The following is a 56,856-nucleotide window of genomic DNA, read 5'->3' on the forward strand; positions in this document are numbered from 1 at the left end:
ACTCGGGTCGTGGAAGCACGACACTGCCAAGAAGCGAGTGGCCCAACGGCAACCTCGCAGCTCCGGCCGCCGTGTCCCCTATTCAGGCCGACTACTTCAGCCCGATCGACTCGCAGTCCGCCTTGAAGTCGCTCGTGCAGATGTCGGACACCTTGTAGATGCCGTCCGCGACGACCGTGGACTTGATGTTGGCCTTCGTCAGGGCCACCACCGGGACCAGTTGGGCGGAGATGTCCTTGTTGGTGGGGCTGTCCACCTTGTCGGAGGCGAGGGCCTCGAACTTGAGGTCCTTGCCCTGGATCTTGGCGACGGCCATCTCCGCGGCGGCCTCGGCCTCCTGCGGATACGGCTTGTAGACGCTCATGTACTGATCGCCCGCGACGATCCGCTGCACGGCGGAGAGTTCCGCGTCCTGACCGGTGATCGGCGGCAGCTTGGTGACGCCCTCGTCCTCCAGGGCCTTGATGATGCCGCCGGCCATGGCGTCGTTGGCGGAGTAGACGGCGGCGATGTTGTCCTTGCCGATCTTGGCGATCGCCTCGGTCATGTTGGCCTGGGCGACCTCCGGGCTCCAGCCCTTGGTGTCGAACGACTGGGCGATCGTCACCTTGCCGTCCAGCTCGGAGCGCGCGCCCGCCTTGAACTGCCCGGCGTTCGGGTCGGTGGGCGAGCCGTTCATCATGACGATCTTGTCGGAGGTGTCGACGTCCTCGCCCAGCGCCTCGATGATCGAACGGCCCTGGACCTCGCCGACGAGCTCGTTGTCGAAGGAGACGTACGCGTCGATCGGGCCCTCGGCCAGGCGGTCGTAGGCGATGACCGGGATGCCCGCGTCCTTGGCCTTCTGCACCGTCTCGGCGATGGCGTGCGAGTCGACGGCGTCCAGCAGGATGACGTCGACCTGGTCGTCGATCATCTGCTGCATCTGGTCGGCCTGCTTGTCCGGGTCCGCCTCGCCGTTGGCGTAGACGGTCTTGCCCTTGTTCTCGGTGAGGGAGGCGACCTTCGCCTTGATGATGGGGTAGTCGAACTCCTCGTACCGCGTGTTCGTCTTCTCGGGCATCAGGACGCCGACGGTGATGTCGTTCCCCTTGGTCGGGCTCGCCTCGCTGCTGGTCCCGGTCACCCCGAGCGCGCCGCAGGCGGACAGCGAGAGGGTCATCGTGGACGCGGCCACGGATATGGCGATACGACGCATTGGGGAGCTCACTTCTGGTGCCTTCCGGACGCGGGCGCAGCATGCTGCCCGTGTGACTGAAAAGCCAACGCGTCGACATCCCTCACCGTCAAGCGGAACCACTTAACGAGTACGCAACGCCACGCTCCGCTTTGCATGTGAAGACATGGCAGAAACCCCTCCAAACGCCCTTTACGGACTCTCCATCGAACGCACCCCCTTGGAAGGGCAAAGATCCGTACAACCAACTCCATTCCTCACGAGTCGATGATCACAGCGGCTGCCTCTGCCGCTCCGATCACGACCAGAGGACCGAATGAACCCAGCCAGACGTACGACGGCCGCAGCCGCGACCGCCGTCGTGCTCGCCACCGCGGGCGGCCTGCTCACCGTCGTCACCGCCCCCGCGTCCGCCGCGACGACCTGCACCTCGCCGGTCTTCAAGCGGCAGTTCTTCGCGAACACCACCTTCTCCGGTACGCCGAAGAAAACGGACTGTGACTCGAAGATCGCCCAGAACTGGGGCACCGGCGCTCCCGCCTCGGGGCTGCCGTCGAACAACTTCGGCGTCCGCTGGACCGTGACACGCGACTTCGGCTCCGGTGGGCCGTTCGCCCTGCCGGTCTCCGCCCAGGACGGCATCCGCGTCTACCTGGACAACGTCCGCAAGGTCGACCTCTGGAAGAACGTGTCGTCGACGGTGAAGAAGACCGTCAACGTCACGATCCCGTCCGGCAGGCACACCCTCCGCGTCGACTTCGTCAACTGGACCGGCACCGCGAACGTCTCCTTCACCTACACGCCCCGCACCTCGGCGACCGTGGACAAGGTCAAGCCGCTCGCCCCGACGGCGACTTCGGTCACGTACGACCAGGCCACCGGCAAGGCGAAGCTCACCTGGGCGAAGAACAAGGAGATGGACCTCGCGGGCTACCAGGTCTACCGGCGTCTGAAGGGCACCGACGACTACCGCAAGGTCAGCGGCGGATACCTGGTCACCGGCACCTCGTTCACCGAGACGCTCGCGCCGACCGGTGCCGCGTACTACTACGAGGTCCGCGCCGTCGACAAGGCCGGCAACGAGTCGGCGGGCAGCGCCGACAAGCTCGTCACCACCGTCGACAGGACGGCCCCGCTGACGCCGGTCCTGTCCGCGACCGACGACCCGGTCCGCGGAGTCGAGCTGGACTGGCAGGACGACACCTTCGACGTGACGTACGACGTCTACCGGGCCCCGTCCGCCGGCGGGACGTACGAGAAGCTCGGCGTCTCCTACGGGTCGAGCCGCACCGACGAGACCGCGCCCTACGGCGAGACCTCGTACTACAAGATCGTCGCCAAGGACCCCGCCGGCAACACCGCCACCTCGCAGGTCGTCTCCCTCAACCGCCCGCTGGCCGTGCCCACCATGGAGTCCCCGGGCACGAACGCGGAGGAGACCGGGATCACCCTGCGCTGGAAGACGTCGAAGGCGGCGCCCACGCAGTACCGGGCCTACCGCTGGGAGCTGTCCGACGCGGACGCCGTCCCGGTGCCGGTCACCTGTGAGACGTACCGGGTGGGCAACGAGGCCGACTACTACCCGGAGTACGGCTGCACGGACTACTCCGCCGCGGCGAGCACGGCTTACGGGTACTACGTCACCAGCGTCGACAGCGCGGGCCGCGAGTCGGCCCCCTCGGCCACGGTCCAGGCGGGCCTGCGCGACACCACCCCGCCGCCGGCCGTCACCGGCCTCACCCACACCAGCACGGAGTACGGCACGGTCCTGGAGTGGGACGAGAGTCCTGCCCCGGACCTCGCCCGGTACCTCGTGCACCGGGCCCCCGCCGACGGCGGCGACCACGAGTGGATGGCCACCCTCCCGCCCGGGACGACCACGTTCACCGATCTCAACGTGCCGAACGACGAGTACTGGGTCTACTTCGTGGACGCGGTGGACAAGAACAACAACTCCCGTTACACGACCAGCGGTTCCCCGCTCGTCGACGTCGCCAACGTGAGTGTCAACGAGTTCGAGCTCACCCCGTCGCAGTCGCCCGAGCCGACCGCGCCCTGGTCCCTGACCGCGGCTGCGGACGAGTCGGCCCACGCGAAGCTCTCGTGGACCTGCACCGCCGCCGACTGCACCACCGCGGGCTTCCACGTCTACCGCTGGGACCGCGCGGCCGCCGAGTACGTCCGCCTCACCGACGTACCCCTGGCCGCCGACGCCCGCACCTACACCGACCTCACCACACCGTCGGCCACGACCAGCCACTACCTCGTCTCGGCCGTCGCCGCCAACGGCTCGGAGGCCTTCTCCGGCCTCGCCCCCGTCGTGGTCCCCCCGAGCGGAGCGTGACATGACCAACCGAACCAGCCGGGTGGCCCGGGCCACGGCACCGGCGCTCGTCCTCGCGACCGCCGGCGGCCTGCTCACGGCCGTCGCCGCCCCCGCGTCCGCCGCGACGAGTTGCACGTCCCCGGTCTTCAAGCGGCAGTTCTTCGCGAACACCACCTTCTCCGGCACGCCGAAGAAAACGGACTGCGACAACGCCATCGACCAGAACTGGGGCACGGGCGCCCCGACGTCCGGCCTCCCGTCGAACAACTTCGGCGTCCGCTGGACCGTGACGAGGGACTTCGGCTCCGGCGGGCCGTTCTCCTTCGCCGCCCAGGCGCAGGACGGCATCCGCGTCTACCTCGACAACGTCCGCAAGGTCGACCTGTGGAAGAACGTGTCGACGACGGTCAAGAAGACCGTCAACGTCACGATCCCCTCCGGCAGGCACACCCTCCGCATCGACTTCGTCAACTGGACGGGCACCGCCAACGTCAAGTTCGGCTACACGCCCCGCACCTCGGCGACCGTCGACAAGGTCAAGCCGCTGACACCGACAGGCACTTCGGTCACCTACGACCAGGCCACCGGCAAGGCGAAACTCACCTGGGCGAAGAACAAGGAGATGGATCTCGCCGGGTACCGCGTCTACCGACGCCTGAAGGGGGCCTCCTACAGCAGTACGCCGCTCGCGACGACCACCTCGACCTCGTACACCGACGCCGGCCTTCCGGTCACCGGCGCGGTCTACTACTACGAGGTCCGCGCCTACGACAAGGCAGGCAACGAGTCGACGGGCACCGCGGACCAGGCCGTGACCACCGTCGACCGCACCGCACCCACCGCGCCCACCGGACTGACCACCGACTCCGTGTCGGAGGGGCTGCGGGTCGGCTGGGGATCGGTCTCGGGGGCGGCGTCGTACCGGGTGTACCGGGCGGCGAGTGCCGAGGGCACGTACAGCCGGGTCGGGAGTACGACGAGTCAGGTGTCCTACGTCGACGCCTCGGCCGTCGAGGGCAGCACCTACTACTACCGGGTGACCGCCCTCGACACGGCCGGCAACGAGTCCGCGCGTTCCGCCGCCGTCAGCGACAGTCGCGTGGACCTCACCGCGCCGTCCGCCGTCACCGGGCTGAGCGTCACCCCGACCGAGTACGGCTTCGCGCTGCGCTGGGATGCGAACCCGACCGCCGACCTGGAGAGTTACGTGGTCCGCCGGGGTGAACTCCTCGGCGACGAGGAGGAGAGGGTCTGCTCGCTCTCCCCGGGCTACTACGTGTCGGCCGACACCACCTCGTACGACTACCCCCTCCTCCCGGACGGCGAGGAGACCTGTTTCATCGTCGACGCCATCGACGATGCCGGGAACTCGTCCTTCAGGTGGACCGGCGAGGCCCAGGTCGTGACCGTCACCGAGCTCGACACGACGCCGAGTGTGGCGACGCCCGAGGGCTCACCGCTGACCCTGGAGGCGACCGGGGCGGAGGGCGACGAGGGGAACCGTCTGACGTGGTCCGGGCTCGGTGAGGACCCCCCCGAGGTCGCCGGCGGCTACCGCGTCCACCGCTGGAACCCGGCCACCGGGGCATACGAGAAGATCGCCGATCTCGGTGCCGGTTCCGTCGAGTACTTCGACACCGGAGGCGAGCGCGGGACCACCTCGTACTACTGGGTGACCGGCGTGAAGGCCGACGGCACCGAGACCCTGCCCGCGGGCGACTGGGCAGTCACCACGCCGTAAGTCCTCAGAAGGAAGCCGGGCCCACGAGACGAGTGGGCCCGGCTTCCTTTTCGGCGAAGTCTCACCAGAGCGAGATGTACGGCGACATCGCCGGGTACCACGCCAGGTCGAGCAACGGCAGCAGGCACAGCCGGGCCACCGTCAGCGACCAGCCGAGCCGTCGCGCCCACGCCTGCTCACCCGACAGCAGGGCCAGACCCACCACGAGGGAGAGCGTCAACCCGACACTGGACCACAGCAGATACGGGACGTCCGCGAGCAGCACGTACGGGTCGTCGCGCCAGGTCCACAGGGTCCGGGCCACGAGCAGGGTCAGCACCGCCTCCGCGGCGAGGAACCACAGCCCCGGGAAATCCCGGCCCCCTTCCACAAGTTGACGTCAGCCGTCAGTCCGACGCCTGCCGCCCCTTCGGCCGCCACACCACCAGCGCACTCGTCTGCTGGACCTCCTGGTACGGGACCAGGTCCCGTCGGTACGACGCGTGGACCGCGGCCTCGCGCTGCTGCATCGCGGCCGCCGCGCCGTCCAGGGCCGACTGCAGTTCCGCCACGCGGGACTGGAGGGCGGCGACCTGGTTCTCCAGTTCGATGATCCGCTTGATGCCGGCCAGGTTGATGCCCTCGTCCTGCGACAACTGCTGGACGGTGCGCAGCAGTTCGATGTCGCGGGCCGAGTAGCGGCGGCCCCGGCCTGCGGTGCGGTCCGGGGAGACCAGGCCGAGGCGGTCGTACTGGCGCAGGGTCTGCGGGTGCAGACCGGAGAGCTGGGCCGCCACCGAGATGACGTAGACCGGGGTTTCCTCGGTCAGCTCATACGGATTGCGTCGACGACCGTCCATCTCGATCATGCTCCCTTCGCGGCCTGGAACAGCTCCGCCCGCGGGTCCTCACCCGCGGTTGCCTCGCGATACGCCTCGAGCGCTTCACGAGCATTCCCCGTCAGGTCCTTCGGAACACTCACCTCGACGGTGACCAACAGATCTCCGCGGGTGCCGTCCTTGCGGACCGCGCCCTTTCCGCGGGCGCGCATGGTGCGGCCGTTGGGCGTGCCCGGGGGCAGCTTCAGGGTGACGGAAGGGCCGCCGAGGGTCGGGACCCTGACCTCGCCGCCCAGCGCCGCCTCCGCGAACGTCACCGGGACCGTCACCGTGAGGTTGTCGCCCTTGCGGCCGAAGACCGGGTGGGCGTCGACATGCACGGTGACGTACAGATCGCCCGCCGGGCCGCCGCGCTCGCCCGGTGCGCCCTTGCCGCGCAGCCGGATCCGCTGCCCGTCGGTGACGCCGGCCGGGATGCGGACCTGCATGGTGCGAGACGACTTGGCCCGGCCGCTGCCCTTGCAGTCGAGGCAGGGGTGCTCGGCGATCAGGCCGCGGCCCTTGCAGTCGGGGCACGGGTCGGTGAGGGAGAAGCCCCCGCCGGTGCCCCGGGCGACCTGCCCGGTGCCGACGCAGGTCGGACACACGCGCGGTGTGCCGTTCTTGTCGCCGGTGCCCGAACAGGCCTTGCAGGGCTGCTGCGAGGACATCCGCAGCGGGACCGTCGCGCCCTCGATCGCCTCGGTGAAGCTGAGGGTGACCTCGGACTCGATGTCCTGGCCGCGCCGGGGCTGCGTCCGCGTGCCCGTGCCCGCGCCGCCGCGGTTGAACAGGCCCCCGAAGACGTCACCGAGGCCGCCGCCGAAGCCGCCGGCTCCTCCGCCTCCTCCTGCGCCGCCGCCCGGGGCGCCGCCTCCGAAGAGGTCACCCAGGTCGAAGTTGAAGGAGCCGCCGCCCGCGCCCGGCCCCGGGCGGAAGCCGCCGTTGCCGAAGAGGGCGCGGGCCTCGTCGTACTCCTTGCGCTTCTTGGGGTCGCCGAGGATGTCGTTCGCCTCGGAGATCTCCTTGAAGCGCTCCTCGGCCTTGGCGTTGCCCTTGTTGGCGTCCGGGTGGAACTCGCGGGCGAGCTTCCGGTACGCCTTCTTGATCTCGGCCTCGGTGGCGTCCTTGGGGACGCCGAGGACCTTGTAGTAGTCCTTCTCGATGAAGTCCTTGGTGCTCATCCTCGACGTCCCTCCTCTCTCAGCGGTACAGCGCTCGGTTCACGCTCAGCCCTCGTCCGGGCCACCGCTCTCCTTGTCGTCGGCGGCGGGGGCGCCAGAAGCGCCAGAAGCACCAGAGGCACCAGAGGCGCCGGAGGACGTCTCCGCCTCGTCGGCCTTGACGGTCTGCGCGCCGGGCTGCGGCTCGGCCACGGCCACCCGCGCGGGGCGGATGGTGCGCTCTCCGAACCGGTACCCGGGCTGCAGAATCGCCACGCACGTCGTCTCCGTGACGTCCGGCGCGTACGAGTGCATCAGGGCCTCGTGGATCGTCGGGTCGAAGGGCTCGCCCTCCTTGCCGAACTGCTGCAGACCCATCTTCGCCGCGACGGTCTCCAGCGACTCCGCGACGGACTTGAATCCGCCGACGAGTTCGCCGTGTTCCCGCGCGCGGCCGATGTCGTCGAGGACGGGCAGGAGCTCGGACAGGAGGTTCGCCACGGCGATCTCCTTGACCGTGACCCGGTCCCGATCGACCCGGCGGCGGTAGTTCTGGTACTCGGCCTGGAGCCGCTGGAGGTCCGCCGTGCGCTCGCCGAGCGCCGTGCGTACCTGGTCCAGCTGGGCCGTCAGGCCTGCCAACTGTGCTGATGCGTCCCCGGCCGGGGCCGCCCCCTCCCCGGAGGGGGAGGCGGCCTGCGGCTCGGCGTCGTCGGGGGTGGCGCCGGAGGGGACGTCGGGCTTCTCGTCGAAGCCCGGGGTCTCCTCCGTCACGCGGCACCGTCCTTGCGCTCGTCGTCCACGATCTCGGCGTCCACGACGTCGTCGTCGGCCTTGGGCGCCTCGTCACCGGCGGACGCGCCGCCGGTGGCCTGCGCGCCCTGCGCGTCGGCGTACATGGCCTGGCCGAGCTTCTGCGAGACGGCCGCGACCTTCTCGGTGGCGGTACGGATCTCGGCGGTGTCCTCGCCCTTGAGCGCCGCCTTCAGCTCCTCGACGGAGGCCTCGACCTCGGTCTTGATGTCGCCGGGGACCTTGTCCTCGTTGTCCTTGAGGAACTTCTCCGTCTGGTAGACGAGCTGCTCGCCCTGGTTGCGGGTCTCGGCGGCCTCGCGGCGGGCGTGGTCCTCCTCCGCGTACTTCTCGGCCTCTTGGCGCATCCGGTCGACCTCGTCCTTCGGCAGCGAGGAGCCGCCGGTGACGGTCATCTTCTGCTCCTTGCCCGTGCCGAGGTCCTTCGCGGTCACGTGCATGATGCCGTTGGCGTCGATGTCGAAGGCGACCTCGATCTGCGGGACACCGCGCGGGGCCGGCGGCAGACCGGTGAGCTCGAACATCCCGAGCTTCTTGTTGTACGCCGCGATCTCGCGCTCGCCCTGGTAGACCTGGATCTGGACCGAAGGCTGGTTGTCCTCGGCGGTGGTGAAGATCTCGGACCGCTTGGTCGGGATCGTCGTGTTCCGCTCGATCAGCTTGGTCATGATGCCGCCCTTGGTCTCGATACCCAGGGACAGCGGGGTCACGTCGAGGAGCAGGACGTCCTTGACCTCACCCTTGAGGACACCGGCCTGCAGGGCGGCGCCGATGGCGACGACCTCGTCCGGGTTGACACCCTTGTTGGCCTCGTTGCCACCGGTCAGCTCCTTGACGAGCTCGGCGACGGCGGGCATACGGGTGGAGCCACCGACGAGAACGACGTGGTCGATCTCGGAGAGGTTGATGCCGGCGTCCTTGATGACGTTGTGGAACGGCGTCTTGCAGCGCTCCAGCAGGTCGGCCGTCAGCTGCTGGAACTGAGCCCGGGTGAGCTTCTCGTCCAGGTGCAGCGGGCCCTCGGCGGACGCCGTGATGTAGGGCAGGTTGATCGAGGTCTCGGTGGACGAGGACAGCTCGATCTTGGCCTTCTCGGCGGCCTCGCGGAGGCGCTGGAGGGCCATCTTGTCCTTGCCGAGGTCCACACCGTGGCCGGACGCGAACTGCTTGACCAGGTAGTCGACGACGCGCTGGTCCCAGTCGTCACCACCGAGGTGGTTGTCGCCGTTGGTGGCCTTCACCTCGACGACGCCGTCGCCGATCTCCAGGAGGGACACGTCGAAGGTGCCGCCACCGAGGTCGAAGACGAGGATCGTCTGGTCGTCCTTGTCGAGGCCGTACGCGAGCGCCGCCGCGGTGGGCTCGTTGACGATCCGCAGGACGTTCAGACCGGCGATCTCGCCGGCCTCCTTCGTCGCCTGGCGCTCGGAGTCGTTGAAGTACGCCGGGACGGTGATGACCGCGTCGGTCACCTTCTCGCCCAGGTAGGACTCGGCGTCCCGCTTCAGCTTCTGCAGGATGAACGCGGACATCTGCTGCGGGTTGAAGGGCTTCCCGTCGAGCTCGACCTTCCAGTCGGTGCCCATGTGGCGCTTCACCGAGCGGATGGTCCGGTCCACGTTCGTGACCGCCTGGCGCTTGGCCACCTCGCCGACGAGCACCTCACCGTTCTTGGCGAAGGCGACGACGGACGGCGTGGTCCTGGCGCCCTCGGCGTTGGTGATCACGGTGGGCTCGCCGCCCTCCAGAACGCTGACGACGGAGTTAGTCGTGCCCAGGTCGATGCCGACCGCACGTGCCATGGTTGATTCCTCCAGCAATGACTTGAGTGGAACGGACTCAAGTGTGCACGACGGCCCAGCCCTGGTCAACAGACATGAGTCGGACCGACTCAACTCTTATCCGTTCCTTACACGCAACTGGGCTCCGACCTGCGGTGTTTTCATCCGCCGGGGGCTTCGAGGCCCGTACACCCTGACCCGCAAGAGTGCGAGTACGACGATCAGGGCACCCGCCGCCACCCAGTGCACCCCGGACTGCGCGAGCCACCCCAGACGGGCGAGGACCGCGACGAGTACCCCGCAGAAGGCCCCGACACCGAGCAGAACCGCCGCCCCCTGAGAGGTGAGCCCGAGCCGCCGCAGCCGGTGCGCGAGATGGTCGGGGCCGCGGCGCAACAGGGGCCGTCCGGCCAGCCGGCGCGACAGCAGGACGAGGACGACGTCCGCGGCCGCGAGGGCCGTCAGCGCGAACAACACCCCCGCGCCGGCCGCCGGTTCGTGCCCCGTCCGGGTACTCAGAGCCGCCGCCGCGAGCACGAACCCGGTGAACAGGGATCCGCACGAACCGAGCCCCACGCGCGCGGGAGGCCAGTTGTGCATCAGGAACCCGGTCAGCGCGGCGGCCAGCACGCTCAGCAGCGCGGCCAGCCCGTCCATCACCTCGGCCGCCGCCAACACGGCCACCCCGAAGGCGGTCACCACCCCGACGGCGCCCGCCAGCGCGTCCGCATGGTCGAGCGCCCGGAAGCCGACGGCGACCAAGACGATCCAGCCGGCCGCCAGCAGCCCGCCCGGCACACCGGTCTCCGCGTACGGCACCACGCAGGCCGCCGCGACAGCCGTACCGCCCACCAGGAACCGCGCCTTGACCCGCCGCACGTCGGCGACCAGCCCCAGCACGGCGACCGCGGCCCCGGCGGCGAGCAGCGTGCCGATGCCGTCCACGAGGGGCGCGAACCCGGTCCACTCCCCGGCGGCCGCGACCAGGCAGGTGACGAGCACGACGGCCACCCCGCCGAGCAGCGGGAGCGGGCGCTGTCGGCGCCGGTCGAGGACGCCGAGGCGCAGGGCCGGGACCCGCACGAGCGCGGTGAGGAGGGCGGAGAGGAGAAGGGCGGTGGTTGCGGCTGCGATCCCGTAGAGCACGGATCCAAAGCTAAGCCGAATGTCATGATTTGGTATGAATGACGGGATCGGCTCGGCGCGCCGCCGGGGCACGTTACTGAGGTCTGCCTCAGTAGCACAGATCACCGCACGGCTGACTACAGTGCGGCACAGGATTGCGGGTACTCTCAGAGGACTGCATAAGTTACCGCTTAGTAATCTCGAGGGCGCCCCTTCGCGGACCGCCTCGACGAAACCCCTCGCAGGCCCGAGGAGCCCGAAATGCAACTCGCCGCGATCATCGTGTCGCTGGTTCTGACCGTGGTCGGCGTCGCGCTGCTCGCACGCGCCATCGGCCAGTTCGTCCGGTACTTCAAACTCGGCCAGCCGCTCCCCGCCGGCGCCCGGACCGACAACCCCTACCAGCGCAGTGTGACGCTGGTGAAGGAGTTCCTCGGCCACACCCGGATGAACCGGTGGGGCATCGTCGGCTTCGCCCACTGGTTCGTGGCGGTCGGCTTCCTGACGCTGCCGCCGACCATCATCACCGCCTACGGCCAGCTTTTCGAGGCCGACTGGACGCTCCCGGTGATCGGCGGCTTCCTGCCGTACGAGCTGTACATCGAGTTCATCGCCGCGATGACCACCCTCGGCATCGCCACGCTGATGGTCATCCGCCTGCTGAACCTGCCGTCCCGGCCGGGACGCAAGTCACGGTTCGCGGGCTCGAAGATGGGTCAGGCGTACTTCGTCGAGTACGTCATCCTCACCATCGGTCTGGCCATCTACGTGCTGCGCGGCCTCGAGGGCGCCATCCACCACGTGGAGCACTACGAGGCCGCGTACTTCGCCTCGTACCCGCTGGTGCTGGCCTTCAAGGGGCTGAGCGTCGGCGCGCTGCAGAACCTGATCTACCTGACCGCCATGATCAAGCTGGGCACGACCATGATCTGGATGATCACGGTCTCGCTCAACACCAACATGGGCGTGGCCTGGCACCGCTTCCTGGCGTTCCCGAACATCTGGTTCAAGCGCAACGCGGAGGGTTCCACCGCGCTGGGTGCGCTGCAGCCGATGACGAGCGGCGGCAAGCCGATCGACTTCACCGACCCGAGCGACGACGACGTCTTCGGCGTCTCCCAGGTCGAGCAGTTCTCCTGGAAGGGCCTGCTGGACTTCTCCACCTGCACCGAGTGCGGGCGTTGCCAGTCGCAGTGCCCGGCCTGGAACACCGGCAAGCCGCTCTCCCCCAAGCTGCTGATCATGTCCCTTCGGGACCACGCCCACGCCAAGGCGCCCTACCTGCTCGCGGGTGGCGGCAAGACCATGGAGGGCGAGGAGAAGGCGTCGGAGGAGCAGCTCGCCTCGGTGCCCGCGGCGGCGCTGGCGGAGGCCGAGCGCCCGCTCATCGGCACCGCCGAAGAGAACGGCGTCATCGACCCGGACGTCCTGTGGTCCTGCACCACCTGCGGCGCCTGTGTCGAGCAGTGCCCGGTGGACATCGAGCACGTCGACCACATCGTCGACATGCGCCGCTACCAGGTGATGATCGAGTCCGCGTTCCCGTCCGAGGCGGGCACGATGCTCAAGAACCTGGAGAAGAAGGGCAATCCCTGGGGGCTGGCCAAGAAGCAGCGCCTTGAGTGGACGAAGGAAGTCGACTTCGAGGTGCCGGTCGTCGGCAAGGACCTCGAGGACCTGTCCGAGGTCGAGTACCTGTACTGGGTCGGCTGCGCGGGCGCGCTGGAAGACCGTGCCAAGAAGACGACGAAGGCCTTCGCGGAACTCCTCCACATGGCGGGCGTCAAGTTCGCGATCATGGGCGGCGACGAGAAGTGCACGGGTGACTCGGCGCGGCGCCTCGGCAACGAGCCGCTGTTCCAGGAGCTCGGCATGGAGAACGTCTCCGCGCTGAACATGGCGTTCGGCGAGGAGATGGACGACGAGGGCAACGTCACCGCCGAGTCGAAGAAGCCGAAGTCCGCGAAGAAGATCGTCGCCACCTGCCCGCACTGCCTCAACACCCTCGGCAACGAGTACCCGCAGCTCGGCGGCGACTACGAGGTCATCCACCACACCCAGCTGCTCCAGCACCTGGTGGACGAGGGCAAGCTGGTCCCGGTGACGCCGGTCGAGGGCCTCATCACGTACCACGACCCCTGCTACCTGGGCCGCCACAACAAGATCTACACGCCGCCGCGCGAGATCATGACGGCCGTCCCGGGCCTGCGTCAGCAGGAGATGCACCGCCACAAGGAGCGCGGCTTCTGCTGCGGCGCCGGCGGCGCGCGGATGTGGATGGAGGAGCGGATCGGCAAGCGCATCAACAACGAGCGTGTCGACGAGGCGCTGTCCCTCAACCCCGACATCGTCTCGACCGCCTGCCCGTTCTGCCTCGTCATGCTGACCGACTCGGTCAACGGCAAGAAGAACGAGGGCACGGCCAAGGAGTCCATCCAGGTCGTCGACGTCGCCCAGCTGCTCCTGGAGTCCGTCCGGACACCGGTGGACGAGGAGCCGCCGGCGGGCGAGTCGGATGCCGAGAGCGCGCCGGAGCCGCAGCCGGTGAAGTGACCGGCGTCTTTTGTCACTGCCGACGCCCCGCTCCTCTCTCCGGAGCGGGGCGTCGGCGTATCACGATCAGGACGGGTCGAGCCGGATCGAGTTGTACCGGGTCAGGTCGATGTCCCAGTAGGTGTACGGGGCGAGCTTGCTGGTGCAGTTGGTGCCGTCACGGTTGACGCACAACCGCGCCGTGGCGCTCCCCGTCTGGTTGTTGAAGACGCGGTGCACCCCGTACTCGTCGTACAGCTGGTGCACCCCGTAGGTGTAGTACCAGTGCTCCGGATTGTTGTTGTTCCAGCCGGCGTTCGGGTAGATGCACACACGGCCGGTGACGCAGCCCGCGTAGTCCTGGGTGCCGGTCGGCGCCGCCTGCGCGGTGGACGAGGTGACGAGGCCGAGCCCGAGCAGGGACGCGGCCGCGGTGAGGACGACGCCGAGTTGGCGGATGCGCTGCATGAATCCTCCTGAGGTGCAGTCTTCGGTTACGGCAGGGACAGCGGCAGATCGCGGCGGCGTCCGACCCCGCGGCGGCACGACTGATCGCGGTGCTGCGGCGTCGTACGGTGGTCCCCCGAACCCCGTTTCCGGTCCCCGTTCGAGGCCCCATGCTGTCGTCGGCCGCCGCGCCGCCGCCACACGTTGAAGCTGTGGCTTAAACGAGGCTCAGGAGTCGAGCGGCGCCCTCAGCGGGCTCTCCAGGAGCGCGAGTCCCGCGGGCGTGACCGTGTGCAGCACGTGCTTGCTGTGCCGCACGCTCAGCACCAGTCCGGCCCGGCGCAGGACCGCGGTGTGCTGACTGGCGGCCGCTCCGGAGATGCCGAGCCGTTCCGCGAGTTCGCCGGTCGTCCGGCCGGTCACCACGTCCTCCAGGATGGCGGCCCGGGTACGGCCGACCAGGGCGCCCAGGTCCGAGCGCGGTCCTGTGGCGCCGCGCCCCCGGGCCCAGCCGAGGCTGTGCCGGATCGGGTACACGAGGACCGGGGGCAGCCCGGGTGCGGCGAGCGTGACGGGTCTTCGAGAGCAGAAGAAGGACGGCTGGAGCAGCAGCCCCCGCCCGTCGAGCCGCAGCTCGCGGTCGACCGGGTAGTCCACCTCCAGCACCGGCGGTCGCCAGCGCAGCACGGGTCGGAATCCCGTCAACAGCCCCTCGGTGCCGTTCGCCAGTACCGCCCGGGTGCGCGCGACGCGGTCGGCGTCCACCTGCGCCCGGATGTGCGGCCAGAAAGGAGCGAGCGCGTACCGGTGGTACAGCTGCAGGGCGGCGCCCAGCCGGCGCAGGGACTCGGGGTCACCCTCGGCCAGCGCACGGGTGCCGGTCGGCAGTGGGTGTAATCGTTCCGGGGAGGCAGCGAGCCTGGTCAGATCGCCGCGCAGGTTGGTTCGGGGGGTGCGGAGCACGAGGTCGACCGCGCTGTCCAGGTCGAAGGAGCCACCCAGCTCGGGCGTGAGGAAATCCGGTGAGTAGCCGCGCGGCGGCAGCAGCGCGGCGAGCGTCCGGGCGGCCGGGGGCAGCCGCGGTCGGATCAGGCGCCGCCATTCGTCGAACGGCAGGCTGTTCTCGTTCGTGATCAGCGTCTGGAAGCTGTTGGCGATCTCCCAGAGAGGATCGGGCGCGCCGGCGACCCGGACGCGCGCGATGTCCTCGGAGGTGAAGTGCACCCGCAGCATGGCGTCTCCGATGGTGGTCGGTCATCGGGTGAGTAGCGGTACTCCATGACAGTTGCGGGACCGGACGGGTCCGAACAAGGTGATAATCGGTCGCCCGTTCGATAGTGGTGAAGTGAGGGGTGGCCTGTCAGGTCGCTGAGCCCAGGGCTCACGATCACGCGGTCGGCTGGGGCACCAGCTCCGACATCACGGCGAGCGGGAGCGACGCCCGCCCCGACGCCGTCCCTACGCCGCCCTGGGGCGGACCGGCCGGCCCAGTTGCCGGCAGGAGTCGGCGCCCGGCGTTCGACGCGCTGGGCGGCATCTGCTGGGCGGGACCTTCGTAGCGGCCCCTTGGCCCCTTGGCCCCTGGCCCCTTGGCCCCTTACGGCATTCCCCTGAGCAACCTCTGAGCGCGCGCCCTCACTTCCCTTAGGGGATGTCACAGCTCGGCAGCAAGCCGGGCCCGATCCGTCCGGCCCGGCCCGTGATTCTCGTGGACCAGGTACGTTCGAGAGCGTGGCTGGATTCAGGATGGGACGCGGCGGCCGGGACAACCGTGCACCGCAAGCGCGACCGCAACAACCCCCGCACGGACAGCAGGCGCCCCAGGGGCCGTCGTCGTACGGCTACCCGCCGGCGCCGCAGCCGTATCCGCAACAGCAGCCGTACGGCCGCGGCGGCAACGGCGGCGGCAGCCCGTGGCCGCAGACGAACGACGGCCAGGGCGGTTACGGCAGGCCCGGAGGCTACGGCGGCCAGGGCGGCCAGGGTCACGGCGAGCCGGAGTACTTCGGCGACGACCCGGCGTACGCGCCCCAGGAGGGCCCGGACCCGTACGCGGCCAACCAACCGGGTCACACCCAGGCGTTCTCGGTCGGCGAGGATCCCTACAACCAGGGCGGGACCTACCGCGCCGGCGCGGCCCCCGCGGCCCCGGTCGGCCCCCGCCTGCACTGGAAGGTCCTGCTGAGGGGTATCGTCCTGTCCCCCAACCAGACCTTCCTCCAGATGCGCGACTACACGGTGTGGGGCCCGGCCCTCGTCGTGTCCTTCCTCTACGGCCTGCTCGCCGTCTTCGGCTTCGACGGCGCCCGCGAGGACGCGATCAACGCCACACTGTCGAACGCGGTGCCGATCGTCCTGATCACCGCCGTCGCGATGGTGCTGAGCTCCTTCGTCCTCGGCGTGGTCACCCACAGCCTGGCCCGCCAGCTCGGCGGCGACGGCGCCTGGCAGCCCACGGTCGGCCTCTCCATGCTGATCATGTCCCTCACGGACGCCCCGCGCCTGGTCGTCGCGATGTTCTTCGGCGGCGACGCGAGCTTCGTCCAGATCCTCGGCTGGGCCACCTGGGTCGCGGCCGGCACCCTCCTCACCCTCATGGTGTCCAAGTCCCACGACCTGCCCTGGCCGAAGGCGCTGGGCGCGTCCGCGATCCAGCTGATCGCACTGCTGTCGATCGTGAAGCTGGGCACGTTCTAGAGCTTTTCCGGTAGGGAAGGACTACTCCGGTCGACGAGAAGGGGCTCCCCGCGTGCTGCGGAGAGCCCCTTCTGCTGTGACCGTCAGGCGTCGAGCACCTGTCCCGCTCGCCTTACGACGGGCGGTTGGACGCTCCACGGGAAGTTGATCCACTCATCGGTCCGCTTCCACACGTACTCGCACTTCACCAGCGACTGCGACTTCTCGTAGATGACGGCGCTGCGCACCTCGTCGACGGCGTCGAGACAGAAGTCACGCACCAGCTTGAGCGTCTTGCCGGTGTCGGCGACGTCGTCGGTGATGAGGACCTTCTTGGAGGAGAAGTCGATGGTGTTGGGGACGGGGGCGAGCATGACGGGCATGTCGAGAGTCGTCCCCACCCCGGTGTAGAACTCGACGTTCACGAGGTGGATGTTCTTGCAGTCGAGGGCGTAGGCCAGCCCTCCCGCGACGAAGACGCCACCGCGGGCGATGGAGAGCACGATGTCGGGCTCGAACCCGTCGTCGGCGATGCTCTGGGCGAGTTCGCGCACGGCGGTGCCGAACGCCTCGTACGTCAGGTTCTCCCGGACGTCGCTCACGCCGCTCGTCCCCTCGTTTATCTCCGCCTTCATCTCCGCGCTCACACTTGCGTCCGATGGAAGTTGAGGAAGGACCGGGAGGCGGTCGGCCCCCGCTGCCCCTGGTACCGGGACCCGTACCGCTCGCTCCCGTACGGGAACTCGGCGGGCGAACTGAGCCGGAACATGCACAGCTGCCCGATCTTCATGCCGGGCCAGAGCTTGATGGGAAGGGTGGCGAGGTTGGACAGCTCAAGCGTCACATGCCCCGAGAACCCCGGGTCGATGAACCCGGCGGTGGAGTGGGTGACGAGGCCGAGCCGGCCGAGAGAACTCTTCCCCTCGAGCCGCGAAGCAAGATCGTCGGGGAGCGTGATGACCTCGTACGTACTGGCGAGAACGAACTCCCCGGGATGCAGGATGAACGGCTCATCGCCCTCCGGCTCGACGAGCCGCGTCAGATCCGCCTGTTCGACGGAGGGATCGATGTGGGGGTACCGGTGGTTCTCGAACACCCGGAAGTACCGATCAAGACGTACGTCGATGCTGGACGGCTGCACCATGGATTCGTCGAAGGGATCGATCCGCACCCGTCCGGCGTCGATCTCGGCCCGGAGGTCCTTGTCTGAGAGAAGCACGCCCCGAGGATACGCAAGACGCGCGGACCGACCACCATCGGACGACCCGCGCGCCTGTGCTGCTCGCTATGCGGATGTGACTAGTGCTTCTCCAACGCCACCGGCACCACACTGCGGAGCCGGGCACACCGAGGGCACCGGACGAGTCGTCCGGGACCGAGCCGCTCGGCCTGCTGCATCGGGAACGAAGCGGTACTGAACACGTGCCCATCGGCACAACGGACGACGGTGCGCTCCATCAAGTCCAAGAGTCCCTTCCCCAAGAGCCGCGTCTGGCTGCTGCTTGCCTGACGACAAATGCCACATTACGGGATCAAAGAGACGACTCTCCAGGCGGCACTCCGACCCACCCGGCCCCTCTCCCACGTCTCCACCGTACGCCCCAACTCCCGCCCCCCGCAGCCCGGTCACACCCCCGTAACGCACCGCGGCCCCACGGCTTCAGCGCCGGGGGCCGGACATGAGGTAAAGTGACCGTGCGTTCCGACACCGGTCCCGACCGGCGTCTTATGCGGGTGTAGTTTAATGGTAGAACATCAGCTTCCCAAGCTGAGAGCGCGAGTTCGATTCTCGTCACCCGCTCCATGATGAAGGCCCAGGTCATCGACCCGGGCCTTTTTGCTGTCCACTGCGATCACTCGTCGCGTGCCAGATTCGTGCCAGAACGCTGATCGTCGGGGGTGGCTGTCGCGGGTTCTGGCACGGCCGCAGCTTCCTGTACTTCCTGGCGTGCCTTGCGCACGGTCGCGTCGAGACCGGCTGCAACTTCCTGCTGTCGGTCGTCGTCGGAGTGCTGGTAGATCAGCGCGGCTTTCTCGGACGACTGGCCGGCGCGGACCATCGTGTCCTTGAGGGTGGCACCGGAGCGGGTCGAGAGTGTGTGTCCGGTGTGACGAAGGTCGTAGAACCGGAAGCCCTCAGGGACGCCGACGACCGTTCGGGCCTTGCGCCACTTCCGGCCGAAGGTGCTGCGCCGGAAGGCCGCGCCCTTCTCGCCGAGGAAGACCAGACCGTTGGGTCCCTTGCCCGCGAAGAGCTCCATATGAAGGCGCAGCTCCGGGCGGAGGAACTCGGGGACGTGGACGGTCCGGGTGCCTGCCTCGGACTTGGTCTCGCCGGGGGCGCGGCGACCGTTCGTGCGCTCCGGTTCGGCGATGCGGACCTTGATCTTCAGCGCCTCGACGTCGACGTCCCGGCGGCGGAGACCGGCCAGCTCCTCGGGGCGGAGGGGGCCGTACGCGCCGAGGTAGACCATGAGACGCCAGCGAGGGCCGATGTGGTCAGCGAGGGCGTCCACCTGGGCGACGGTGGCGATACGGCGTTCGGCCGCCTTTTCCTTTCCGGCGCCCTTGATGCGGCACGGGTTGCGCTTGATCAGGTCATCGTCCACGGCCGTCTCCATGATGCTTTTCAGAAGCCGGTACGCCTTGGCGATCGTGGTCTTGGCTTTGGTCGTACGGAGGCGTTCGGCGCGCCATTCGCGGACGAGAGGCGCGGTGATCTCGTCGAGGTCCGATTCGCCGAAGGTGGGAAGGATGTGGTCGTCCAGGAGGTAGTGGTACAGGTCCTCACTGAGGACGGAGAGCTCTCGTTCCTCGACCCACTTCTCCGCGTAGACCTTGAAGTTGACCGATCCCGCCTCCGGGTCGCGCCAGTCTCCGCGCCGGATCTCGGTTTGCTTCTCGGCAAGCCAGTCGTCGGCGTCCGCGATCGTCGCGAAGGTTTCCGGCGCGGGTCGCATCACGCCGTCGGGCCCCGGATAGCGCGCCTGATAGCGGCCGGACGGGAGTCTTCTGATCGCGCCGAAGCGGCGACGCCTGCCTTTGCCGTTGCCGCTCATCAGGCAGCCCTCCTGTGCCCGGTTCGGGGTCGCCTCAGCGGCTCGACCATGCGGGATTTGATGAACTCCTTGATGGCACTCTCGGGGATGCGGACGTGCCGGCCGACCTTCACGTACCGGATGCGCCGCTCCTCGATCAGTCGCCGTGGGAAGCGGGTGGTCGTGCCGAGCAGCTCGGCGACCTGGTCGACGGACAGGTAGCGGTCGGTCATCGGGTCGGTTCTCCTTCCGTTCCGGGAGCGGGTTCGAGGGATGCGGCCAGCCAGGCTTCGGCGCGGGAGAGACTCGTTCCGGCGAACACCCAGTGGGCGAGGACGAGGGTCGTTTCGGTGGGCTTTGTCTCGACGGCCGGGGCGGTTTGCGCGCGGCGCCAGTCGGCTCGGGCGGTGCGGAGTGCGCCGAGGGTGGTGGAGTAGCGGCGGGATTTGGTGGAGAAGTGGCCGCGGAAGCCGAGCATGTGAGCCCAGGCCCGAAGGCGGAGTTCGGCGAGCTCGGGGCGTGCGCCGAGGGTCCAGGCGACACGGATCATGCGTCGGGCGTGTTCGGTGATGCGTGCTTGGGCGAGTTCGGCGAGGAACTTGAGCGGCCGGTCGAGTGTGCCCGTCGCCGTCTCGGCACCCTTGGTCGCGTACTTCGCGATGTACGAGGCGACGGCTCGTTCGGTGAGCTCCTGGCCGTCGTCGAAGTCGGCGGAACGGATCGTACGGACGTCGAGTTGGCGGCCGAAGGCGAAGGTGTGGGGGCGGCCGTCGATGGTCGGACCTTCGACGCGGGCGGCGGTGGCTGCGGCCTGGATGGAATCCGTCAGGAGCTCTGCCGTCGCCCAGGTGGGCGGTGCCGTGTCGCCGCCTTCCGGGCCATCGATGCGGATGACCGCATGGAAGTGCACTGCACCGCGCTTCTGGTACTCCGCCACCTTCGCGAACGAGACGCGCGCGTGATCGCGGAAAGTGCGTTGGGTGAGACCGGCCCGCTTGGCGACCTCCCGGCGGAGGTAGATGGAGAAGCGCCGCCAGAGGAGCCCGGCATGGGCGTTCCAGAGCACGGCCGCTTCGTAGTCGTACCTGTCCGGGTCGAGGGGCGTGCCCAGCGCATTGTCGTTCTCGTCGTGCCGAGCACCGCAGCGGCAGGGGCGGCCGTCGGTGCGGCGGTTGTGGACCGGGCCGAAGCCGGGGGCCGTGAAGGTGGCGAAGACGCGGGGGTGGGTGGCGACCTGGTCGGAGGTGCCTTTGCCGCCTCGCAGTCCGGCGGTGATCAGGTGGTATGTGTCGCGGCGGTAGGTCTCGGCGCAGGCCGGGCAGCGCGTTGCGCGGCGGTTGTTGCAGCGGACGAGGAGTTGGCCGGCCGGGAGGGCGGCCGAGTTGAGATGGTGCAGGGCTTGGCCGATCTCGCCGGTAGTCGTGTCGACCGCGTACTCGGTGCGGTGGCCGTCGAGGCGCACGGGGTGGGTGCAGCCGCCCAGGCCGGAGAGTTGGCGGGCCAGTTCGGGCATGGTTCCGAGGGAGGCCAGCACGGAGAGTTCCGCCAGCGGGGGCGGAGTCTGCCGGGTGATGATGGGACTTCCTTTCGGCTGTTTCTGCGGTTGGGAGGGACGGCCCCCGGGGCGGCGGGATGCTTGGCGGCGTTTGCCGCCCCCGGGGCCGGTCAGCGCCTGTTGGCGTTGTTGAGGAGCGAGCGCAGGACCACGGCGGCGATGGCCACGGAGATGGCCGTTACGGCGACGGCCGCCAGGAGCGCGGTGAGGACGACACCGCCGACCAGGACAGCGGCGACCGGGCCCGCGTAGGGGCTGAGTGAGCGGCCAGCCGTAGGCGCCGGATTGTGGTGCTGCTGGGGGATGAGGATCGACGGCGGAGTGGGGACGTCGGGCAGCTTGGGGCGGAACATGGCGGAGCTCCTCTCAGCGGTTGTCGCCGTTGACGACGCCGACCCCGGAGCGGGTGCCGGACTCGATGGCGGGGGCGAGGAAGGTGTGGGAGAGCCAGAAGCCGAACAGGGCGATCACGACGGCGACCCGCATGCGGACGCCGAGGAACTTGATCGCGGCCCAGGCGATGACGCCCAGGACGAAGACGAGCGGGAGAGAGAGGGTCATGGGAACTCCTCAGCGGACGCGGCAGCGATGGGTGCGTGCGGCGAGTTCGGCGGCGGCTCGGGTGTCGTAGTCGTTGGAGAAGCCGCAGCGCGGGGCAGTGCAGACGGCGGTGTGCTTCTCGCGGCCGCGGCCGTCGTAAGCAGTGCCGACCTGGACGGGGCCGATGCGGATGACGTTGCGGAAGCGGCGGTTGGCGGGCATCAGGGCAGCTCCTTCGGGTCGTTGTGGTTCTCGCCGGTGAAGTCGGCGGCGTGGTCGGCGAGCCAGCGCAAGATCTCGTCGCCCTCGTAGGTGTCGGCGGCGAGGATCACCGGTTCGGCGATGAGCACGGCTTCGGTGAGGCGGTTCTGTCGAGTCAGCTCGGCAGCACGCTTGAGCGCGCGGAGCGTGGACGGACGCAAGGTGGAAAGTCCTCCGGGGTCAGGTGAGTTGGGTGGCGATTGCTTCGGCGAGCGGGAGCGGGACGCCCAGCCGGGTGCGAAGGGTTGGGGTGTCGATGTCCCTCCCCGTCCGGGTCCGGTGGTCGTCGGCGACCTTGCGGGCGAGGGTGACGAGCGCGGGCGGGACAGGGGCGGCGGCGGGCGGTGCGGACGGCTGCGGGTCGGCGGTGGGCAGCTCAGTCGCGGTGGGCATGACCGGCGGCGCGGATGCGTCGTCCTGGTCCGGTACCGGCACCGCGTCGCGGTCCGGGGTGCCATGGGCGAGGAGCGTTCCGCCGAGGAAAGCGACGGCCGGCCATCCGGCGACAAGGATGCGCAGCCAGGCCGGGACGTCGCCGAGGTCGAGCAGGCCGGCCGTGGCGACGTTGGCGCCCAGCGACGCGACCAGGGCGACGACGAACCAGCACCAGCCAGAGGCTTTCGCCGTACCGGAGCGCAGCCGTCGCCAAGCCGCGACGAGGAGCAGGTCAACGCTGATCGGGTAGGCCCACGCCTTCCAGCCGTCCTGTCCGGCCGCCGCAGCGAGGTCGTGCAGGTGGGCGAAGGAGAGCGCGGCGGCGATGGCCGCTTGGACCAGAACCGGGTCGATGCGGATGCGGTGGGTGCGCATCGCTCACTCCCCCGCTGTTTCGGAGGCCACGCGCGCGGTGGGCACCGGGTTGGAGGTGTCGAGGACGATGGGCGGGACATACGGCCGAAAGGTCGTGAGCGCCGGAACGTCCGGGGCAAGGTGGGCCGTGTCGCGGCAGGTGGCCGCAGCGGCGGTGAGGGACAGGTGGGGAGTTCGGATGCGGGACCAGCCACCGGAGGTGTCACCGGCCACGGCCAGGCCTGGCAGCTCGGCGGCGATGGCGCAGGAGGCGCAGACCGCTTCGGGGGCGATGTCGCCCAGGGCCATCTTGGCTGAGGCTTCATCGTTGACGCGGTGGCAGACGCGGCCGGTGAGCTGGGCGCGCAGCATGGTCGCGCCCTTGCCCAGCTCTGCGCCGAAGCGCTGCCCGCAGACTTCCAGGTAGATGCCGGCCGCGCGGCCGAGCTGGGCGAGCCGGATGAGGTGCGTGACCATCTCGTCCCGTCGCTCCTCGTCCTTGCGGGTGGCGACGAGGAAGAGTTCGGCCACCTCGTCCACGAACAGCACGATGGGCACGGGCCGTTCGATCTCGGGCAGGCCCCAGATGTCAGAGGTGATCTCCTCGTCGGGTGTGCCGGGGGCGATGCCCTGTCGGGCCTTGATCAGGTCGTATCGGTCCTCCATTTCCTTGACCAGGACGGGCAGCAGCTCGGCCGCCTCGTCCGGGTCGGTCGCCAGCGCGGCGAAGCGGGAGGCGAACGGGGCCAGCTCGACGCCGCGCTTGCAGTCGATGCCGACCAGGGCGACGGGCTGTCGGGCGAGACCTGCGATCAGGTTGCGCAGGTACATGGACTTGCCCGACAGCGTTGCGCCGAGGACGAGTTCATGCGGTACGGCGCGGTAGTCGCGTAAGAACGCCGTAGCGTCCTCCCGCAGCGCCACCGGCACCTTGAGGAACCCGCCCTCGATCCGCCGAGGCATCCGGACCTTGCGCAGGACGTCGAAGCCGATGAGCCGGAGTTCGACGACACCGGGCTTGACGTCCTTCACGTACACGGCGTGCACGCCCCAGGCATGGCGAAGCCGTTCCGCCGAGGCGGCGACGTCGGCGGGTTCCTGGCCCGGGGCGAGCCGGAGCCGGATGCGCAGGCCCGTCGTAGTGGGCCGGATGATGCCCCGGCGGGGCGGGACGGGTCGGATCTCGCGACGACTGGTCGCCTTGATGGCCAGCGTCCGCAACCGGGACGGCTCGACGGTCAGGCCACATGCGTCCATGGTCGAGGAGTACGAGGCCAGTAGCCGGGCCACCGAGACCGGCAGCCCGACCGTGGACCAATACGCCGCCGGGTTGGTGTGCCGGACGTACGCCGCGCCGCCTATAGCAGCGAGCGAGCCGCCCAGCTCGGCCAACGTGATCAGGTCCGTCACGGCGATCAGCCCGCCTGAGCGACCGGGAAGGCGCCCGGCGCGATCGCGGTGGCTCGGTAGGCGATGCCGTGCCGCTGCTGGCCGTTGAACACGCTCTCCCACGGCCGGGCGATGAGGCCCGGCAGCGATACCGGAGAGCCAACGGTCAGGCCCTCCGTCACACCGCTTTCGGGAACGGTGACCTGGATGAGCGACGAGTCGCCCTCGTCGATGAAGACAACGCCGACGGTCATCAGCGCCTCACCGCTCACGGTGTCCTTGGCGATCTCGCCGGTCTGCCGGTCGCGCACCTTCGGCGCCGGCGCTTCAGTCAGCAGGATCGTGGCGGACGAGGCGTCAACGCGGATCACACGCACAGAAATTTCTCCTTCTTGGATCGATCAACCCGCCACCTGACAGGTTGACTTAGCAAGTTCGAGTTAGAGTTGCCAAGTTGACTTGTCAAGTGTGAATGGAGCTCAACTGCCCATGCACTTGGGCTCAGTTCAAGCGATACGTGTCTTCGAGCTCCTGCCCATCCGCAGGAAGCAGCACGTCGGAGACCTGCAAAGCCCGCCCCGACGCGTCATGGGCGATGACCAGGACGCTGAGAACAGGCACACCGTCAGCCAGACCGAGAAGCTCGGCCTCACCCGCACTGGGCAGTCGAGCCGAGACCCGCTCCGTCACGTGGTCGAAGCGGAGCTTCTTCCGAGCTTCCAGGTATCCCCGGACGCCGGCGCCCAGCGGTTCGGAACTCTCCAGTTCGGTGCCCTCGACGAGGTCGGCGGGGAAGTACGACGAGACGAGCTCGACCGCCTCCCCCTCCTCCTCGACCAGGAATCGACGCATCAGGACCTGGGCCCGCTTCGGCAGCCCGAGCACGGAGGCGATGCGCGCCGGCACCGGCACCTGGTCGACTGCAACGAGACGCCCCGGAGTCTGGGACTCGTTGCGCTCCAGCGCTTCGCGCCCTCGGCGGTCCTTCTGCTCGACGACGGCCGGCCGCCCGCGCACGATAGTGCCAAACCCCTGCCGGGACTCCAACCAGCCGTCCCGTTTCAGCAGCTCAAGGGCGCGCACGACGGTTGGCCGAGACATCCCGAATGCTTGGACCAGCTGATTCTCACTGGGGACCCGCGTGCCCGGCGGGTACGTGCCATCCTCGATGCGGCGTTGGATCGTCTGGGCGAGGCGTACGTACTTGGGTGCCTCCACTTCATACGCCATGAACGCCGCCTGTCGAGATTGGCCAAGTCAACTGGTCAACCAGACTAGCGATAAATCCAATTGCGCAATACTGCGGCGCCACACCTGCCTCAGACAGGCCAAGCATCGGCCATGACGAAGGAAACGACTGTCCCGCCGAGGCGGCTGGGCCCGGAGTGCCACGACTCGGCGATGGAGTCGACGAGGAGCAGTCCGCGGCCGTGGGCGTCATTGGCTTCCGGGTGCCGGAGTCGTACATTCGCCGGGAAGCCCGGGTTGTGCACCTCGACTCGGAGCGAGGCCCCGTCCCGGAACCACTCCACCCGCACGACCCACTCGTCCTCCGAGCGTCCGTAGGAGATGGCGTTGGTCACCAACTCCGAGATCATCAACGTGCAGTCGTCGACCGAACAGGCCGGGTTGTACGGGGCGATGAACTTACGGAACCAGCGCCGGGCACGGGGTACCGACTCCGGGACAGGGTGCAAGGTCATCGCTCCGAGTCGCGGTGAGTCCTGGCAGGGGTAGCGGTCGATCGTGTAGCCCATCCGTGCTCACTCCTTGCCGCTGCCGTCGCAGTCGAGGCAGCGCCGCTTCGATGTGGCACGGGCACGGTCAGCAGTGGTGGCAAGCGCCAGGGACGTACGCGAACCGACGCGCTTCCAGCCGCGCCCCCGGCAAGGTAAGTGCGTGCCCTGATCCGGCCGCTGACTCGTCACACCGTGCCACCTTCCGATGAAGTGGCCTTAGCCACTTAATGGATAGTGGCATTAGCCACTCACGCTGTGCAAGCGGTTCGCCGAAATGACGAACCGTCAGGTAAGGGGATAGCCCTGCTCGAACGCCCAGCGGTGCGGCGGATACGTGGCTTCGGCGAACTCCAACGGCCGGTCTTGCAGGTCGAACACGACATGGTGCACGATCAAGACCGGCGATCCGGACTCCAGTTGGAGATCTGCCGCCTCTTCACCGGTCGCCTGCCGGGCACACATACGGTCTTCGGCGTAACTCCCCTGCCGTCCCGTCATGTTCTCGACGTACATCAACGTGCCCTCTTGGATCCGTTCAGGCTCCAGAAGCTTGGGTGCCCGTTGACCGACGTCCGGCGCGAACCACGAAGTGGACAGCGTGATGGGACCGTCCTGATTGTTGGTCACGCGCCGGCGGTGCACTGCCCGACGGTCCTTGACCAGGCCCAGCGCCTCAGCAACGTGATCCGGCGCCTCCAGCCAACCGGCCGAGGTGATCACCGCATACTCGCCAGGGGTGTAGATCTTCCCTGTTTGCCTCGCCCGTCCGTACAACTCCCGTGCCCGACGGTTGACTTCAAGGCTCCGCACATACGTGCCCGAGCCCTGCCGTTTCTCGACGAGCCCTTGATGACTCAGCGCCTCCAACGACCGCGCCGCCGTCGGCCTGGACACCTTCCAGTTCGCCGCCAACTGCCGCTCCGAGGGAACCTCGTCCCCCGGCCTCAGGTCGCCCCGAAGGATCTGATCGCGGATGAAGTGAGCGATCTGGAGATACTTCGGCTGCGCCTCTTCGATCTGAGGCATGTCCCCTCCTCGTCCAAGTGGCTATGGCCTCTAGCCACTATAGGGTGAGTGGCCAGGGGCCGAGCCCGTAATGTTGAGCACATGACGCGGTTGATCGTCGCAGCAGGAGGAGGGGGCGACGCAGTCGCCGCCGCAATGCTTGACGCCGCCCTTTACGGCGACGACGACCAGGCGGTGATCCTCACCTACGCGTGGGACCGCTTGTTGGTCGACCCGATCCCAGGACCCCGAGGCCCGTCCGACTTCACGGGACTTGAACCGCTCACTCCGTCTGTCTGGTCAGTGCCGGCCGAAGCCCGCCCGATCTCTCCGGCAGGATCAACCCTCCCCCGGCTTGCGGCAGAGCTCCCCTACACCTTCGCCCTGATCGACCCGCATCACGGCGCCGAGGGCATCACCCGCCAACTCGAAGAGCTAGTGAGCCACTTCGAGCCGACGTCGATCGATCTCCTGGACGTGGGCGGTGACATCCTCGCGCGAGGCGACGAACCGACGCTGAAGAGCCCGCTTGCAGACGCCCTCACGCTGGCCGCTTGCTGCCAGGTGAACGCTCCCGTCAGGCTCCTGGTCGCCGGTCCAGGCCTGGACGGTGAACTCCCGCTCGACGAAGTGCGGAGTCTGCTCGGGCCTCTCATCCACACCTTCGCCGCGAAGGACGCGGAGCCGGTCAGCTCGGTCCTGGAGTGGCACCCTTCCGAGGCGACCGGGATGCTCGCTGCAACCGCGCGAGGGGTACGAGGCATCTGCGAGGTACGGGATGCCGGACTCCCCATTCCGCTCACGGACGAGGGGCCGACGGTCCATGAAGTCGATCTCGACGACGCCCTGAACCGCAACGAGTTGGCTCGGGCCATCCTTTCGACTACCACCCTGGACGAGGTCGAGGCGCACAGCCGCGAAGTCTGCGGCTACTCGGAAATCGACTATGAACGCAACAAGGCCGCCTGGCTCAAGGACCAGCCAACGGTAACGCTGGATACCGGCACCGTGCTGTCGCAGCTCGACGAGTTCGAAGCCGAGGCCCGAAGCCGCGGAGTCACCCACACAACGTTCCGCCACCTCACGGAAGTCCTGAACCTCAACGGCTCGCAACGAGATGACCTGCGCCAACTCCTCATCAGCAGCCGCCCAGAACGCTACGCCGCTCCTCTGTGGCACATCCCAGCCGAAGCCTGAGTAACAACCTTCTCTACAGGTTCAAGGCACCCGGCTGCGCTCCGCTCCGCCGGGCGCGCTTCCCGGCTCTGGCTGCGCCCGCGCTCCTGCCTTCGGCCCGCTCGGCGCTGCCGCCGCCGACGCGCGCCCACATGTGGAAAGGGCCGGTGGCCATGAGTCGATCACCGCATAGCGCGGCCCACGGTCAAGACAATGCCTCCGGCGGGGGATCGGCCGGCACCGGGATGGAGGGGGCGCCGTTCCCGGCCGCGGGCCCGTAGTGGTGTGCGTGGGGTGCTCCCATCCCGTCCACCGCCGACCCAGGCAGAGCCGAGCAGACGCGGCCCATGGCGTCCAGGTCGTTCGTACAGTGGCGCGCTCCACTTGGACGCCATGAACCACGCCCGCTCCACGGTGTGTGGGTCGACGGCGGACGGGATGGGAGCCGGGGAGGGTTGTGGTTGAGGAAGTGGGCGGCTAGGCCACGGCTAGGCCCTGTCTGGCAATCGATCTCGAAGGCGAAAGGTAGGCAGGGGCTCCGACCTGTTAGCCAGCGGCGGATGCCAATATGGATCTGGCATCGACCACGGCGACCCCGGCAGACCAGAGCGGAAGCTGAACAAATGACCACCTCCGAGCCTGAGTGCATCCTCGATGGCGGCTGGATCATCGACACGAACCTGAGGCCCCTGTGCGAATCGGTCGCAGAGTTTGCGGGATACGAGTTCAGTGAATCGGACTGGCAAGCTGTCGAAACGGCTCTGCCCGCGACGGACGTCGAACAGGCCACCTGGTACGACTATCCGATGTTGGGTCGGCAGCCCCTCACGCTGCTCGTCGCAGCCGACCCAGGGTCGTCCGTGGTCTTCATCAGAGTCGCAGGCGTTACCGACGAGCGCACCAAAGCAGAGATCGAGGCGGCGCTACACATCTTCGCGTGGTGGGAATTGGCCCAGCAGCCTCGCTAGGCCGTGTGTCTGGCACTGATGACGATGGTGGCTGGCGCAGCCAGTACGCTGTATTGGGTTTGTCAAGAGCGCCCCTCTTCGCTGACACCAGTACCTGACACCAACAAGGCCGGACAGCGGCGGACGCCGCCGAACCTCGACGGACAGTCAGTCGAGGCGGGAGACGAGTTGGCCGACATTCCAGGGGCCCCATGATCGACCTGATAAAGATGAGGCCAGGCTTCAAAGCCTGCGTACCGCGCGGGGCGCCGTTCTCAAAACGGTGGGCGGCGCTCCGCTGGCTTGACTCGACCATTGAGACTCCGCCGACCTCTGCAGCAGCGAGCAGGGGTGTTCTCGGCATTCTCGAATGCGAAACGGCCCGGGGTCCGTGAGGCCCGAGGCCGCCTGTCTCGCACTTCAACGCAGCTAGCTGCTGCACAGCCCTGCTATGACCCCTAGGAGGATCCCCCAGCCGAGGATCACGAAGAGCACGATCCAGAGCCCCGCAATGATCAATGCGGCGACACCAGCAGCTCCGAGAAGACCGAGGACAAGCCCCATAGCAAACCTCCACCCACTGGACAAATCGGCAATTTCAGACAAGCACGGAATTTGCGATATGGGTAGACCTTGCGTTACCGGTCGGCGAGATGAGTCGGGGCCGCCATGGGGACGTGAAGGGACGTCTCAACGATGACAACCTTCGCCAGTTCAGCCACAGGTCACAGCGTTGATCAAGTAGCCAGCCGCAGACCAGAGACCCGCCGCTTCACTTCTTCAGCGACTGGGATCCGTGAGGCTCCACCGACTGCTGTCAGTGCCTGCCGTTAGCCTGAGGGGTTCGGCGCTACCCCTATATCTAGTGGTTGGATGCGCTGACGCGCCCACAAGTTGTGGTCCCCTTACACCATTTGGGCCCCAGGAGGCGCTATCCTTCTCGACAGCGCGAACGACCCCAGCTCAGAAGTGCTGACACGGGGTCGGTACTTGCTCGAACTGGGGTCGTGGTGCGTTCCTAGGCGCCCAACGACCCTACACGGCCCTTCCCTTCCTCCAGAAGGGCGGGGTCGGCATCGAGCGGTATCCAGCTCGAAGGGTAGGTGATCAAGATGGCAAAGAGCCTCAAGCCGGGTACGCCGGCGCCGAAGTCGGGGCAGTACAAGGTGCCCGGTACCAAGACCGAGGTCACGGCCGTGAAGGGCAAGCCCCTTCCGCCGACGCCGAAGGCTGGCCAGGGTTACACGCTTGTTGACCCGACCAAGCACAAGCCCAAGGGCAAGTGAGTAACGGGGGCAGGCTTTTCGGAGTCTGCCCCCTGCCTCGCTCTGTGCTGCGGTACAGCAGCGAAGTACAGCAACCGCCCCAACTCCTGGCGACTGGCGCAGACCGCAAGTGACCGCTCAACCAGGACAGGTGGCCTCAGCGACCGCCCCGCCTGTAGTTCCTATCGAGGGGCGCGCGGCAGACGATAACTTGACTCGGTCATTGAGACTCCGCCGACCGCGTGGTCTCGTGAAGGCAGTAATCCAGGATCGCGTGAGTCCGACTACGGCAATCGCCTGAGCCACAAGAGGGCAAGGCGGTAGGCGCCCGCAGCCACGATGAGTTGCGTCAGCCCGGTAGCCGTGTACGCCCAGTCGGGCAGCACCTGCCCGAAGATCTCGAGTGCGATGCCGCGAGTGAACTCGAATGCTGCGGCAGCGGCGAACATCGCGCCCGCTGACTGCTTGGTCCACTGACGCGATTTCGCGGCCGGACGGGGGGCAAGAGGTTCTGTCACTCGTCCGTTGTACCGGCACCTGATCCAACTCATCAATGGCCACGTGTCCCCTGCGTGCCCGATCAGACCACGACCGGTGGGGAACCACGGGGAACATCGGGGCCGCTCCCGACAAACGCGCAGGTCAGCGTCTAGCCAGTTCAGCCGCCATCCGCATACGCGATCTTCCAAATTGGTGCTCCTGCCGGACGAGATCGGCCCATGTCAAGACCGCCTGCGGCGGCTGACACCAACAGCTGACACCAACAGGGACGAACGGCGGCGGTCGACGCTGAACCTCAGCGGACCTGCCACCCAGGTAGGACGTTGGTTGGTCGAGCGTGCAGAACTGGCGTCATCGACCTGATAAAGATGAGGCCAGACCTCAAAGCCTGTGCCCAGCACGGCCGCCGTCCTCAATCGATGGGCGGCGGCCTGCCGACTCAACCGGTCGCTGAGGGGCCGCCGCCCTCACGCCTATGGCAGCCAACATCGGCTACGGATGCGCAGCGAACTGCCTGCGAACCAGCACGAGAGCAACCCACCCCAGCAACATCACAAGGGCACCTACCGCAGGCCATTGGCCACCCATCAGCACGCCGAATGCCGCCAAGGAAGCACCGAGCATGGCTATGGCCGCAGCGGCCGACTCGGCTCGAAGCTGTGGGGCAGAACGCTTACTCGCCGAAGGCTTGACGAGCTGACGGCCAAGGAAGACCTGCACAGCGTTGATCATGGCCAGCAGAGCAGCAAGAGCACCGAAGGTACCGAAAGCGAGCGCGAGGGCGAAGGGCATGGCGTGAAGCTACACACTCTGCAGTCGAACCCCACGCTCGGGTAAGGATGCACGCGAAGGCCGAGCTCCACCGACAAACGGTCGCACGGACGTGACCTCGTGCCAGAAGCGTGCCAGATCATGCGGAGAACCAAGGGGAACAGCGGGGAGCCGGTCGACCGTCCGCCAGGCGTCTGCGTCCCTCTGCCGCAGGTCAGGACCGGAGCAGGCCCAAGATGCCCTTAGCTTCCCAAGCTGAGAGCGCGAGTTCGATTCTCGTCACCCGCTCCACGACAAACCCCCAGGTCAGAGGCCCGGGGGTTCTTTGTCGCGCTGACTCTTCGGTGCTTTTCGCACCCTCGTGCACTCGAAGATTGGGCACGCGGAGGGCACGGGCGCTTAGTTGAGACCGGCCAGTCACTGCTTCTCACGCCAGTGCATGCCGCTGACCTGCGGTTTCGCGTCAAGCTATGCAGGATCGAACAGGAAGAGCCCTCAGCCTGCTGTTCCCCGAGAAACGCTGCCTGACGGTGCGTCGCATCACCGCACGCAAAGCCTTCGGGCCAACTACGCCGCCACGCTGCCCTGATCACCACTTGCCGGCATCCGCAGCATGTGATCACCGAAGTCGGCAACCAGGTCCAACCTGCCGCCGAGCGCCTCGACGTAACGTGCGATGACATCGAGAGTGGCGACCTCACCGTGTTCGATCTGGGATACGCGAGCGATGCTCACACCCATGCGGGCAGCCACGTCCCTCTGGGCCAACCCGTACTGCTTGCGCGCCTCGGCGAGTTGATGCCCACGGGCTTCCGCCAGCAGACGACGCGAACCAGCTTCCACCTCAGCGGGATCCACACCGGCCGAGTACAGCTCCTGCTCCAGGGTCTCCCAGTCCTGCGGGGCCTTCTTGGGCATGCTCACTCCTCAGTCCTCCGTGTCACCGGTGTAGTCGCGGTAGAGCTGTTCAGCCAGAGGAATGCTGTCGCGGTACCAACGATCCCAGATTCCCGCCTTATCGCCGCCGAGGAGGCGTCACGCAGTGCGGCAACGGCCTGGGCAACCTGGGAGGCAGAACCGAGATCCTCGACTCCCCTCGACACCGGCATACGAAGTTTAAGGCTTTCCTTAAATGGCGGCAGGCCGACTGTTCTGGCACTGACCCCACCGACACGGCTCCCTCATGAACCACCACTCCTGGTGGGAGGTCCTGAATTCCTCACCACACTCAGAAGCTCACGCCACGCTCGAACAACGGCACCCATGTCCATCAGGAGTGCTCGCACCTGATGGAGCAGCACGCGCATCACCAACAGTCCCACGACGGCGTCGCATCGCGGTGATCCACTCCATCGGGCTGCCTCCTCACCCCAGGCAGCAGGGTCCTCACCCCGAGTGCTGAGGTCTTTACCTGGAGAGGTGAACCTCTCGATCTTGAGTCGCGGTATCGCACCGTGCCGCCAAGCGCTCACGCCTGCGGCGGTACAACGAATCCGTGCAGATCAGCAGCCATGCGTGAGCGCCGGCGGCGCCCTGCGGTGGTGCGGCCGGGGCATTGAGTAGGCGGTTGGCGCCCGATGGTTCGTGATGTATGCCGACGTTGCCGATGGATCCGGCTTGCCGCTCACCAGGAACCGGTGGTGCAAGCGATGTCGTTCGGAGGGCGGTTGTCCGGAGGCGGTCAGTGGCGGGTGGTGGCTACGGTGACGCCCAGGCCGATCAGTGCGATGCCGCCCGCGCCGCCGATCATGGAGAGTCGACGGTCGGAGCCTGCCAGCCAGGTCCGGGCGGCCGAGGCGCCCAGCCCCCAGGCGGTGTCGCAGACCAGGCCGATGCCGGCCGGGATCAGGCCGAGGACCATCATCTGCAGCGGGACATGCCCGGCACGGTGGTCGACGAACTGCGGGAGGACCGCGGCGAAGAAGACGAGACCCTTGGGGTTGGTGGCGCCGACGAGGAGGCCGTCCAGGACGGTGCGCAGATCGCTGCGCGGTTCGTCTTCCGGGGCCGTCAGGTCGGTGCGCACGCGGTCGCGGTGGCGGAACGCCTGGACGCCGAGGTGGACGAGGTAGGCGGCGCCGGCGAACTTCACCGCCGTGAACACGGTGGCTGAGCTCTGGACGAGTGTGCCCAGTCCGACGGCGACGGCGAGGACGAGGGCGTAGCAGCCGAGGAGGTTGCCCACAACGGTGGCGAGCGCGGTGCGGCGGCCGTGGGCGAGGGCGCGGCCGACGACGAACAGGACGCTGGGCCCTGGGATCGCGATCACGACGAGGGACATCGCGGCGAACGCGAGAAGGCTTTCGGTGGTGACCATGGGCCGGTTCTTCCTGATCTGTCGCGCAGCCGCCGGGGCGGCGCGTTGCTGCTGTACGTGGAGCCCGGTGTGGACCGGGATCGGTCGGTGTGGCTATGGGCACACGGGTGTCACGTGGGTGCGCGGGAGCCGGGCCAGGACGGCGGAGTTGATCTGGAGGGTGCGGTCTGCGGATCCGGCGCCGCAGTAGACGGACCGTGCCGGTTCGGCGACCGCGGTGTCGATCAGGCACGGCACCCCGGGCCGGTGGCTGACCGGCGGGATACCCCCGGGCACCAGCCCCTCGGCGGTGAGCAGGTCGGTGTCTGCCGTGCGCAGCTGGGAACGGCTGGTGCCGACGGCGGCTGCCAGGCGGGCGAAGTGCACACGGTCCTGCGCCCGCAACGCCACGAGCAGGAGCGGGACGTCGGGGGTGGTGAAGGCGAGCGTCTTGACGGCTTGAGACCAGGGAAAGGGCAGCGCCCGGCGCTCGGCGACGCTGAGGGCGGCAGCGTGTTCGTGGACGGTGTACGCGCAGCCGTCCGCGTCCAGCACGGCCCGCCAGGATGCTTCGGGCGTACTCATCAAGGGCCTGCGGCTTTCAGCTCAAAGAAGAGGGGCGACCTGCGGGGGTTCGGCGCGGTCCCCTTGAGAGTGACCGACCCGGCAGGAACCGATCAACTGATTGTGGAATCCTGCAATCGTGATCACCATGCGCTTCACCGAGACGGCCGAGGAGGACATCGCCTTCTCCGTCTCACCGCTGCTCGAAGCCGTCCACTCCTGGCACGTGCTCACCGATCCCGGACACCACGCCCTGCACGTGCCGTGGGTGCGGCGGTGCCGCCGGCTGCCCGCCACCCTGCGCCGGCGGATACGCCAACACGGCTTCGTGGTAGCCGACTACATCCCGGCCTTCTTCGAAAGCCGGGCCAATGATCACGACGCCGACTTCGCGGACCAGCTCGCCGCCGTACGGGCCCTGCCGCCGGCCCAGCTGGCCACCGAGCTCGCCCAGACCCTCATCGACACCACCCGCTACACCGGACACGACCTCGTCGAAGACCCCGTCACCCGCGACGTGGCCCTCACCGAACTCCAGCAGACCGACACGGACCGGGCGGCACGGCTGAGCAGCATCCTCACCGATCCGCTCCCCGTCCTGGAAGGCGCGCTCGCCGCCCTGGAGGACTACTGGAGTACCGCCTTCGCCAGTGAATGGGAGCGTGTCGAGCCCTCCCTGTACGAGTCGATCGCACGCGCCGGGGCCCGGATCGCCCACCAGGGCCTCTTCCCGATGCTCCGCACCCTCGTCCCCCAGATCCGCATCGACCCCGCTCAGCGGAGGCTCCGGCTCGACCGCCCACACCACCACGACATCGCCATCACCCGCGACCGCCCCGTGACGTTCACCGCCAGCCACTACGTCTGGCCCCACGTCCGCGTCACCTGCGACAGCCCCTGGCCCCGGCGGATCACCTACCCGGCCCTGCCCCTCGCCCCAGCCTCGGCCACCCGCCCCACCAGCCAGGAAGACACCCTCACCGCCCTACGGGCCCTGGCCGCCGCCCCACGCCTGCAGATCATCACGCACCTCGCCGGCCAGAGCCGCAGCACCCAGGAACTCGCCACCCTCCTCGGCCTGTCCCAGTCCGTGATCTCCCGCCACCTCCAGCAACTCACCCAGGCGGGACTGACCACCACCCGACGCGAGGGCTACTACGTCCTCTACTCCCTCGACCACACCCGCCTCGACCAGATCGCCGCAGCCCTCACCGACCTCACCCCCGGGCCCCCTGCCTGAGCACCGACGCCGTCGCTCAACGAGTGATTCGGCGTTTCCCCAGGACCTTGGCGGGAGCGGCTGGGGGGGGCCGCTCCCGCCAAGGTGGACCGGGTTCAGCGGGTGGCGGATGCCAGGTTCTCGAAGTCGCCGACCATGTCGGCCGGTGACGGGAGCGCGGCGATCTGATCGCGGGTGATGAGGGCGGCCTTGCGCAGCCTCTCGTCGTTCAGGAGGACGTCGAGCAGATCGCCGTCCACCGCCTCGGGCTCGGCACGCAGGGCGATGCCCTGGGCCTCGGCCGCCGCGGCGTTGGTGAAGTGATCGGCGCCCTTCGGCAGGAACAGCTGCGGGATGCCGACGGCTGTCGCCGCCATCATGGTCCCCGCACCACCGTGGTGGACCACGGCGTCGCAGCCGGCCAGCAGCTGGGCCAGCGGCACCCAGGCAGTCAGCGGGCGCACGTTCGGCGGCAGTTCGCCCAGCGGCGTGAGGTCGGCGCCGCCGAGGGCGAGCAGGAAGTCCGCGTCGACCGCGGCCGCCTGCTCGATCAGCCGGGCGATGTACTCCGCACCCGCCGTCCGCGACACCGCCGTGCCGAGCGTGACCGCGATGCGCCGCCGCGGGCCGGGTGCGGCCAGGTCGGCCGGTACCGGGCCGCCGCCGTTGAACGGCACGTACCTGACCCGCCAGCCGGTGCCGTCACCGCCGAGGGAGGCCGGGACCACGTCGAGCACGGTGCGTTCGGGCGGACCGGTCACCCCGCGGGCCCGGTACTCGTCGGCCAGCGCCTCGGCCATCCCCTCGACGAACGGCAGGCCCGGGGTCACGCCGAAGTTGTGCACAACGGTGGGGATGCCCAGTACGGCGGCGACGAGCGGCGCGGTGCCCTGCATCGTCGCGTGCACGATCACGTCCGGCCGCCAGGTCCTGGCCAGCCGGAGCAGATCGCCCAGGGCGGACCGGCTGTGCTCGGCGAAGCCGATCACGGCAAGGCGGTTGATCTCCTCTTCCGAGCGCTCTCGGGGGCCGTCCGCGTCGAAGCGGCCGAAGATGTCGGCCGTGGTGGTTCCGTCGCCCACCTCGACCACGGGAAAGCCGGTCGGATTCAGCACATGGACCGGGGCCTGACCGGCGAACAGGACGTCATGGCCGGCCGATCGCAGGGCCTGGGCGGTCGGGACCATGGGGAAGACGTGGGCGGCCGAGCCCGGGCCGGAGAACAGGAATCGCACGGGGCGCACTCCTCGCTGGATGTGCTGGATGTGGGGGGTGGCGTCGTCGCTCCTCGGCACCGGATGTCAGCAGTCGACGCGCCGGAGTTCGACGACCGGGATGCTCCTGGTGGTCCTGCGCCGGTACGCGCCGAAGTCCGGGTTCGCGGCCGCCTGCTTGGCCCAGTACTCGTCGTGTTCGGCGCCGGTGAGCACGCGCGCCACCACGTCGTAGGTCTCGGTACCGACCTCGATGGTGGTTCTGGGGTGGGCGACGAGGTTGTGGTACCAGGCGGGATTCCTGTCGGCGCCCTGGAAGGTGGCGTAGATGTAGATGCGGTCGTCCTCGGCGTAGTACGTCAGGGGATTGATCCGCTCGACCCCCGATTTCGCGCCGACGTTGTGGACCAGGACCATCGGCATGCCTTCGTATTTGCCGCCGACCCGGCCGCCGTTCTCGCGGAACTCGGCGATGACCTTCTGGTTGTAATCGTTGTAGAAGTCGACTGACTCAGCCATGCCGCCACCGTATGGATCATGAAGGCGGCCGGATGATGACTGACTTGGTCGAGAACATATCCGTCTGAGCCATCGATGCCGTAGGAGAGCCCCCGCGCGTCGATGGGCGGTCGGGCCACGGCTACCGTGACAGGCGTGGATCTTCTCGCCGACGTGCTTGCCGTGAACGGAGTACGCGGCACCCTCGGCGTACGGCTCGAAGCCGGTGCGGCTTGGGGAAAGTCCTGGACGACCGTCTCGGGCGCGGCGATCTACGCCGTCACCGCGGGCGTCGCCTGGCTCGGGCTCCCCGACGGGGAGTTCTGGCAGCTCACGCCGGGTGACGTCGCGCTCCTGCCGACCGGAACCCCACACACCCTCGGCAGCGACCCCGGCAGCGTGCCGAGTTCACTCAACGTCTCGGACGCCGAGCGGGCCCGGGTGGCGGGACGCGTGCTGCGCCTGGGTTCGGGCGAGGTCCGGACGCACATTCTGGCCGCCGCCTACGAATACGACCCCGCCGTGTCGACACAGGTCCTCACGTCGCTCCCGGAGGTCGTGCACGTCCGGAGTTACCACGGCGGCAGCGGTCTGGACGACACGGTCCGCCTGCTGGCCGACGAGCTCGCGCGGCCCGGGCTCGCCACGGCGGTCGTACTCAACCGCCTCGTCGACGTCCTGCTCGTGCAGGTGCTGCGCGCCTGGCTCGCGGAGAATCCGGACCGGGCGCGAGGGTCCTGGCTCGGCGTTCTCAGCGATTCGCTGGCCGGCGTGGCGATGACGAAACTCCACCAGGACCCGGCCAGGGCCTGGACGACGGAAAGCCTGGCGGCGGAGCTGGCGGTGTCCCGAAGCACGCTCACGCGGCGGTTCCGCGCGGCGGCAGGTGAGACGCCCGGCGGCTACCTCACACGATGGCGCATGGATCTCGCCGCGATCCGGCTCAGGGACACCGACGACACGCTGGAGGTCATCGCCCGCTCCGTCGGCTACACGTCGGTGTACGCGTTCAGCCGCGCGTTCCGGCGATCCCGCCGCCAAGCCCCCGGCCAGTACCGCACCACCGCTCGCCGTGCTGTGGCGAACAGCGGCGATGGCCAGGCGTCGGGTGGGTAGAGGCCCCCGGCACGAGCCCCACTCCAGACGGCAACTGCGCCGAATCGCGCAGGCAACTCGCCTGCGTACGCGTCGCCGAAACCCGCATGCGGCACAGCTCTCCACGAGCATGACAGTGCCGCCGAGCGGCTCAGGCCAGGTCCGTGCCCCACCTGTACCGCAGCGCCGGAGCCGTCGACCTCGTGGTGGCCGCCACGGCCGAGCTGCAGGGACTGACCCTCCTGCACCGCGACCGGGACTTCGAGCGCATCGGAAACCTGCTCCACCGATAGGTCTGTGCACGTGCGAAGGACGTCCCCATCCGCACGCCCGACCGAACCTGGCCGATCGCATGGCCCGTCCGCCCACTCGCTCTGCCCAACGGTCTTCGCCGTCCGTGCCCACAGCGTGCCCGCAAGAGCGGACAACCACGGTCAACAGCGGTACGACCCGACCCACACAATCACCCCGGGGAGAAGGCATTTGCGAAGGTCAGAGGTATAGAACCCGCCCAAGCGCCGTCGCTTCCCAAGCTGAGAGCGCGAGTTCGATTCTCGTCACCCGCTCCGCAAGAAGCCTCACCGCACCAAGTCGTCGAAGCCGGCCGCGACCCGGCCTCCCCTCCCCCGGTATGCCCCGGAAGCGGCCGAACATCCGTGAGCGAGACGCGGCTGGTCGTCGGTCAATCCTCGATAACCGGTCGGCACGGCGACAGGAACGGGTCGAGTCGGTCCCGCACCTCTCCCCTGGCCATGGCACGGACCCGGAAGGCTCCCGGGCCCGGAGGGAGGTCCATGTCGTCGGAGCGTTCGTAGAGCAGGCCCCAGGAGCCGGGGAAGCGACGGGCGATGAAGTGGGTCAGGGCATCCAGTTCCTCGGCCTCGTCACGGCGCCGGTTCACCAGACCGTCGGCGCGCACGAAGTACTCGCCGTTGTAGATCTTCAGCGTCGCCTCGCCGGTCGACCAGTCGATGCGGTCGATGACCGCCCGCAGTTCGGCCACACCCTCCTCGAGGGTTCCGGCGTCTGCCTCCTCGGGGGACTCGGCGATGCCGAACCAGCCATGGAACTCGTACATGTGCCTCTCACAGCGGATTCGTGTCGATCACGGGCTCGATCCCGTACCGCCTGCCGTACTCCTGAAGCTTGGCGATCACTCCTGGACCCGGTTCGCCATCGAAGTGGAAGTAGGGGGTGCGGCCGGATTGTATCGCGTACTCGAATGTGGCTTTTGCCTGGTTTCTGAGGGCGCTGCCCATCTGCATGCCCTCTGGTTTCGACTGCGCCACGTACTCGTCGCTGATCGTGTCGATCTCCCGCCCCTTCGGGTCGTGCTCGAACTTCACCCGGGACTCGCCGCCGAGCCGTTCGGCCAGGGCGTCGGCGGCGGGGTCGGGCTTGTTCACCTTGACGAGCTCGCCGAGGCCGCCGTTGTTCTCGTACGGCGCGAGGCCGAGCGGGTCGCTGGTGGTGTGCGGGTTGTGCACATAACCGGCCGGGTCGGAGGCCGGCGCCAGACCGAGGGGGTCGGGCGTGACGTAGCGCGCGGTGTGGGGGTCGTAGTAGCGGTGGTGGTTGTAGTGGAGGCCGGTCTCGGGGTCGAAGTACTGGCCGGGGAAGCGCAGAGGGGTGTACGCCGTCGCGTTCGCGTTCCACGTGGTGATGCCCCACAGCGTGGTGCGACTGTGCCAGGCGATGTGGCCCTGCTCATCGATGAGTTCGGTGGGCGTGCCGATCAGGTCGGTGGCGATGGCGAAGAAACGGGCGTCGATGTCGTCCTGCGTGGCCGCGTCGGTGAGCCGCTCGGTCTGAGCGACGGGCGCCAGGCCGTCATAGTCCCAGGTGAGGGTGGTGCGGTGGGGGGTCTGTCCGGTCGGGGCCGTGGACTGCTCGGCGAGGACGGGACCGTCCCAGACGAACTCCGTGCGTTCATCCACCCGACCGCCGCCGGCCGACAGCCTCTCCTTCGCTGTGCGGCGGCCCAGTGGGTCGTAGCGGTACCGCCAGATGGAGCCGTCGGGCGTGGTGACGGAGGTCAACCGGTCTTCGGCGTCGTAGGCGTAGTGCCACGTGTCGGGCTTGCGGGACAGTCTGGTTCGTGTGCGCCGGACCAGCCGGCCGGCCCGGTCGTAGACGTACCGGTTGGCGCCGGCAGCCATGACCCGGGTGCCCTCGTACGTCCGCTGCCCCTGGGCATCGGCACCCGCGTGCGCCTCGGGCCAGCGCGCTGTCGTCGTCCCGCCGCCTGCGTGGTCGTAGGCGTACGTCTCGTTCCAGCAGTCGGCCACGACGGAGGTGACCCGGCCGACCGGGTCGAGAGCGAAGCGGCGTGGGCCTCGCAGGGTGTCGTCCATGCCGACGAGGTGGCCGTTGCCGTCGTAGGTGTAACTGCGGCGGCTGACACTCCGGTCACCGTGGGCGACCTCCTGGCCGGTGATCCTTCCTGCCTCGTCCCAGCGCGAGGTGAGGGTGAGCGTCTCGCTGAAGTTCCGTGACAGCTCGTGGCCGGCCGCGTCGCGGGTGAAGGCGACATCGTGTCCGCCGGTCGTCAGCCGGACGGTGCGTCCGGCGGCGTCGTACGCGTAGGCGGTCACCTGCCCGCCGGGGGTGACCCTCCGGGTGCGGCGGCCCGCCGCGTCGTACGCGAAAGTGAGGGGACGGCCGTCGGACAGCTCCGTCTTGACGCGACCGCATCGGTCGTAGTGGTAGGTGAGTTCCCCGTCGGGGCCGACGGCCTGCAGGAGACGTCCGGCCGGGTCGTATGCGTAGGTGGTGGCGGCATCCGCGGCCTCCTTGCGGACCACCCTTCCCATCTCGTCCCGTTGGTAGCGGATGACCGCCCCCAGCGGGGTGGTACGCGAGGAGACGTGGCCGAGCGGGTCAACGTCGTAGCGGGTGGTACGCCCGTCGAAGTCGGTCTCCTCGACGAGCCGGCCCGCCGCGTCGTAGTCGTAGTCCCAGCGCAGCCCACGGGAGTTGGTGACCGAGGTCAGGCGCAGTTCGGTGTCGTGGGTGAATGCGTGGCGGGTGCCGTCGGGGTCGGTGCGGGCAGCGAGCAGGTCGAAGTGGGTGTACTCGAAGCGGGTAGTGGCCCCCAGGGCGTCGGTCTGCGAGACACAGTTGCCCTCCCCGTCATACGTCCAGTGCTCGGTGCCGCCGTCGTGGTGGGTGACGCGGACGGGGTGGCCCTCGGGTGTCCAGTCGTAGTACGTGCGGTCACCGCCCGGGCCGCTGCGCTCGACAATGCGGCCGAAGGCGTCACGGCGGTAGACCGTCACGCCACCGACCGGATCGCCACGCTCCAGAAGGAGTCCCGCAGCGTCGTGGCACAGTCGGCTGACGGCTCCCAGGGGATCGGTCACCGAGATGAGGTGGCCTCGCTCGTCGTACGTGTACCGGGTGGTGCGGCCCGCCGGGTCGGTGACCGAGCTGCGAAGGCCGCGCTCGTCGAACTCCTGCCGCCAGTGGGCGCCCCCCGGCAGGTCCAACTCGACCGGCATGCCCAGGCAGTCGTACGACGCCCGCTGCACACTGCCATCGGGACGCGTGACGCTCACCAGCCGGCCCGCGTCGTCGTAGGCGAACTCCGTGCGCGCGCCCAGGGGGTCGGTGCGCGACAGCACACGGTTGTAGCGGTCCTGGACGGTGCGGGTCACCGCACCCGTGGGGTCGGTCTCGGTGACCACCTGGAGGCGGGCGTTAACGGTGTATCGCCAGGTGTGTCCGAGGGAGTCGGTGACGGTGGTGGTGCACAGGCCGGTGTCGGGGTCCGGTTCGCCGTAGTGGAACTCGGAGGCAAGGTGTCCTTCGGCTCCGGTCTGGCTGATGCAGCGGTCCCACTCGTCGTACACAAACGTGTAGCGGGAGCCGTTGGTGTCGGTCCAGGCGAGGATGCGGCCCTCGGTGTCGTACTCAAAGCGGGTGGGCACGCCGGAGGACTTGACGAGCTCGGTGAGGTGGCCGTCCCGATACCGGTAGTGGACCAAGTCCGTGTCGGCGGAGCGCAGGGCAGTGATCCTGCCGTTCTCCACCGCGAACTCCAGCCGGTGGCCGCCGGAGCGGTGGAGGGCTAGGGGGTTGCCGTGCTCGTCGTACTCGGCGGTGATCGTGCGGCCGCACCGGTCGGTGATCTCGTCGAGGGGGGCCGTGCCGTCACCGCCCGGTTCGGCGCCGGGCGGGGCAAGGAAGTGGCGGATCAGCCCGGTTTCGGGGTCCGTCAGCGTGTAACTGCCGTCCGCATGACGCTCCAACGGGATGCGCGGTCCCGCCTCCGGCAGGACCGGAACGCCCGGTGCCGGATGGGGGTAGGACAGCAGCAGATTGTTCTCACCGTGGAAGACGACACCGATCGCGTCCACCGTCAGCCGCTGATCAATGGTCGAGGACCAGGTGGGCCCGAACCAGCGACCGGCCCGGTAGGAGGACTCGAAGTCGCGTCGGAACTCCAGGGGCAGAGAGCCCGGCAAGGAGATGTCCACCTGTGGGAGGAACATGCGGCCGGTAGCGAAGTCGACCGGCTCACGACCACAGCACTTGGCCTGCGGCGGGCGGCTCGGATCGGCGGCATCATCCGCGCGTCGCGCCCCGGCACCGTCCTCCAGCCCATCGGCGCGGCGGGCCGCGTTCGCCGCGTCGGCCAGCTCCTCGGCGGTCCGCGCGGCCTTCACACCGGCGCCCGCGCCTCCGGTGGCCACGGTGAGAGCGATGTCGGGCACCAGCCGGCCGAAACCCTCGGCCGGGTCCTTCATGAAGTCACTCACCATCTGTTTGCCGGCACCCCAGGGGTCGTTGGCCACCTGAACGAGGCCGGCCGCCGTGCTGTTGAGCGACATCGCGTACTCGGCGGGGTGCGTGAGGTTGTACGGGTCCATGGGATTGAGACCGCGGGCGAAGTTGACCAACCCCGCGGTGCCCTTGATGATGCCGCCGCCGAAGTGGTTCTTCATGATCTGGAGCTCGTCCAGGCCGTCGCCGGCCTGTTCGGCATACGACGGTTTCGGCGGGGCGGCGTCGCGGGCCTTCGCTACGGCGGAGCGGGCAGCCCCGGCGGCCGCGTTGCGCTGTCGGCGGGCCTCGGTGAGGATGTCTTGCGCCTCCTTCCTCAGCTCCTCGCCAGGGTCCGGAAACGTGTCGCCGGGCCGCGGCGGCAGTTGCGACGCATCGCGCTTGTCGGCGGGCTGTGCGTTGTGCCGGTCGACGGCCTTGTTGAAGTCGTCGACCTTCTTCTGGTGCGCGTCAGCGGCGTCCTGGGACGCCTTCGTGCCCTCCTTCCACTTGTCGATGGCGAGCTGCGCCTGTCCCTGCGCCCAAGTGACTGTGTCGGCGAACGCCTCCAGCGCTTTCGCGGCCTCTTCGAAAGCGTCGGCACCCTTGTACCACCTGGGCGATTGGATCTTCACTGTCTCGCGGAAGGCGTCCGCCGTCTCACCCTTCAGCGATTCCGAGTCGAGGCCCTCCAGCCCGAGCCCGACGTCGTTGAACGCCTGTTGGAAGGACCGCAGATGGCCGGCGGTGGACCGGAGCTTGCCCGGGCTGCCGTAGACCAGCTTCGTCTTGTCCTCGGTCTGTCCGAGATCCATCTCGTCGACCTCGGCGCCCATGCGGTTGGCGACCGAGCGGGAGTTCTCCCGCACCCAGTCCGCGCCGGATTCCCAGCCGACGTCGTCGAGCCGGTCACCGGTCCAGTTGCCGGCGTCCTCGACGCGGCTACCGGCCCACTCGGTGGCGCCCTCGACCGCGTTCTCCACGGAGTCGGGCGTGATGTCGCTGATGAAGTCGCCGATTCCCACAGCTGGTTACCCCCCGTCGCGCTGCTGCTGCGCTGCGCGTTCCTCGGGCGAGGGCCCGAAGGTGTCGTCCACTGCCTGGTCGAAGTCGTTCTGGTCGACACCCAGCAGGTCGTTGAGCATCCGGGCCTGCTGACCACCGCGTCCCTCGGTCACCAGGGAGCGCCCGGTGTCCTTCCACGTCTGCTCCATGTCGTCACGGGCCCGTTGGAAGGACTCTGGGCTGTAGTCCGGGTCGAGCGCGTCAGGGGTGAACACCTCGCCCCAGCCCTGCTCTGCGATCTCTTCCTCGGAGGCGTGCGGATTGCCGCCGGCCAGGGCGTTCACGCCGACCTTCAGAGAGGTCCCGACGTACTGGTCCTCCTCCCACAGCACACCGGCCGCCAGCCCGAGCTTCGCGGCTATGGCGTTGGCGTCCTGAATGAGCGCCCGAACGCCCCACTCCCACCGCTCGCAGTAGTCCTCGAAGTCGATGGACAGACCGTGGTGGCCGGCCTCCATGCCGGTCATCGCCAAGTCGGAGAAACCCTTGCCGAGGACGGCGCCCGTGGCGGAGCCGACGTCCTTGAGTTCCCCGATGGCGTCCCGCAACCCCTGGGTGAGACGGCGGACGCTGTAATCGTCGATGTGCAGGTCCTTGGCGCCGTCGCCCATCAGTGCGCCCCTCCCTCAGCGTGGGGATTCCCCTTGTACGCGGGCTGCGTGCCCGCCCCTTCGAACTCGGCGTCCACCGCGACGGCTTCGGGCACGATTCCCACGACCGGCGGGAAAAGCATCGCCCCGTCCTCGTCGGCGACGTCGACCGCGATACCGGCCGGCTCCGCCATCGCCGGCACGATCTCGTCGAGCAGCCTGGCTCCGAGCAGTTCGGCGTACTCCCACTCCCGGTCGCCGGGGCCGTGCCGACTCAGAAACCGGGCGAGCGAATTCTCGTCGGTGAAGGCGCAGATCCAGCGGACACCGCCGAGGTGCGCCGTCCACAGGCCGCCCATGTCGAGAGGCACGAGCAGCGGCGCCCTGCGCAACTCGCCCACCAGAGCACGCGGATCCCCCGTCCCGTCCCGTCTCTCGGCGATATGTGCCGCCAGGGACGCCCCATTACCGGCTACGACGTCCTCCCCATCGATACTTTGGTCTCCGACACCATAGGGCGAGACGTGTAGGGAGGGACAGGCGGTTCCCGGCTCGCCATCCCACCCATTCAGCGGCGGGAACGGCACGGGCGAGGCACACGCCGGCGGCCACCGGGACCCCTGGCGCGACAGAAGACCGTGCTCATTGCTGTAGCGAGGGACGGCACGAAGGGGTCGCCCAGCCAGCCGCCGCTGGTACGGATATCGGCACCCGCCTCGACTGAGCCAATAGCCTCTGCACCCTCCTTCGCATGGGATCGAGTGTGCGTGGGCGGGTTCGGCTCAGGTCGGGACAACGAGGAACGCAAGGTCTGTGCACACGCGAAGGAGCCCCGGGCTTGACGTCCGGCCGAGCCCCAGCCGGACGCAGGGCCGTTGGTGCACGCGCGCTGCCTCCATCGAGCTTCGTGGCCCGTGCCCATAGCGTGCCCTTAAGACCGGTCGATCACGGACAACAGGGGTGCGATCCTGCGCTTTCGGTTGTGGCGCCAGAGCACATACGCCCAGGTCAGAAGCTATCGGGTTAGGCAAGCGCCGTCGCTTCCCAAGCTGAGAGCGCGAGTTCGATTCTCGTCACCCGCTCCATGCGAAACCCTCAGGTCAGAGACCCGGGGTTCTTTTTGTCTGGACCGCTGGTCGGGGAAAGCACCACAACGCACCACTACGGCTCCCTCACGGTTTTCCTCGTGGTCCCATGCTCAGCCCGCCCCATGCCGTCCAGCCCGGCGGCACCCTTGCGATGCCAAGGTCTCAGTGTTGGCAGATCATCGCGGCGTTCTCACAGACTTGCCAGCGCGTGCCACTGCGGCCTTGGGAGCGCCATCGTGCCTGGCCCACCCACCGATACTTGACCGATCCGCCCCCGCCAAGGCCACGCCAGGTGAAAACATGAGCGGATTGGAGGGGAACGGGGGCCGAATGGAAGATCACAGACGCATAGCCCTGCTCATCGGCGTGGGTAAAAATCCAGGGGCGGAACACTTTCTTCCCTCCTTGGCAGCGACGGTCGACGCGGATCTGCGAGTCCTGGGCGACTCCCTGCAGGGCAGCGGCTACGCGGTGGAGACCCTGCTGAATCCCACCCGGAACGAGATCACCGAGCGCCTTTCCGACCTCTCCGCAAGCGCCCCGCCCGGCAGCACATTGCTCCTCTACTTCACCGGGCACGGTGTCCGGATCGGCACGACCGACTACTTGGTGCCTTCTGACGCCCGAGCCCCTGCCGATAACGGCGACAACGCGGCCGGGTGGGAGCAACCCCACATACGGGAGTCGCTCCTGCAAGCCGACATCAGCCCGTATCTGGCCAACTGCTCGGCCGACACCGTGCTGTGGTTGATCGACGCCTGCCGCTGGGCAGAGGACGAGCAGACGCCTGCCTTCGGCAGCAACGTCGTCAAAGGTCCGCCACACAGTGGCTTCGCCATGATGACAAGCTGCGGCCCCGGTGAACTCAGTGGCTTCGCGGAGACCGGCAGCTTCTTCACGTCGTCGCTCGCCCGGGCCTTCGACCCGCTGACCGAGGCCACGACAGTGGAGCAGGTGTACGAGGCGACCAGACGTGAGACCCAGGCGCTCGCGGTACGGGCGCTGGCCAGGCCCCAGGCGGTCCTGATCCACTACGGGAACGACCTGGCGGAGAAGACCAGGTCCTTGCAGGTCGCCAAGGGCAGACGACTGCTGCAAGCCTGGCAAGACGCCGTGCGCACACCTGCCCTTTGGGAACGGGTACCGGACTGCGACACAGAAACCGTGGCCCATCTACAGGACTGTCTATCCACCCTGGCCACCCAGGCCGCCCGCCACGTCCACCGGGCTCAGGAACGGCTGCCCGACCCGTGGGCCGACGACGAGTATCTGGTACGGCTGCTGGCCGACCGCCTCCCGCTGCTCCTGCCCAAGGACGCTGAACTGTCCGCCCTGGAGGTCACCGCGCTGATCGCCGGCGTCCTGTTGCACGAGACTGCCTGGGCCGAGCGGCTGAGCCAGGCCGCCGAGTTCCATCCGCAACTTGTGCGGCGCAGGGCCAAGGCCGACGACCAACGGCGGCACTACGAGCAGATCACCGAGCACTACCCCCAGATCACCGAGAAGCTCTCGGACGCGTACCTGTGGCTGTTGGACCCCGAGGACGACCGGCACGCCGTCACGCTGTGGCTGGTTCACCGCTGGATCGAGGAGCGGTTCGCGACCGAGGAGGAAGCCGTGCCCGCGGTGCTGGCCGACGGCTTCGTTGCCCGGCTCCTCGACATGGCACCGCCGACGGCGGGCGAACGGCTCGGCAGCCGGGCGGGGGCACTGTCCACCGCGCTGCGCGCGATCGCCGCGGGCCTCGTCCTCGGTGCTCCGCAGGACGACCAGCGGCTGCCGCCGGACCGTCACGTCGTACGCAGAACACCGTGGCGCCTGCGCGTACGGCCCCTTGCGGCGCTGCTGCGGCTCGCGGGGTTGCTCGCCTTCGACACCCGGTGTCTGCCGGAAGTCCTCGCGGAGCATCTCTCCGTCTCCGATCCGGTGGTCCCTCGCGAGGTGATCACGGTGCTCCGGGATGCCCTCTGGGACCTCGAGCAGGATGGGAGCACCCCCTCGTACCTGCATCTGGACGCGGTCTGCCCGCATCCGGCGATCCACGCGGCACTCGCCTCCGTCGTCGAGGACGCCGACGACCTCGGGTATGTCCTGCGGGAGACGGCCCGCCACCTCCCGCAGGACGAAGCCGCACTGCTCCGGGGACTCCCCGCGCGGCTGTCCGACCACCGGCTCCGGCCGGACCGTGAGCACAGCACGGACGCGTACGACGTACCGCTCGCACGTTTCTCGCTGGCACAGACCGAGATCCGTCGCCTGCTGATGGGCGAGAAGCTGTACGACGGCGAGCCCGAACTTGCCCTGCGGGAGCTGTACCAGAACGCCATGGACGCCTGCCGCTACCGGGAGATGCGCGTCAGATACCTGCGGGATCTAGGCCGTGAACCAACGGAGTGGGCGGGCCGGATCCGGATCGAGGTGGGCGAAGACAGCCGCGGACCGTACGTCGAGTGTGTGGACAACGGGGTCGGTATGACCGTCGACCAGCTGAAGAGCACCTTCACCCGGGCCGGCCGCCGCTTCGACCAGTCGCACTCCTTCCGCCGGGAGCAGGCCGTGTGGCTGCGCCACGACAGTTCGCTGCGGCTCTACCCCAACAGCCGTTTTGGCATAGGCGTCTTCAGCTACTTCATGCTCGCAGACGAGATGACGATCGTGACCCGACCGGTCGGCCCGGACGGTCGCCCGGCCGAGAAGGCGTTGCGCGTCGAGATCCCGGTCAGCGGCAGTCTCTTCCGGGTCCGGGAGGACGACGAGCGCGGCGGCACGGCGTTGCCCGACGGCGGCACACGCGTCCGCCTGCACCTGCGCCGCGCGGGCGCCCTGCCCGGGAACTCCGCCGTGTCGGTGCTGCGCTCTCTGGTCCTGCTCAGCGAGTTCCGGCTGGAGGTGCGCGACCAGGACGGCACCGAGGAAACCTGGCTGCCCGGGCTTCTCAAGTCCGGCGAGGAGCCAGGCGCGTTCTCCACCCGGTTCGCCGTCGAAGCGGTGCCAGGCACGTTGTGGTGGGTCTCGGGCGACGGGGCGATCGTGTGCGATGGAATCGCCACGGACAAGCGGACGTTCGGGTACGTGCTCAATCTGTCGGGCGCACACGCGGGTGAACTCAGTGTCAATCGCAAGAAACTTGATCGATACGACGTCCCGTGGGCCCAGGAGCAGTTCCAGCAGGGCGCCCAAGTGCTCTCCACCGGAGAGGGATTGAGCCTGGCGTGGCTGTGGAGCATGGAGTCGCGCGAGCCCTCGATCGCCCGCATTCTGTGGGAGGCCCTGCGGGGACACGGGGCCCTCGCATCGGACAGCCTCGGCCGGCAGGTGAACCTCGACGAGGTCGGCTGCTTCAGGCTGGACGCCTCCTTGGACAGCCAGCCCGGGCGGCGCGAGGAGGAGCAGCTCTCCAGGATGATCCGCCCCTGGCGGCTGGCCGCCCTCCGTCCCGGGTTCCGGAGCCGACAAGAAGCGATGCCCTTGTCCCTCTCAGGCCACCCCGTGCCGCAGGCGGGATGGTCGGCCGTCGCGGGAAAGGTCGACAGCGACTGGCGTACGGCAGTCCTGATGGCCCACGAGCAAGAGACAACGGTGGCGGAGGTACTCCACGCAACGCGGGGCATGCGCATCGCCCATCCGCAGCTGGCGGGGCCGGCCATCCTCGGTGACGGCGACCTGGACTGGCAACCGGGCTTCACCGACTGGTCCATCATGCAAGGGCTCCTGGGCAGCAAACCCGATCGACTGGGCGACCGCCTCACCATCAGCGTCTGGGGACGCCCCCTGCCGCGCAAGAAACGGACCACCGATGAGATCTACTTCCGGCACCCTCCCAAGGATCTCTCCGGCATCGCCCGCGCCTCCGCCACATTCCGCGAGCCGCTGGGCAAGCTGGCCGAGGCATGCTCCCGGTACGCGCCGTTCGTCGGCAAGCCGCTGCGCGCCGTCCCGGACCACCACCGCGACCATGTCTGCACAGACGCCGAGCTGAAGCTTCTCTACCTTCAGGAGGACAAGCACCACTGGCGGCCTGCCATACACCCCTGGGACGTACCGGTGGTGGCCGCCTCGGCAGACCTCGACGTGGGCGAAGTACACCGGCGTATGGCCGAGTTCGCCTGGCTGGGCCGCCCCGTGCCCGATCCGGTCCTGTCCGCCCGGTGGGACGCTGTGTCGGCCGAGGTTCTTCCCGTTCTGCGCCGCTACATCAGGCACGGTGCCGACGGCCGCCCCGTGCTGTCCTGGGCCGCCACCATCGAACTGGCCGCGGAGTACGAGATCTCTGTATGGGAGGCCGAACGCATCCTCGCCCGCGAGACGGAAGCCCTCGGCGTTCTCCACCGCCGGCGCTACACCAAGCGCTCGTCGGGACGGGACGTGGTCCCCTCGTCCGACACGGGTAACCTCGTACGGTGGCTGCACGAAACGGATATCCGTCTGGAGGACGGCGTCTCGCTCAGGGATCTCGCGTTCGTCCGCTCGCACGAGACGTCTTGGGAAGAACTGTCCTGGTCTGCAGATGAGTTGAGAGAGGCCGGAGTGGCTCTCCCGGACGCGGCGAGGCTCCTGTGCGCCTGGGACGAACTGCCCACGCCCAGCAGATACGCCTTCTCCGGGGAGGACCCCAGCTGGGACGGCGCCGACTACCCCGTGCCGGCGACCTCGGCCGTGCTGTTCACCGGTAGCCAGCGGCTCAGGCAGCAGTTGTCGGTCCTGTGGGACACCGCGCACCGGGAAGCCCAGCACCTGGGGCTGAGCGCCGACCTCGTGGCCCCGCGCCCGCCCAGGGAGCTAGGGACGTTCGTCCCAACGTGGGAAGAGACATCGGCGCTGATCGCCGACGGGATGCACGAGGATGTGGACTACGTTTGGTTCGAGACCCCTCGCTGGGTCCCGCTCACTGCGCAGCAGCTCGTGGCCTATGCCCGGAACCGCAACCTCAGCGCGCGTGCGACGTACCGGGCCCTGGCCCCTCTGCGGGTCATCGGCGCGCTCGTCCCGGAGGTGTCCGCCGAGGCGGAGGCCGCTCTGCCGGACGAAGTGCCCACTGCCCACGACGCCGTGGCAGTCGATCCGGCGTACCGCCTCTCCGCGCCCGGGTCCCCGCTGCTGCCTCTCGATCTGGTCAGCGTCGCCGGCCGTCTCGGCGAGTCGGTACGGCACACCTGGCAGAGGCGCATCACGCCGTACCTCGCCCTGGAGGGGACACCGCCGTCAATCACAGACGTACCCGACGTCGTGCCTGGTTGGCAGGATGTGGCGATCCTCTCTGAGGGCCTCGACGGGAAACTTCCCGCGCTGACCGGTCCGGTCGGGCAGGACCGGATCGAGCACTGCGCCCGGGCGGTGAGTGAGACTCCCGAGTGGGTGCACCGGCGCCTGGAGATATACGCGGGACTGTTCGGGCTCCGGTTCGAGCGCGCCATCGAGCTGGGCGAGGAACCCGACGAGACGGAGGAAAAGCCATGACACAGACCCACCAGCACGATCACACCATGCCGTACGCCGATGAGGATGTCGGTGAGATCAATGCCTCCCAGTTCACTCAGCAACCCGCTCCGGACGGACGGGGAATGATCGTCGCGGGGGCATGTCCACGCTGTCATGGCGAGACCAGGACGCTGTTCCCGTGGGCCCGGCCGGGAACTGGGTCGAAGGGCGGCCTGAGACCGCTCTTCGGGAGGGGGACCACACGGAGAGCGGAGGGAGGACCGGAACCGTTGCTGGCAGAGGTGCACTTGTGCGAGTGCGGTCACGCCCATCCTCAGTGCCCTCCGGACACGTCGTTCGTCGGGTGCGGCGCGAGCTGGCGGATCCGGCGATGAGTACCCGTTCCGACCGCCGCTGGGCCGAGCTCGCCCGTGAACTGGAGTTCACAAGGCTTCCCGAACTGCGCAGACAAGCAGAAGGATGGCGCACCGGCCTCACAGGACTGACAGCCTTGCTCGCCGTCCTCGTGCTGCTGAAGGGCCGCGACAACCTCGCCGACCTACCTGACGCAGCCCGCGCAGCCGCCACCGGACTGCTGGTCACCGCCTTTGTGCTATTGGCCACGGGCTCGCTCCTGGCTGCACGGGCGGCGCACGGGGCACCGGAACGTGAGATCCTCCTGGGCGGGCAGGCCCTGCGCCGCTGGACCGAGCAGGAAGCAGCACGGGTGACACGGGCACTCGCCTGGGCCTACCTGTGCTGCGTCTTGGGGGTGATCCTCGTAGTCGGGGCACTTGTCGTCGCATGGGTGACGACGCGGGCTTCCGGCACGCAGCCGGTCGCAGTGAGAACGAGCACGGGTGTGGTGTGCGGCGAGTTGGTCCTTGCTGACCGGCAACACGTGGAGATCAGCTCTGAGACGAGCGGCAAAGTCTCATTGCCCTGGACGTCCGTCGTGAGCATGGCACCGGTCAAGATGTGCGACTGAGTGTTGTATCCCATTGCCATGGAGCTGTTGCTTGCGCCAACCCTTCAGGGATCCCTCAGCGAGCGAGCCTCCCCCCCCCCGTTATGTTCTTCGCGGTCCTGCAAGAGGACCGCTGGCCTCCGGGCCCGGCATGACTGTGTCCCCCTGTCGAGCGGATGACCTGGGGGGTGGTGTCACCGGGCTCGGAAGGCGCCGTTGAAGACGCTGATGAGAGGTCCGACTACCGCCCAGCCGAGCGCAATGCCCGGCATCTCGCGGGCGGCAGGTCTGCATAACGTGGATGCGCGAGTACGGCGCCATCGCCTTGGCCAGCACCGCAAGAGTCCTGTTCGGGAGGACGGGTTGTACGACATCGACGACGTGGGCGTCTTCCTCGGTCTGGACGTTGGCAAGAGCGCCCATCACGGGCACGGGCTGACTCCGGCCGGCAAGAAGGTTTTCGACAAGCAGCTGCCCAACAGTGAGCCCAAGTTGCGGACCGTGTTCGACAAGCTCGCGGCGAAGTTCGGCACCGTGCTGGTGATCGTGGACCAGCCCGCCTCGATCGGAGCCTTCCCGCTCACCGTTGCCCGGGACGCGGGCTGCAAGGTCGCCTATCTGCCGGGCCTGGCCATGCGCCGGATCGCCGATCTCTACCCGGGCGAGGCGAAGACCGACGCGAAGGACGCCGCGGTGATCGCGGACGCCGCCCGGACGATGCCGCACACCCTGCGCTCGCTTCAGCTGACCGACGAGATCACCGCCGAGCTGACCGTGCTGGTGGGCTTCGACCAGGACCTGGCGGCCGAGGCCACCCGCACCTCGAATCGGATACGCGGCCTGCTCACCCAGTTCCACCCCTCGCTGGAACGCGTGCTCGGCCCCCGCCTGGACCACAGCGCCGTGACCTGGCTGCTGGAACGCTACGGATCCCCGTCCGCCCTGCGCAAAGCCGGACGCCGCAGACTCGTTGAGGTGATCCGGCCCAAGGCCCCCCGCATGGCCGCCCGGCTGATCGACGCCGTCTTCGACGCGCTCGACGAGCAGACTGTCGTGGTCCCGGGAACCGGCACCCTCGACGTCGTGATCCCGTCCCTGGTACGCTCCCTCGCCGCCGTCCACGAACAGCGCCGGGCCCTGGAAGCCCAGATCAAAGCCCTGCTGGAGGACCACCCTCTTTCCAAGGTCCTGACCTCGATGCCCGGGGTCGCGGTCAGGACCGCCGCAGTACTGCTGGTCACCGTCGGCGACGGCACCAGCTTCCCCACCGCCGCCCACCTCGCCTCCTACGCCGGCCTCGCCCCGACAACAAGGTCGTCGGGGACCTCGATCCACGGCGAACACGCCCCCAGAGGCGGAAACCGGCAGCTCAAACGGGCGATGTTCCTGTCCGCGTTCGCCGCCCTGCACGACCCCGCCTCCCGCACTTACTACGACAAATGCCGAGCCCGCGGAAAGACCCACACACAAGCCCTCCTCCGCCTCGCCCGCCACCGCATCAGCGTCCTGTTCGCCATGCTCCGCGACGGCACCTTCTACGAACCGCGCCTCCCCGAAGCAGCCGTCACATGACCAGCTCGAGCTTGACGAAGGACATAGAGGCACCCCCCCCCGCATCTACGGCGCCGTACCCCAGAGTGATCCCCTCCATCGGACTACCCTCTGACCTCAGCCGCCTCGGGCACCAGACTGCTCGCCGACTTTCCACCCCAAGCCCGCAACTAGGTGGCCATGTGCGACCGCAACGGCTGCATTCAGACGCGTTGCGCGTTGCCGAGACCCAAATTCCGAGCAGGCAACTCAAGGCGACAATCGCCCCCCTCGAAGCGTCGTGCCCATAGCGTGCCCTTCAGAGCGGACAACCACGGTCAACAGCGGTACCAGCAGGCCCCAGCGCCTTCCGCAGCAAATCGAATCTACGCAGGTCAGAGACCACGAGGCCACGCAAGCGCCGTCGCTTCCCAAGCTGAGAGCGCGAGTTCGATTCTCGTCACCCGCTCCATGCCGAAGGCCCAGGTCAGTGACCTGGGCCTTGTTGTTGTGCGCAGTGACTGCACGCCACGTGCCAGAAGCGCGCCAGATCCGCACCTACTACCTCAAGAAGCGAAGCGAAGGCTGCAAGCACGTCCAGGCCGTCATCGCCCTCGCCCGCCGACGTGCCGATGTCCTGTGGGCGCTCATGCGTGACGACAGGCCTTTCACCCTCCATCCACCCGTCGCCCAAGCCGCCTAAACGGGCCAGCGCACCCCGCCTACCTGGCGATAGCCTGCGGGCCAAACCAGAGAGGCGGACCCCAGTGGGCTTCGACGCAGAACGATCAGCGCGCATCGCTGCCATGCAGGAAACCGCCCGGCCCGTCTGGGAGGCAACCGGCGACACGTACGCACTCCAGCAGTTCCTCAAGGACAACGGGTGTCACGGAGTGGAAGCAGTGTTCGTGACCATGGGCCTGCTGCACTGCGATCTTGCCGAAGCTCAACGAGCCTTCTTCAACGCCCCGAGGCGCGACGCCGAACGCCGCTTCCACAACCGCGCCATGGACCTGCTCGAAGAGGCCGCCGACCACGACGCCTGACAGCCCGAGCGACCCTTGACTCGCCCATTAAGACTCCACCGACCTTGCACTGTGCGGGGCAACGCCACCCCTCCCTGGTGTCACGTAGAGCGTAGGAGATGTTGCGTACGGCGATCGACTGAGGGGAAGGTGAGCGGGATGCACCGGATCCCAGCGAGCGCGGACGGAACCGCGCAGGTCGCGGTGCGCGAGGAGAGCACGCGATGCGGATGATGATGAAGGCCCGCATGGACACCCAGATGTCGAATCAGGTGACGAAGGGCGGAGCGATGCCCAAGTCACTGAAGTCAGCCATCGAGCAGCTGCAGCCCGAGGCCGCCTACTTCACCCCAGAGGGCGGGCGCACCATGTTTCTCGTATTCGACATGCAGGACAGCTCGCAGCTGCCCTCCATCGCCGATCCGTTCTTCCAGGAGATGGGCGCGGAGGTCACCTTTGAGCCGATCATGAACCTCGACGATCTACAGAGAGGCCTTGCTGCCCTGCAGTAGCAGAGCTGACCTCAGCAGCTACGTGCTGATCAGCCGGAAATACCCCAGCGACCGCCCCGCCCAGTCGGCCCAAACGGGCGCTAATCCATGAGATCTATGAGCAAGATGGCCTCATGACTACGCTGTCCGTACTGTCGACGCGTCACAACTCCTCGGGCTCCATGTTGTCCCTGTGGTCGCAGGATTCGGTGCTGTCGATCGGCTCGGTGGGGTCGGTGTTGTCCATCGGGTCGGTCGGCTCGGCCCTGTCCGTCGGCTCGGTCGGGAGCGCCCTGTCGATCGGCTCGATCGGTTCCGTCCTGTCGCGGATCTCAGCCGCATCAGTGCTGAGCACGGGGTCCCTGTTGTCCGCACAGTCGCAGTGGTCGGTGCTGTCGTGGCGTTCCTCTCGGGGCTTCCTGTCCGCCGGGGCCATGGGGGCAGTGGCCGCTGCCCTGATGTTGACTCGGACGCTGCAGAAGGCGTCCGAGGCGAGTGCCTGACTGCGCACCAGCGCCGTGGAGTGCCCAAGGCCCCCGGAGCCATTGCAGTACAGCAGCGAAGTACAGCAACCCCAGCAACCGGCAGGGTCCTGCACCGGCTCTCACAACCCCCTCATGACGTCTACGCCCGCCGCTGACCGATCCACATAGAGCTACGGTCAGAAGGGTGCGGAGCGTGGGACGCAGACCACGACCGCACCACAAGCGCACCAGATCGAGCGGGGAACAGCGGGGAATCACGGTGAAAGCAGGCTGGGCCAACGAGGGTACGGCTCGTCCGTTCGCCCACGTCAGCGCCCGAACCAGCCGCAAATGATCGCAGCTTCCCAAGCTGAGAGCGCGAGTTCGATTCTCGTCACCCGCTCTTTTGAAGCCCCAGGTCAGTGGCCTGGGGCTTGTGCTTTGTCGAGGGTTCTCCGGCCGTTTCCAGCCCGCCAGGCGCACGAAGGGCTCTTCCCTTGATGGCGTTTTCGTACGCCTCAGACGCGGCAATTGGACACAAACGCGAGACGATCTTCAGTAACTGACCTCACTGCGCATCGGCTTCATGTGAGCCCTCCAAAACACCCTTCGCGGGTGCGCCGCACCGCATACCGTCGGACGGGTGTCGTCAGCCGGCAAGTGTGGCTGACCCAGAGGGTGACGGATATGGCGTCGTGACGGACGAAGAGCTGCGGGAAAGACTGGCGTGGGGCGGCAGAGGCTCGAGGAGATGGGCGTCTTCCAGTCTCCGGAGGGGCTTCGCTGGGCAGCCGCCCACGGGATCGTGCTTTTCGTGTGGCGCAACGGCCCGATCGAGGAGGCGCACGCCTCTCCGCCGAGCAAGCGGCGCAAAAACCTGCACGACGGTGCAATGTTCGCCCGCAACACGTGGCTGACCCGACAAGCCTTCGACGCCTTGGGAAGCAGCGAATC

At 68.4% G+C, this 56,856-nt stretch carries 51 protein-coding genes, 1 tRNA gene and 2 pseudogenes (1 of these 54 only partly in view); 20 read left to right on the forward strand and 34 right to left on the reverse strand.

Annotated elements, in window-relative coordinates; genetic code table 11:
- Positions 1-91: 91 nt before the first annotated feature.
- A complete protein-coding gene (locus AC5P09_RS29095) occupies positions 92-1,210 on the reverse strand; it encodes a sugar ABC transporter substrate-binding protein (protein ID WP_493876720.1) in 1,119 nt (372 codons plus the stop codon).
- A 283-nt stretch (positions 1,211-1,493) separates the two neighbouring features.
- On the opposite strand from AC5P09_RS29095, the gene AC5P09_RS29100 reads away from it, so the two are divergent.
- Positions 1,494-3,521, forward strand: coding sequence for a PA14 domain-containing protein (locus AC5P09_RS29100; protein WP_493876721.1), 2,028 nt, complete (start codon positions 1,494-1,496; stop codon positions 3,519-3,521).
- 1 nt (position 3,522) lies between these two features.
- A complete protein-coding gene (locus tag AC5P09_RS29105; protein WP_493876722.1) occupies positions 3,523-5,244 on the forward strand; it encodes a fibronectin type III domain-containing protein in 1,722 nt (573 codons plus the stop codon).
- A gap of 61 nt (positions 5,245-5,305) precedes the next feature.
- Here the strand turns inward: AC5P09_RS29105 and AC5P09_RS29110 are convergent, their stop codons facing one another.
- The 6 genes from AC5P09_RS29110 to AC5P09_RS29135 all read right to left on the reverse strand — a co-directional run bounded on the left by AC5P09_RS29110 (position 5,306) and on the right by AC5P09_RS29135 (position 11,004).
- Positions 5,306-5,614 (reverse strand): hypothetical protein, encoded by a 309-nt coding sequence (locus AC5P09_RS29110; RefSeq protein ID WP_493876723.1) that lies wholly within the window; start codon positions 5,612-5,614, stop codon positions 5,306-5,308.
- A gap of 16 nt (positions 5,615-5,630) precedes the next feature.
- On the reverse strand, positions 5,631-6,083 hold the full coding sequence (locus AC5P09_RS29115; RefSeq protein WP_266448262.1) for a heat shock protein transcriptional repressor HspR: 453 nt from the start codon (positions 6,081-6,083) through the stop codon (positions 5,631-5,633).
- Between the two features lie 5 nt (positions 6,084-6,088).
- The gene (gene dnaJ / locus AC5P09_RS29120; RefSeq protein ID WP_493876724.1) at positions 6,089-7,285 is read right to left on the reverse strand and encodes a molecular chaperone DnaJ; all 1,197 of its coding nucleotides are present in this window, start codon (positions 7,283-7,285) and stop codon (positions 6,089-6,091) included.
- A gap of 45 nt (positions 7,286-7,330) precedes the next feature.
- Positions 7,331-8,038, reverse strand: a complete 708-nt coding sequence (gene grpE / locus AC5P09_RS29125) for a nucleotide exchange factor GrpE (protein ID WP_493876725.1) — start codon at positions 8,036-8,038, stop codon at positions 7,331-7,333.
- Complete coding sequence (gene dnaK / locus AC5P09_RS29130) at positions 8,035-9,879, reverse strand: molecular chaperone DnaK (RefSeq protein WP_493876726.1); 1,845 nt, start codon at positions 9,877-9,879, stop codon at positions 8,035-8,037. The genes grpE and dnaK overlap by 4 nt, the downstream gene beginning before the upstream one ends.
- A gap of 96 nt (positions 9,880-9,975) precedes the next feature.
- Entirely contained in the window at positions 9,976-11,004 is a 1,029-nt protein-coding gene (locus tag AC5P09_RS29135; RefSeq protein ID WP_493876727.1) for an MraY family glycosyltransferase, read from the reverse strand.
- 240 nt (positions 11,005-11,244) lie between these two features.
- Here AC5P09_RS29135 and AC5P09_RS29140 point away from each other — a divergent pair, with 240 nt between their 5' ends.
- Complete coding sequence (locus AC5P09_RS29140; RefSeq protein ID WP_493876728.1) at positions 11,245-13,536, forward strand: (Fe-S)-binding protein; 2,292 nt, start codon at positions 11,245-11,247, stop codon at positions 13,534-13,536.
- A 66-nt stretch (positions 13,537-13,602) separates the two neighbouring features.
- Here AC5P09_RS29140 and AC5P09_RS29145 read toward each other — a convergent pair whose 3' ends face one another.
- Positions 13,603-13,983 carry a hypothetical protein gene (locus AC5P09_RS29145; RefSeq protein WP_493876729.1) on the reverse strand — a complete coding sequence of 127 codons (381 nt, stop codon included), beginning with the start codon at positions 13,981-13,983 and terminating at the stop codon, positions 13,603-13,605.
- A 207-nt stretch (positions 13,984-14,190) separates the two neighbouring features.
- Entirely contained in the window at positions 14,191-15,195 is a 1,005-nt protein-coding gene (locus AC5P09_RS29150) for an ArsR/SmtB family transcription factor (protein WP_493876730.1), read from the reverse strand.
- A 498-nt stretch (positions 15,196-15,693) separates the two neighbouring features.
- Between AC5P09_RS29150 and AC5P09_RS29155 the strand changes: the two genes are divergently transcribed.
- Positions 15,694-16,659 carry a Yip1 family protein gene (locus AC5P09_RS29155; protein ID WP_493876731.1) on the forward strand — a complete coding sequence of 322 codons (966 nt, stop codon included), beginning with the start codon at positions 15,694-15,696 and terminating at the stop codon, positions 16,657-16,659.
- 83 nt (positions 16,660-16,742) lie between these two features.
- On the opposite strand, the gene AC5P09_RS29160 is transcribed toward AC5P09_RS29155, so the two are convergent.
- Both AC5P09_RS29160 and dcd read right to left on the reverse strand, forming a co-directional pair.
- Positions 16,743-17,240: a phosphoribosyltransferase gene (locus tag AC5P09_RS29160; protein WP_493876792.1), complete on the reverse strand. Its 498-nt coding sequence runs from the start codon at positions 17,238-17,240 to the stop codon at positions 16,743-16,745.
- A 41-nt stretch (positions 17,241-17,281) separates the two neighbouring features.
- On the reverse strand, positions 17,282-17,857 hold the full coding sequence (dcd, locus tag AC5P09_RS29165) for a dCTP deaminase (RefSeq protein WP_493876732.1): 576 nt from the start codon (positions 17,855-17,857) through the stop codon (positions 17,282-17,284).
- 511 nt (positions 17,858-18,368) lie between these two features.
- Between dcd and AC5P09_RS29170 the strand changes: the two genes are divergently transcribed.
- Positions 18,369-18,442: transfer RNA gene (locus tag AC5P09_RS29170), tRNA-Gly, on the forward strand.
- A 49-nt stretch (positions 18,443-18,491) separates the two neighbouring features.
- On the opposite strand, the gene AC5P09_RS29175 is transcribed toward AC5P09_RS29170, so the two are convergent.
- The 13 genes from AC5P09_RS29175 to AC5P09_RS29235 all read right to left on the reverse strand — a co-directional run bounded on the left by AC5P09_RS29175 (position 18,492) and on the right by AC5P09_RS29235 (position 26,975).
- Entirely contained in the window at positions 18,492-19,697 is a 1,206-nt protein-coding gene (locus tag AC5P09_RS29175) for a tyrosine-type recombinase/integrase (RefSeq protein WP_493876733.1), read from the reverse strand.
- On the reverse strand, positions 19,697-19,909 hold the full coding sequence (locus AC5P09_RS29180; protein WP_493876734.1) for an excisionase family DNA-binding protein: 213 nt from the start codon (positions 19,907-19,909) through the stop codon (positions 19,697-19,699). The genes AC5P09_RS29175 and AC5P09_RS29180 overlap by 1 nt, the downstream gene beginning before the upstream one ends.
- On the reverse strand, positions 19,906-21,210 hold the full coding sequence (locus AC5P09_RS29185) for a replication initiator (RefSeq protein ID WP_493876735.1): 1,305 nt from the start codon (positions 21,208-21,210) through the stop codon (positions 19,906-19,908). The genes AC5P09_RS29180 and AC5P09_RS29185 overlap by 4 nt, the downstream gene beginning before the upstream one ends.
- Positions 21,211-21,341: 131 nt before the next feature.
- Entirely contained in the window at positions 21,342-21,584 is a 243-nt protein-coding gene (locus AC5P09_RS29190; protein ID WP_493876736.1) for a SpdD protein, read from the reverse strand.
- Positions 21,585-21,597: 13 nt separating this feature from the next.
- Positions 21,598-21,792, reverse strand: a complete 195-nt coding sequence (locus AC5P09_RS29195) for a hypothetical protein (protein ID WP_493876737.1) — start codon at positions 21,790-21,792, stop codon at positions 21,598-21,600.
- A 9-nt stretch (positions 21,793-21,801) separates the two neighbouring features.
- Positions 21,802-21,993, reverse strand: a complete 192-nt coding sequence (locus tag AC5P09_RS29200; protein WP_493876738.1) for a mobile element transfer protein — start codon at positions 21,991-21,993, stop codon at positions 21,802-21,804.
- Positions 21,993-22,193: a hypothetical protein gene (locus tag AC5P09_RS29205; RefSeq protein WP_469486206.1), complete on the reverse strand. Its 201-nt coding sequence runs from the start codon at positions 22,191-22,193 to the stop codon at positions 21,993-21,995. The genes AC5P09_RS29200 and AC5P09_RS29205 overlap by 1 nt, the downstream gene beginning before the upstream one ends.
- Positions 22,194-22,212: 19 nt before the next feature.
- Positions 22,213-22,842, reverse strand: coding sequence for a DUF2637 domain-containing protein (locus tag AC5P09_RS29210; RefSeq protein WP_493876739.1), 630 nt, complete (start codon positions 22,840-22,842; stop codon positions 22,213-22,215).
- A gap of 3 nt (positions 22,843-22,845) precedes the next feature.
- Positions 22,846-24,231: an FtsK/SpoIIIE domain-containing protein gene (locus tag AC5P09_RS29215; protein ID WP_493876740.1), complete on the reverse strand. Its 1,386-nt coding sequence runs from the start codon at positions 24,229-24,231 to the stop codon at positions 22,846-22,848.
- A gap of 5 nt (positions 24,232-24,236) precedes the next feature.
- Positions 24,237-24,587 carry an SCO3933 family regulatory protein gene (locus tag AC5P09_RS29220; RefSeq protein ID WP_493876741.1) on the reverse strand — a complete coding sequence of 117 codons (351 nt, stop codon included), beginning with the start codon at positions 24,585-24,587 and terminating at the stop codon, positions 24,237-24,239.
- Positions 24,588-24,711: 124 nt separating this feature from the next.
- Entirely contained in the window at positions 24,712-25,440 is a 729-nt protein-coding gene (locus AC5P09_RS29225; RefSeq protein ID WP_493876742.1) for a GntR family transcriptional regulator, read from the reverse strand.
- Positions 25,441-25,529: 89 nt separating this feature from the next.
- Complete coding sequence (locus AC5P09_RS29230) at positions 25,530-25,967, reverse strand: ATP-binding protein (RefSeq protein WP_493876743.1); 438 nt, start codon at positions 25,965-25,967, stop codon at positions 25,530-25,532.
- Between the two features lie 267 nt (positions 25,968-26,234).
- The gene (locus tag AC5P09_RS29235) at positions 26,235-26,975 is read right to left on the reverse strand and encodes a GntR family transcriptional regulator (protein WP_493876744.1); all 741 of its coding nucleotides are present in this window, start codon (positions 26,973-26,975) and stop codon (positions 26,235-26,237) included.
- 81 nt (positions 26,976-27,056) lie between these two features.
- On the opposite strand from AC5P09_RS29235, the gene AC5P09_RS29240 reads away from it, so the two are divergent.
- The 3 genes from AC5P09_RS29240 (at position 27,057) to AC5P09_RS29250 (ending at position 30,363) form a co-directional block, all read left to right on the forward strand.
- Positions 27,057-28,151: a DUF1152 domain-containing protein gene (locus AC5P09_RS29240; protein WP_493876745.1), complete on the forward strand. Its 1,095-nt coding sequence runs from the start codon at positions 27,057-27,059 to the stop codon at positions 28,149-28,151.
- Between the two features lie 602 nt (positions 28,152-28,753).
- On the forward strand, positions 28,754-29,098 hold the full coding sequence (locus AC5P09_RS29245; protein WP_493876746.1) for a hypothetical protein: 345 nt from the start codon (positions 28,754-28,756) through the stop codon (positions 29,096-29,098).
- A gap of 1,091 nt (positions 29,099-30,189) precedes the next feature.
- The gene (locus tag AC5P09_RS29250; protein ID WP_163016316.1) at positions 30,190-30,363 is read left to right on the forward strand and encodes a hypothetical protein; all 174 of its coding nucleotides are present in this window, start codon (positions 30,190-30,192) and stop codon (positions 30,361-30,363) included.
- Between the two features lie 263 nt (positions 30,364-30,626).
- Here AC5P09_RS29250 and AC5P09_RS29255 read toward each other — a convergent pair whose 3' ends face one another.
- Positions 30,627-30,860: a hypothetical protein gene (locus AC5P09_RS29255; RefSeq protein WP_493876747.1), complete on the reverse strand. Its 234-nt coding sequence runs from the start codon at positions 30,858-30,860 to the stop codon at positions 30,627-30,629.
- A gap of 481 nt (positions 30,861-31,341) precedes the next feature.
- Here AC5P09_RS29255 and AC5P09_RS29260 point away from each other — a divergent pair, with 481 nt between their 5' ends.
- Positions 31,342-31,680: a hypothetical protein gene (locus AC5P09_RS29260; RefSeq protein WP_493876748.1), complete on the forward strand. Its 339-nt coding sequence runs from the start codon at positions 31,342-31,344 to the stop codon at positions 31,678-31,680.
- A gap of 501 nt (positions 31,681-32,181) precedes the next feature.
- Here the strand turns inward: AC5P09_RS29260 and AC5P09_RS29265 are convergent.
- The 3 genes from AC5P09_RS29265 to AC5P09_RS29275 form a co-directional block, all read right to left on the reverse strand.
- The gene (locus AC5P09_RS29265; protein ID WP_493876749.1) at positions 32,182-32,532 is read right to left on the reverse strand and encodes a helix-turn-helix domain-containing protein; all 351 of its coding nucleotides are present in this window, start codon (positions 32,530-32,532) and stop codon (positions 32,182-32,184) included.
- Positions 32,533-33,295: 763 nt separating this feature from the next.
- A complete protein-coding gene (locus AC5P09_RS29270; RefSeq protein WP_493876750.1) occupies positions 33,296-33,931 on the reverse strand; it encodes a LysE family translocator in 636 nt (211 codons plus the stop codon).
- 93 nt (positions 33,932-34,024) lie between these two features.
- On the reverse strand, positions 34,025-34,495 hold the full coding sequence (locus AC5P09_RS29275) for an aminoacyl-tRNA deacylase (RefSeq protein WP_493876751.1): 471 nt from the start codon (positions 34,493-34,495) through the stop codon (positions 34,025-34,027).
- A 127-nt stretch (positions 34,496-34,622) separates the two neighbouring features.
- Between AC5P09_RS29275 and AC5P09_RS29280 the strand changes: the two genes are divergently transcribed.
- Entirely contained in the window at positions 34,623-35,714 is a 1,092-nt protein-coding gene (locus AC5P09_RS29280) for an ArsR/SmtB family transcription factor (protein ID WP_493876793.1), read from the forward strand.
- Between the two features lie 95 nt (positions 35,715-35,809).
- Here the strand turns inward: AC5P09_RS29280 and AC5P09_RS29285 are convergent, their stop codons facing one another.
- Positions 35,810-36,928: a glycosyltransferase gene (locus tag AC5P09_RS29285; protein ID WP_493876752.1), complete on the reverse strand. Its 1,119-nt coding sequence runs from the start codon at positions 36,926-36,928 to the stop codon at positions 35,810-35,812.
- A gap of 66 nt (positions 36,929-36,994) precedes the next feature.
- Positions 36,995-37,426, reverse strand: coding sequence for a nitroreductase family deazaflavin-dependent oxidoreductase (locus AC5P09_RS29290; RefSeq protein WP_493876753.1), 432 nt, complete (start codon positions 37,424-37,426; stop codon positions 36,995-36,997).
- Between the two features lie 135 nt (positions 37,427-37,561).
- On the opposite strand from AC5P09_RS29290, the gene AC5P09_RS29295 reads away from it, so the two are divergent.
- Both AC5P09_RS29295 and AC5P09_RS29300 read left to right on the forward strand, forming a co-directional pair.
- Positions 37,562-38,521, forward strand: coding sequence for a cupin domain-containing protein (locus AC5P09_RS29295; protein ID WP_493876754.1), 960 nt, complete (start codon positions 37,562-37,564; stop codon positions 38,519-38,521).
- Between the two features lie 134 nt (positions 38,522-38,655).
- Positions 38,656-38,793 (forward strand): annotated as a pseudogene (locus AC5P09_RS29300) (PIN domain-containing protein); the annotation flags it as partial.
- A 389-nt stretch (positions 38,794-39,182) separates the two neighbouring features.
- Here the strand turns inward: AC5P09_RS29300 and AC5P09_RS29305 are convergent.
- Genes AC5P09_RS29305 through AC5P09_RS29320 form a run of 4 tightly spaced genes read right to left on the reverse strand, consistent with a single transcriptional unit; the run spans position 39,183 to position 45,413 of the window.
- Positions 39,183-39,578, reverse strand: coding sequence for an Imm7 family immunity protein (locus AC5P09_RS29305; protein WP_493876755.1), 396 nt, complete (start codon positions 39,576-39,578; stop codon positions 39,183-39,185).
- Between the two features lie 7 nt (positions 39,579-39,585).
- Entirely contained in the window at positions 39,586-44,289 is a 4,704-nt protein-coding gene (locus tag AC5P09_RS29310) for a putative T7SS-secreted protein (RefSeq protein WP_493876756.1), read from the reverse strand.
- Between the two features lie 6 nt (positions 44,290-44,295).
- Complete coding sequence (locus AC5P09_RS29315) at positions 44,296-44,943, reverse strand: hypothetical protein (protein ID WP_493876794.1); 648 nt, start codon at positions 44,941-44,943, stop codon at positions 44,296-44,298.
- Positions 44,940-45,413 (reverse strand): hypothetical protein, encoded by a 474-nt coding sequence (locus AC5P09_RS29320; protein WP_493876795.1) that lies wholly within the window; start codon positions 45,411-45,413, stop codon positions 44,940-44,942. The genes AC5P09_RS29315 and AC5P09_RS29320 overlap by 4 nt, the downstream gene beginning before the upstream one ends.
- Positions 45,414-46,337: 924 nt before the next feature.
- Here AC5P09_RS29320 and AC5P09_RS29325 point away from each other — a divergent pair.
- From AC5P09_RS29325 to AC5P09_RS29360, 8 genes and pseudogenes are all read left to right on the forward strand, one after another.
- Complete coding sequence (locus tag AC5P09_RS29325; RefSeq protein WP_493876757.1) at positions 46,338-51,464, forward strand: HD domain-containing protein; 5,127 nt, start codon at positions 46,338-46,340, stop codon at positions 51,462-51,464.
- A 325-nt stretch (positions 51,465-51,789) separates the two neighbouring features.
- Entirely contained in the window at positions 51,790-52,413 is a 624-nt protein-coding gene (locus AC5P09_RS29330) for a hypothetical protein (RefSeq protein WP_493876758.1), read from the forward strand.
- Positions 52,414-52,755: 342 nt separating this feature from the next.
- Positions 52,756-53,964, forward strand: coding sequence for an IS110 family RNA-guided transposase (locus tag AC5P09_RS29335; protein ID WP_493876759.1), 1,209 nt, complete (start codon positions 52,756-52,758; stop codon positions 53,962-53,964).
- Between the two features lie 511 nt (positions 53,965-54,475).
- A pseudogene (locus tag AC5P09_RS29340) lies at positions 54,476-54,625 on the forward strand (IS110 family transposase); the annotation flags it as partial.
- A gap of 103 nt (positions 54,626-54,728) precedes the next feature.
- Positions 54,729-54,968, forward strand: a complete 240-nt coding sequence (locus tag AC5P09_RS29345) for a hypothetical protein (protein WP_493876760.1) — start codon at positions 54,729-54,731, stop codon at positions 54,966-54,968.
- Between the two features lie 203 nt (positions 54,969-55,171).
- Positions 55,172-55,459: a DUF3303 family protein gene (locus tag AC5P09_RS29350; RefSeq protein ID WP_493876761.1), complete on the forward strand. Its 288-nt coding sequence runs from the start codon at positions 55,172-55,174 to the stop codon at positions 55,457-55,459.
- A 113-nt stretch (positions 55,460-55,572) separates the two neighbouring features.
- Positions 55,573-55,941, forward strand: a complete 369-nt coding sequence (locus tag AC5P09_RS29355; RefSeq protein WP_493876762.1) for a hypothetical protein — start codon at positions 55,573-55,575, stop codon at positions 55,939-55,941.
- Positions 55,942-56,653: 712 nt separating this feature from the next.
- Positions 56,654-56,856, forward strand: partial view of a hypothetical protein gene (locus AC5P09_RS29360; protein WP_493876763.1) — the start only. It continues 475 nt past the right edge of the window; the window shows 203 of its 678 coding nt (coding positions 1-203); the start codon lies at positions 56,654-56,656; its stop codon lies beyond the right edge, outside the window.

The organism is Streptomyces sp. a15, from assembly GCF_059026085.1.

What these genes read in the sequence shown, in the direction of transcription:
- AC5P09_RS29100 (WP_493876721.1), top strand. Translation starts at nt 1,494, where the DNA reads ATGAACCCAGCCAGACGTACGACGGCCGCAGCCGCGACCGCCGTCGTG.
- AC5P09_RS29105 (WP_493876722.1), top strand. Translation starts at nt 3,523, where the DNA reads ATGACCAACCGAACCAGCCGGGTGGCCCGGGCCACGGCACCGGCGCTC.
- AC5P09_RS29115 (WP_266448262.1), bottom strand. Translation starts at nt 6,083, where the DNA reads ATGGACGGTCGTCGACGCAATCCGTATGAGCTGACCGAGGAAACCCCG.
- dnaJ (WP_493876724.1), bottom strand. Translation starts at nt 7,285, where the DNA reads ATGAGCACCAAGGACTTCATCGAGAAGGACTACTACAAGGTCCTCGGC.
- dnaK (WP_493876726.1), bottom strand. Translation starts at nt 9,879, where the DNA reads ATGGCACGTGCGGTCGGCATCGACCTGGGCACGACTAACTCCGTCGTC.
- AC5P09_RS29140 (WP_493876728.1), top strand. Translation starts at nt 11,245, where the DNA reads ATGCAACTCGCCGCGATCATCGTGTCGCTGGTTCTGACCGTGGTCGGC.
- AC5P09_RS29145 (WP_493876729.1), bottom strand. Translation starts at nt 13,983, where the DNA reads ATGCAGCGCATCCGCCAACTCGGCGTCGTCCTCACCGCGGCCGCGTCC.
- AC5P09_RS29150 (WP_493876730.1), bottom strand. Translation starts at nt 15,195, where the DNA reads ATGCTGCGGGTGCACTTCACCTCCGAGGACATCGCGCGCGTCCGGGTC.
- AC5P09_RS29175 (WP_493876733.1), bottom strand. Translation starts at nt 19,697, where the DNA reads ATGAGCGGCAACGGCAAAGGCAGGCGTCGCCGCTTCGGCGCGATCAGA.
- AC5P09_RS29180 (WP_493876734.1), bottom strand. Translation starts at nt 19,909, where the DNA reads ATGACCGACCGCTACCTGTCCGTCGACCAGGTCGCCGAGCTGCTCGGC.
- AC5P09_RS29190 (WP_493876736.1), bottom strand. Translation starts at nt 21,584, where the DNA reads ATGTTCCGCCCCAAGCTGCCCGACGTCCCCACTCCGCCGTCGATCCTC.
- AC5P09_RS29195 (WP_493876737.1), bottom strand. Translation starts at nt 21,792, where the DNA reads ATGACCCTCTCTCTCCCGCTCGTCTTCGTCCTGGGCGTCATCGCCTGG.
- AC5P09_RS29200 (WP_493876738.1), bottom strand. Translation starts at nt 21,993, where the DNA reads ATGCCCGCCAACCGCCGCTTCCGCAACGTCATCCGCATCGGCCCCGTC.
- AC5P09_RS29210 (WP_493876739.1), bottom strand. Translation starts at nt 22,842, where the DNA reads ATGCGCACCCACCGCATCCGCATCGACCCGGTTCTGGTCCAAGCGGCC.
- AC5P09_RS29225 (WP_493876742.1), bottom strand. Translation starts at nt 25,440, where the DNA reads ATGGCGTATGAAGTGGAGGCACCCAAGTACGTACGCCTCGCCCAGACG.
- AC5P09_RS29230 (WP_493876743.1), bottom strand. Translation starts at nt 25,967, where the DNA reads ATGGGCTACACGATCGACCGCTACCCCTGCCAGGACTCACCGCGACTC.
- AC5P09_RS29235 (WP_493876744.1), bottom strand. Translation starts at nt 26,975, where the DNA reads ATGCCTCAGATCGAAGAGGCGCAGCCGAAGTATCTCCAGATCGCTCAC.
- AC5P09_RS29240 (WP_493876745.1), top strand. Translation starts at nt 27,057, where the DNA reads ATGACGCGGTTGATCGTCGCAGCAGGAGGAGGGGGCGACGCAGTCGCC.
- AC5P09_RS29245 (WP_493876746.1), top strand. Translation starts at nt 28,754, where the DNA reads ATGACCACCTCCGAGCCTGAGTGCATCCTCGATGGCGGCTGGATCATC.
- AC5P09_RS29250 (WP_163016316.1), top strand. Translation starts at nt 30,190, where the DNA reads ATGGCAAAGAGCCTCAAGCCGGGTACGCCGGCGCCGAAGTCGGGGCAG.
- AC5P09_RS29260 (WP_493876748.1), top strand. Translation starts at nt 31,342, where the DNA reads ATGCGCAGCGAACTGCCTGCGAACCAGCACGAGAGCAACCCACCCCAG.
- AC5P09_RS29265 (WP_493876749.1), bottom strand. Translation starts at nt 32,532, where the DNA reads ATGCCCAAGAAGGCCCCGCAGGACTGGGAGACCCTGGAGCAGGAGCTG.
- AC5P09_RS29270 (WP_493876750.1), bottom strand. Translation starts at nt 33,931, where the DNA reads ATGGTCACCACCGAAAGCCTTCTCGCGTTCGCCGCGATGTCCCTCGTC.
- AC5P09_RS29275 (WP_493876751.1), bottom strand. Translation starts at nt 34,495, where the DNA reads ATGAGTACGCCCGAAGCATCCTGGCGGGCCGTGCTGGACGCGGACGGC.
- AC5P09_RS29280 (WP_493876793.1), top strand. Translation starts at nt 34,623, where the DNA reads ATGCGCTTCACCGAGACGGCCGAGGAGGACATCGCCTTCTCCGTCTCA.
- AC5P09_RS29290 (WP_493876753.1), bottom strand. Translation starts at nt 37,426, where the DNA reads ATGGCTGAGTCAGTCGACTTCTACAACGATTACAACCAGAAGGTCATC.
- AC5P09_RS29305 (WP_493876755.1), bottom strand. Translation starts at nt 39,578, where the DNA reads ATGTACGAGTTCCATGGCTGGTTCGGCATCGCCGAGTCCCCCGAGGAG.
- AC5P09_RS29325 (WP_493876757.1), top strand. Translation starts at nt 46,338, where the DNA reads ATGGAAGATCACAGACGCATAGCCCTGCTCATCGGCGTGGGTAAAAAT.
- AC5P09_RS29345 (WP_493876760.1), top strand. Translation starts at nt 54,729, where the DNA reads ATGCAGGAAACCGCCCGGCCCGTCTGGGAGGCAACCGGCGACACGTAC.
- AC5P09_RS29350 (WP_493876761.1), top strand. Translation starts at nt 55,172, where the DNA reads ATGCGGATGATGATGAAGGCCCGCATGGACACCCAGATGTCGAATCAG.
- AC5P09_RS29355 (WP_493876762.1), top strand. Translation starts at nt 55,573, where the DNA reads ATGACTACGCTGTCCGTACTGTCGACGCGTCACAACTCCTCGGGCTCC.